At 44.1% G+C, this 56245-nt stretch carries 62 protein-coding genes, 1 pseudogene, 1 riboswitch and 1 other annotated feature (2 of these 65 cut by a window edge); of the genes and pseudogenes, 19 read left to right on the top strand and 44 right to left on the bottom strand.

Annotated features, from left to right (window positions below; all coding sequences use genetic code 11):
• Window positions 1–137, top strand: partial view of a dimethylarginine dimethylaminohydrolase family protein gene (locus BBH88_RS01555; protein ID WP_065536255.1) — the end only. Its footprint begins 718 nt before the window's first position; only the last 137 of its 855 coding nucleotides appear in the window; its start codon lies beyond the left edge, outside the window; it ends in the stop codon at window positions 135–137.
• A 112-nt stretch (window positions 138–249) separates the two neighbouring features.
• Here BBH88_RS01555 and BBH88_RS01550 read toward each other — a convergent pair whose 3' ends face one another.
• On the bottom strand, window positions 250–843 hold the full coding sequence (locus BBH88_RS01550) for an anthranilate synthase component II (RefSeq protein ID WP_006828154.1): 594 nt from the start codon (window positions 841–843) through the stop codon (window positions 250–252).
• The gene (trpE, locus tag BBH88_RS01545; RefSeq protein ID WP_065536256.1) at window positions 840–2192 is read right to left on the bottom strand and encodes an anthranilate synthase component I; all 1353 of its coding nucleotides are present in this window, start codon (window positions 2190–2192) and stop codon (window positions 840–842) included. The genes BBH88_RS01550 and trpE overlap by 4 nt, the downstream gene beginning before the upstream one ends.
• A 114-nt stretch (window positions 2193–2306) precedes the next feature.
• Window positions 2307–2518: a binding site (T-box leader), on the bottom strand.
• A gap of 213 nt (window positions 2519–2731) precedes the next feature.
• On the opposite strand from trpE, the gene BBH88_RS01540 reads away from it, so the two are divergent.
• From BBH88_RS01540 to BBH88_RS01530, 3 genes are read left to right on the top strand one after another with little or no spacing between them, the layout of a single operon-like run.
• Entirely contained in the window at window positions 2732–3991 is a 1260-nt protein-coding gene (locus tag BBH88_RS01540) for an ABC transporter substrate-binding protein (RefSeq protein ID WP_006828152.1), read from the top strand.
• Between the two features lie 4 nt (window positions 3992–3995).
• Complete coding sequence (locus BBH88_RS01535; RefSeq protein WP_006828151.1) at window positions 3996–4871, top strand: carbohydrate ABC transporter permease; 876 nt, start codon at window positions 3996–3998, stop codon at window positions 4869–4871.
• 52 nt (window positions 4872–4923) lie between these two features.
• Complete coding sequence (locus tag BBH88_RS01530; protein WP_006828150.1) at window positions 4924–5733, top strand: carbohydrate ABC transporter permease; 810 nt, start codon at window positions 4924–4926, stop codon at window positions 5731–5733.
• 116 nt (window positions 5734–5849) lie between these two features.
• Here the strand turns inward: BBH88_RS01530 and BBH88_RS01525 are convergent, their stop codons facing one another.
• The 5 genes from BBH88_RS01525 to BBH88_RS01505 form a co-directional block, all read right to left on the bottom strand.
• Complete coding sequence (locus BBH88_RS01525) at window positions 5850–6281, bottom strand: hypothetical protein (protein WP_006828149.1); 432 nt, start codon at window positions 6279–6281, stop codon at window positions 5850–5852.
• 7 nt (window positions 6282–6288) lie between these two features.
• Window positions 6289–6636 (bottom strand): ASCH domain-containing protein, encoded by a 348-nt coding sequence (locus BBH88_RS01520; protein WP_006828148.1) that lies wholly within the window; start codon window positions 6634–6636, stop codon window positions 6289–6291.
• Between the two features lie 104 nt (window positions 6637–6740).
• Window positions 6741–7364 carry a cell wall hydrolase gene (locus BBH88_RS01515; protein WP_065536257.1) on the bottom strand — a complete coding sequence of 208 codons (624 nt, stop codon included), beginning with the start codon at window positions 7362–7364 and terminating at the stop codon, window positions 6741–6743.
• Window positions 7365–7640: 276 nt separating this feature from the next.
• Window positions 7641–8171: a dihydrofolate reductase family protein gene (locus BBH88_RS01510; RefSeq protein WP_006828146.1), complete on the bottom strand. Its 531-nt coding sequence runs from the start codon at window positions 8169–8171 to the stop codon at window positions 7641–7643.
• A gap of 75 nt (window positions 8172–8246) precedes the next feature.
• On the bottom strand, window positions 8247–8531 hold the full coding sequence (locus BBH88_RS01505) for a hypothetical protein (protein WP_006828145.1): 285 nt from the start codon (window positions 8529–8531) through the stop codon (window positions 8247–8249).
• A gap of 151 nt (window positions 8532–8682) precedes the next feature.
• On the opposite strand from BBH88_RS01505, the gene BBH88_RS01500 reads away from it, so the two are divergent.
• Window positions 8683–9183 (top strand): metallophosphoesterase family protein, encoded by a 501-nt coding sequence (locus BBH88_RS01500; protein WP_006828144.1) that lies wholly within the window; start codon window positions 8683–8685, stop codon window positions 9181–9183.
• Window positions 9184–9339: 156 nt separating this feature from the next.
• Here BBH88_RS01500 and BBH88_RS01495 read toward each other — a convergent pair whose 3' ends face one another.
• Complete coding sequence (locus tag BBH88_RS01495; protein WP_065536258.1) at window positions 9340–10215, bottom strand: STAS domain-containing protein; 876 nt, start codon at window positions 10213–10215, stop codon at window positions 9340–9342.
• Window positions 10216–10541: 326 nt separating this feature from the next.
• Between BBH88_RS01495 and BBH88_RS01490 the strand changes: the two genes are divergently transcribed.
• A complete protein-coding gene (locus tag BBH88_RS01490) occupies window positions 10542–11735 on the top strand; it encodes a DUF3238 domain-containing protein (RefSeq protein ID WP_006828142.1) in 1194 nt (397 codons plus the stop codon).
• A gap of 468 nt (window positions 11736–12203) precedes the next feature.
• On the opposite strand, the gene BBH88_RS01485 is transcribed toward BBH88_RS01490, so the two are convergent.
• From BBH88_RS01485 to BBH88_RS01470, 4 genes are all read right to left on the bottom strand, one after another.
• Window positions 12204–12602 (bottom strand): thiol-disulfide oxidoreductase DCC family protein, encoded by a 399-nt coding sequence (locus tag BBH88_RS01485; RefSeq protein WP_006828141.1) that lies wholly within the window; start codon window positions 12600–12602, stop codon window positions 12204–12206.
• 56 nt (window positions 12603–12658) lie between these two features.
• Window positions 12659–13021: a nuclear transport factor 2 family protein gene (locus tag BBH88_RS01480; protein WP_040851627.1), complete on the bottom strand. Its 363-nt coding sequence runs from the start codon at window positions 13019–13021 to the stop codon at window positions 12659–12661.
• A gap of 77 nt (window positions 13022–13098) precedes the next feature.
• Window positions 13099–13626, bottom strand: a complete 528-nt coding sequence (locus BBH88_RS01475) for a TraR/DksA C4-type zinc finger protein (RefSeq protein WP_006828139.1) — start codon at window positions 13624–13626, stop codon at window positions 13099–13101.
• Between the two features lie 93 nt (window positions 13627–13719).
• Window positions 13720–14655, bottom strand: coding sequence for a phosphotransferase family protein (locus BBH88_RS01470; protein WP_065536259.1), 936 nt, complete (start codon window positions 14653–14655; stop codon window positions 13720–13722).
• Window positions 14656–15150: 495 nt separating this feature from the next.
• Window positions 15151–15198, top strand: a riboswitch (PreQ1 riboswitch).
• Window positions 15199–15294: 96 nt separating this feature from the next.
• Between BBH88_RS01470 and queF the strand changes: the two genes are divergently transcribed.
• Together queF and BBH88_RS01460 are read left to right on the top strand one after the other, a co-directional pair.
• Window positions 15295–15789, top strand: coding sequence for a preQ(1) synthase (queF, locus tag BBH88_RS01465; RefSeq protein WP_006828137.1), 495 nt, complete (start codon window positions 15295–15297; stop codon window positions 15787–15789).
• 12 nt (window positions 15790–15801) lie between these two features.
• Entirely contained in the window at window positions 15802–16455 is a 654-nt protein-coding gene (locus BBH88_RS01460) for a queuosine precursor transporter (RefSeq protein WP_006828136.1), read from the top strand.
• Window positions 16456–16499: 44 nt separating this feature from the next.
• Here BBH88_RS01460 and BBH88_RS01455 read toward each other — a convergent pair whose 3' ends face one another.
• From BBH88_RS01455 to BBH88_RS01425, 7 genes and pseudogenes are all read right to left on the bottom strand, one after another.
• Window positions 16500–17339: an endonuclease/exonuclease/phosphatase family protein gene (locus BBH88_RS01455; RefSeq protein WP_065536260.1), complete on the bottom strand. Its 840-nt coding sequence runs from the start codon at window positions 17337–17339 to the stop codon at window positions 16500–16502.
• A 790-nt stretch (window positions 17340–18129) separates the two neighbouring features.
• Window positions 18130–18894, bottom strand: a complete 765-nt coding sequence (locus tag BBH88_RS01450; protein WP_065536261.1) for a MerR family transcriptional regulator — start codon at window positions 18892–18894, stop codon at window positions 18130–18132.
• A gap of 62 nt (window positions 18895–18956) precedes the next feature.
• Entirely contained in the window at window positions 18957–20696 is a 1740-nt protein-coding gene (locus tag BBH88_RS01445) for an ABC transporter ATP-binding protein (RefSeq protein WP_065536262.1), read from the bottom strand.
• A gap of 28 nt (window positions 20697–20724) precedes the next feature.
• Window positions 20725–21285 carry a GNAT family N-acetyltransferase gene (locus BBH88_RS01440; protein WP_065536263.1) on the bottom strand — a complete coding sequence of 187 codons (561 nt, stop codon included), beginning with the start codon at window positions 21283–21285 and terminating at the stop codon, window positions 20725–20727.
• Between the two features lie 226 nt (window positions 21286–21511).
• Window positions 21512–22729 (bottom strand): annotated as a pseudogene (locus BBH88_RS01435) (MFS transporter).
• 134 nt (window positions 22730–22863) lie between these two features.
• On the bottom strand, window positions 22864–23175 hold the full coding sequence (locus tag BBH88_RS01430) for a DUF3817 domain-containing protein (RefSeq protein ID WP_065536264.1): 312 nt from the start codon (window positions 23173–23175) through the stop codon (window positions 22864–22866).
• 213 nt (window positions 23176–23388) lie between these two features.
• Entirely contained in the window at window positions 23389–24582 is a 1194-nt protein-coding gene (locus tag BBH88_RS01425) for a class I SAM-dependent rRNA methyltransferase (protein ID WP_065536265.1), read from the bottom strand.
• A 118-nt stretch (window positions 24583–24700) separates the two neighbouring features.
• Between BBH88_RS01425 and BBH88_RS01420 the strand changes: the two genes are divergently transcribed.
• Entirely contained in the window at window positions 24701–24901 is a 201-nt protein-coding gene (locus BBH88_RS01420) for a hypothetical protein (RefSeq protein WP_006828129.1), read from the top strand.
• A gap of 56 nt (window positions 24902–24957) precedes the next feature.
• Here the strand turns inward: BBH88_RS01420 and BBH88_RS01415 are convergent, their stop codons facing one another.
• Window positions 24958–25314, bottom strand: a complete 357-nt coding sequence (locus BBH88_RS01415; RefSeq protein ID WP_006828128.1) for a SpoIIAA family protein — start codon at window positions 25312–25314, stop codon at window positions 24958–24960.
• Window positions 25315–25347: 33 nt separating this feature from the next.
• A complete protein-coding gene (locus BBH88_RS01410) occupies window positions 25348–25704 on the bottom strand; it encodes a SpoIIAA family protein (RefSeq protein ID WP_006828127.1) in 357 nt (118 codons plus the stop codon).
• A gap of 185 nt (window positions 25705–25889) precedes the next feature.
• Between BBH88_RS01410 and BBH88_RS01405 the strand changes: the two genes are divergently transcribed.
• Window positions 25890–26552 (top strand): GntR family transcriptional regulator, encoded by a 663-nt coding sequence (locus BBH88_RS01405; protein WP_006828126.1) that lies wholly within the window; start codon window positions 25890–25892, stop codon window positions 26550–26552.
• Between the two features lie 100 nt (window positions 26553–26652).
• Here the strand turns inward: BBH88_RS01405 and brnQ are convergent, their stop codons facing one another.
• Complete coding sequence (gene brnQ / locus BBH88_RS01400; RefSeq protein ID WP_006828125.1) at window positions 26653–28023, bottom strand: branched-chain amino acid transport system II carrier protein; 1371 nt, start codon at window positions 28021–28023, stop codon at window positions 26653–26655.
• Window positions 28024–28498: 475 nt separating this feature from the next.
• On the opposite strand from brnQ, the gene BBH88_RS01395 reads away from it, so the two are divergent.
• Together BBH88_RS01395 and BBH88_RS01390 are read left to right on the top strand one after the other, a co-directional pair.
• Complete coding sequence (locus BBH88_RS01395; protein WP_006828124.1) at window positions 28499–28873, top strand: CidA/LrgA family protein; 375 nt, start codon at window positions 28499–28501, stop codon at window positions 28871–28873.
• Between the two features lie 2 nt (window positions 28874–28875).
• Window positions 28876–29568, top strand: a complete 693-nt coding sequence (locus tag BBH88_RS01390) for an LrgB family protein (protein WP_006828123.1) — start codon at window positions 28876–28878, stop codon at window positions 29566–29568.
• 66 nt (window positions 29569–29634) lie between these two features.
• Here BBH88_RS01390 and BBH88_RS01385 read toward each other — a convergent pair whose 3' ends face one another.
• The 3 genes from BBH88_RS01385 to BBH88_RS01375 are packed head-to-tail and all read right to left on the bottom strand — an operon-like array spanning window position 29635 to window position 32791.
• Window positions 29635–31239, bottom strand: coding sequence for an ABC transporter permease (locus tag BBH88_RS01385; protein ID WP_065536266.1), 1605 nt, complete (start codon window positions 31237–31239; stop codon window positions 29635–29637).
• Window positions 31239–32156 (bottom strand): ABC transporter ATP-binding protein, encoded by a 918-nt coding sequence (locus BBH88_RS01380; protein WP_006828121.1) that lies wholly within the window; start codon window positions 32154–32156, stop codon window positions 31239–31241. Before BBH88_RS01380 ends, BBH88_RS01385 begins: the two co-directional genes overlap by 1 nt.
• A gap of 11 nt (window positions 32157–32167) precedes the next feature.
• The gene (locus tag BBH88_RS01375; protein ID WP_006828120.1) at window positions 32168–32791 is read right to left on the bottom strand and encodes a TetR/AcrR family transcriptional regulator; all 624 of its coding nucleotides are present in this window, start codon (window positions 32789–32791) and stop codon (window positions 32168–32170) included.
• Between the two features lie 183 nt (window positions 32792–32974).
• Between BBH88_RS01375 and BBH88_RS01370 the strand changes: the two genes are divergently transcribed.
• From BBH88_RS01370 to BBH88_RS01345, 6 genes are all read left to right on the top strand, one after another.
• Window positions 32975–33823: a transporter substrate-binding domain-containing protein gene (locus tag BBH88_RS01370; protein ID WP_006828119.1), complete on the top strand. Its 849-nt coding sequence runs from the start codon at window positions 32975–32977 to the stop codon at window positions 33821–33823.
• 228 nt (window positions 33824–34051) lie between these two features.
• Entirely contained in the window at window positions 34052–34750 is a 699-nt protein-coding gene (pxpB, locus tag BBH88_RS01365; RefSeq protein ID WP_006828118.1) for a 5-oxoprolinase subunit PxpB, read from the top strand.
• Complete coding sequence (locus BBH88_RS01360) at window positions 34734–35711, top strand: 5-oxoprolinase subunit C family protein (protein ID WP_006828117.1); 978 nt, start codon at window positions 34734–34736, stop codon at window positions 35709–35711. Before pxpB ends, BBH88_RS01360 begins: the two co-directional genes overlap by 17 nt.
• Complete coding sequence (locus tag BBH88_RS01355) at window positions 35708–36478, top strand: LamB/YcsF family protein (RefSeq protein WP_006828116.1); 771 nt, start codon at window positions 35708–35710, stop codon at window positions 36476–36478. Before BBH88_RS01360 ends, BBH88_RS01355 begins: the two co-directional genes overlap by 4 nt.
• Before the next feature lie 21 nt (window positions 36479–36499).
• On the top strand, window positions 36500–37705 hold the full coding sequence (locus BBH88_RS01350; protein WP_065536267.1) for an NRAMP family divalent metal transporter: 1206 nt from the start codon (window positions 36500–36502) through the stop codon (window positions 37703–37705).
• A 13-nt stretch (window positions 37706–37718) separates the two neighbouring features.
• On the top strand, window positions 37719–38510 hold the full coding sequence (locus BBH88_RS01345; protein ID WP_065536268.1) for a putative hydro-lyase: 792 nt from the start codon (window positions 37719–37721) through the stop codon (window positions 38508–38510).
• Window positions 38511–38564: 54 nt separating this feature from the next.
• On the opposite strand, the gene BBH88_RS01340 is transcribed toward BBH88_RS01345, so the two are convergent.
• From BBH88_RS01340 to BBH88_RS01325, 4 genes are all read right to left on the bottom strand, one after another.
• Window positions 38565–39596, bottom strand: coding sequence for an ABC transporter ATP-binding protein (locus tag BBH88_RS01340; protein ID WP_006828115.1), 1032 nt, complete (start codon window positions 39594–39596; stop codon window positions 38565–38567).
• A gap of 12 nt (window positions 39597–39608) precedes the next feature.
• Window positions 39609–40667: an oligopeptide ABC transporter permease gene (opp3C, locus tag BBH88_RS01335; RefSeq protein WP_065536269.1), complete on the bottom strand. Its 1059-nt coding sequence runs from the start codon at window positions 40665–40667 to the stop codon at window positions 39609–39611.
• Entirely contained in the window at window positions 40664–41593 is a 930-nt protein-coding gene (locus BBH88_RS01330; RefSeq protein WP_006828113.1) for an ABC transporter permease, read from the bottom strand. Before BBH88_RS01330 ends, opp3C begins: the two co-directional genes overlap by 4 nt.
• Window positions 41594–41700: 107 nt before the next feature.
• The gene (locus tag BBH88_RS01325) at window positions 41701–43344 is read right to left on the bottom strand and encodes a peptide ABC transporter substrate-binding protein (RefSeq protein ID WP_065536270.1); all 1644 of its coding nucleotides are present in this window, start codon (window positions 43342–43344) and stop codon (window positions 41701–41703) included.
• A gap of 135 nt (window positions 43345–43479) precedes the next feature.
• Here BBH88_RS01325 and BBH88_RS01320 point away from each other — a divergent pair, with 135 nt between their 5' ends.
• Window positions 43480–43851 (top strand): DUF3899 domain-containing protein, encoded by a 372-nt coding sequence (locus tag BBH88_RS01320; protein WP_040851624.1) that lies wholly within the window; start codon window positions 43480–43482, stop codon window positions 43849–43851.
• Between the two features lie 101 nt (window positions 43852–43952).
• On the opposite strand, the gene BBH88_RS01315 is transcribed toward BBH88_RS01320, so the two are convergent.
• The 15 genes from BBH88_RS01315 to flhA all read right to left on the bottom strand — a co-directional run.
• Complete coding sequence (locus BBH88_RS01315) at window positions 43953–44582, bottom strand: NUDIX hydrolase (RefSeq protein ID WP_006828110.1); 630 nt, start codon at window positions 44580–44582, stop codon at window positions 43953–43955.
• Window positions 44583–44644: 62 nt separating this feature from the next.
• Window positions 44645–45403, bottom strand: coding sequence for an amino acid ABC transporter ATP-binding protein (locus BBH88_RS01310; protein ID WP_006828109.1), 759 nt, complete (start codon window positions 45401–45403; stop codon window positions 44645–44647).
• Between the two features lie 74 nt (window positions 45404–45477).
• Window positions 45478–46134, bottom strand: a complete 657-nt coding sequence (locus BBH88_RS01305) for an amino acid ABC transporter permease (protein WP_006828108.1) — start codon at window positions 46132–46134, stop codon at window positions 45478–45480.
• 39 nt (window positions 46135–46173) lie between these two features.
• Window positions 46174–47328 carry a saccharopine dehydrogenase family protein gene (locus BBH88_RS01300; RefSeq protein WP_065536271.1) on the bottom strand — a complete coding sequence of 385 codons (1155 nt, stop codon included), beginning with the start codon at window positions 47326–47328 and terminating at the stop codon, window positions 46174–46176.
• 169 nt (window positions 47329–47497) lie between these two features.
• Entirely contained in the window at window positions 47498–48322 is an 825-nt protein-coding gene (locus BBH88_RS01295) for a transporter substrate-binding domain-containing protein (RefSeq protein WP_006828106.1), read from the bottom strand.
• 258 nt (window positions 48323–48580) lie between these two features.
• On the bottom strand, window positions 48581–49045 hold the full coding sequence (locus BBH88_RS01290; protein WP_006828105.1) for a hypothetical protein: 465 nt from the start codon (window positions 49043–49045) through the stop codon (window positions 48581–48583).
• Between the two features lie 7 nt (window positions 49046–49052).
• Window positions 49053–49751 (bottom strand): HAD family hydrolase, encoded by a 699-nt coding sequence (locus BBH88_RS01285; RefSeq protein WP_006828104.1) that lies wholly within the window; start codon window positions 49749–49751, stop codon window positions 49053–49055.
• A gap of 18 nt (window positions 49752–49769) precedes the next feature.
• Window positions 49770–50543: a hypothetical protein gene (locus BBH88_RS01280; protein ID WP_065536272.1), complete on the bottom strand. Its 774-nt coding sequence runs from the start codon at window positions 50541–50543 to the stop codon at window positions 49770–49772.
• A 151-nt stretch (window positions 50544–50694) separates the two neighbouring features.
• Window positions 50695–51045, bottom strand: a complete 351-nt coding sequence (locus BBH88_RS01275) for a PilZ domain-containing protein (RefSeq protein WP_006828102.1) — start codon at window positions 51043–51045, stop codon at window positions 50695–50697.
• Between the two features lie 20 nt (window positions 51046–51065).
• Window positions 51066–51503: a YaaR family protein gene (locus BBH88_RS01270; protein ID WP_065536273.1), complete on the bottom strand. Its 438-nt coding sequence runs from the start codon at window positions 51501–51503 to the stop codon at window positions 51066–51068.
• Complete coding sequence (locus BBH88_RS01265) at window positions 51504–51935, bottom strand: DUF6115 domain-containing protein (protein WP_065536274.1); 432 nt, start codon at window positions 51933–51935, stop codon at window positions 51504–51506.
• Between the two features lie 36 nt (window positions 51936–51971).
• Complete coding sequence (locus BBH88_RS01260) at window positions 51972–52730, bottom strand: FliA/WhiG family RNA polymerase sigma factor (RefSeq protein WP_006828099.1); 759 nt, start codon at window positions 52728–52730, stop codon at window positions 51972–51974.
• Between the two features lie 36 nt (window positions 52731–52766).
• Window positions 52767–53636 carry a MinD/ParA family protein gene (locus BBH88_RS01255; RefSeq protein WP_006828098.1) on the bottom strand — a complete coding sequence of 290 codons (870 nt, stop codon included), beginning with the start codon at window positions 53634–53636 and terminating at the stop codon, window positions 52767–52769.
• Complete coding sequence (gene flhF, locus BBH88_RS01250) at window positions 53629–54738, bottom strand: flagellar biosynthesis GTPase FlhF (protein ID WP_065536275.1); 1110 nt, start codon at window positions 54736–54738, stop codon at window positions 53629–53631. The genes BBH88_RS01255 and flhF overlap by 8 nt, the downstream gene beginning before the upstream one ends.
• Window positions 54735–56245, bottom strand: partial view of a flagellar biosynthesis protein FlhA gene (gene flhA, locus BBH88_RS01245; protein WP_065536276.1) — the 3' portion only. 529 nt of this gene lie beyond the right edge of the window; 1511 of the gene's 2040 nt are visible here — the last part of the coding sequence; the start codon falls outside the window, past its right edge; it ends in the stop codon at window positions 54735–54737. The genes flhF and flhA overlap by 4 nt, the downstream gene beginning before the upstream one ends.

Below are 56245 nucleotides of genomic sequence, written 5' to 3'. Positions count from 1 at the left end.
TTAGCCAACCGCAGAACCAGCAGGTCAATAAGCAGTTGACGGCGCGCGGCTTCCATGTCATCGAAGTCGACTATTCTGAAATCATCAAGTCCGGCGGGGCTTTCCGCTGCTGTACCATGCCATTAATTCGGGTATGAGCGAACTTACTCATGCTATCGGCGGCCGACTTAGGAGCTCGACACCACAAGTCATAGTTCTCAAATCAATAGTAAAATCCCAAGCCTTAAGGCTTGGGATTTTCTGTGTGCTTTATCGTTGGCTTGCTGCTTCCTGATTTACTAGCACAATAAATTCTTTCATCAGTTCCACTCCATCTGGTGTCCCAATCGATTCAGGGTGGAATTGGATTCCATAAACTGGATATTCTCGATGTTTCACGGCCATGATCGTCTCATCATCGAGCGCCCGCGACTGGACCTCTAGACATCCTGCCAACGTTTCCGGTTCCAACACAAGCGAATGATAGCGCATAACCGGCAAGGGCAACGGCATGTTTTTAAACAATCCCTGATAATTATGTGACACTTGCGACACTTTTCCGTGTCGGATAACGGGAGCTTGGATGACTTTGCCGCCAAACGCCGCTCCAATTAACTGCTGTCCCAGACAAATGCCTAGAATTGGAATGGAGCGGTGCAGTTGCTGGATCAGCTCCATCGATTCGGGCAATTCCAGTGGATGGCCAGGTCCAGGTGAAAGGATAATGGCTTGTGGGTTTTTCGCTTTGATTTCATCGACTGTTAAAACGCCGTAACGGACCACTTCAACTTCAACGCCCATAGCAGCAACTGCCTGATAAATGTTATAAGTAAACGAATCGTAATGATCGATTAACAGGATCATCCAAACACCTCCGTAAGTGAGCGAGCTTTATGCAGCGTTTCTTCATATTCCGCCTGTGGATCCGAGTCAAAGACGATGCCTGCCCCCGCTTGGACATGGACCATTTCATCTTTAACCACAAAGGTGCGGATTGCCAGTGCGACGTCGAGATTGCCGTTGAATCCTAAGTAGCCAATAGCTCCTCCATAGACTCCTCTGCGCTCTTCTTCAAATTCCTGTATCAATTGCATGGCTCGCACTTTTGGAGCACCAGAGACCGTACCCGCGGGCAGACAGGATACCAAAGCATCTAATGGGTGCATTTTTTTATCGAGCTCCCCTGTCACTTCCGATACCAAGTGCATAACGTGCTGGTATTTCTCGATGACCATGTATTTCGGCACTTCAACAGTCCCAATCTGCGCCACCCGCCCTACGTCGTTGCGACTGAGATCTACCAGCATTTTGTGTTCCGCCTGCTCTTTTTCATCGCCAGCCAACTCTTCTGCCAAACGGTTATCTTCATCTACAGTTTTGCCGCGTTTACGGGTCCCAGCGATTGGGTTGGTCACCATGTGGCTGTCCCGAATCGTCAGCAGACTTTCAGGTGAAGCTCCTACAACAGCATAGCCGTCAAAATCGATGAAGAATTGATAGGGAGACGGATTTTGCTTGCGCAATTTCCGGTACAGCGCAAAAGCATCCCCTTTATAACTCGCAGACAGGCGCTGAGACAGCACCAATTGGAAGACATCCCCTTTACGAATATGATCTTTTGCCTGCTCTACCTGTTTACGGAAAAAGGCATCGCTAGTTTTGGAATCGAATTGTAGAGAATCCTGATCTGTTGCAATAGCTGTTTTTTCCGGAACGGCCAATTGCTGTTCAATTTCATCGAGCTTGTCTTCAAACGTCAAAATCGTCACATCATTTTTTACATGGTCGAATACCACGATGGTTTCATAGATCTGCAGATGAATATCGGGCATCTGCAAGCTATCTTCTTTCGGTTTTTTAATTGGCTCGTAAACCTGAATGGCATCATAGCCGATATAGCCGAGGGCACCCCCTGTAAAAGGAAGGCCTTCCACTTCCGCATCATAACGGGGCATTAACCTTTTAATTAGTTCCAAAGGTTTGCCGTCATGAACTTGTTCAATACCTGTCCGAAAATCGATTTCCCGCAACCGCTGACCGTTACCGATATAGCCGATGGATGGGTTTGCTCCAATAAAGGAATAACGGCCTGTGACACTTGTTTTCAATGAACTTTCAAGCAGGCATTTGCGTTCTCCTGCTAATCGGTTAAACACCGCAATCGGCGTCAAAGAATCTCCATCAATTTTTCTCGTCTTCATTTCCATACTCATCTCGACTCATCTCCATTTCCTAAAGGGCGCACGTACTGCTAAGCGACGCGCCTTTGGTTCTGCTTTCTTGCTAAAAAATAAAAAAAGCCCCCTGCAGGAACAGAACTGTTCCTTGCAGAGGACGGAATGACCGCGGTACCACCTCATGTTAAAGCCGACAAAGCTTTCACTTGATCCCTGATAACGTGGGGAAACGGATTCTTCTACTGACTTGTTCAAAGAATCACTCATAAGCCCATTCACTCAGACACCCCGCCAGTTCCCACCTGCCACTGACTCTCTTTGAGAGGTTGATCTGCGCTACTCTTCTTACTCATCGATTTAGCTCTGCTCTGCTATGCTCAACTGGAATTCGGCGGTGTCGCTTCCGACCCCTTCAACCGCAATCCGTACATAAAAGGTTGTGCCCATCGTATTCAATTCAGGCTCATTTGTCAACTTAAACACACCTTATTTAGATAATTCTGTATTTACTGAGTAGATTAAGGTATAAATAAAGTAAGCATTTTTACTTTTGAAATAGAGGGAGGAGAAAGATGATGAAGAATTATTCATTTTTGCCACTGGGTGTTTTAGCCTTAGGATTGCTGCTTAGCGGTTGTGCTGGTGAAAGCACAAGCGATACAAGCACTGAAGGCGCAGAAGACAGTACCCAGATCAGCTTTATCCACTGGAGAGGCGAAGACAAAGCTGTATTGGATGATATCATTACGCAGTTTGAAGATAAAAATCCCGATATTTCGGTGGAAATGACTATTTATCCGTCCGAGCAATACCAAGCTACCGGCCAACGCTTGCTCCAGGACGGTTCAACGGGTGACGTCTTCACATCCTTCCCGGGAGCACAATTCGAAGCCATTGCCAGCGCCGGATTATTTGAAGATTTGAACGGTGAGGATTTCGTTTCCAATTTCGATGAAGAACTAATCAGTGTCGGACAAAAAGACGAGGCTCAACTTGCACTTCCTTATCAACTGGTCTTCAATATGCCCGTTTACAATAAAGGCATGTTTGATGAACTTGGCCTGGAAGTACCGAAGAGCTGGACGGAGTTTCAGGCAGTGGCTGACACACTCCTTGAAAATGGCATTACGCCGATCGCCTTCCCTGGTGCAGACATCGGCCCTAATCAATTCATGAACAGCATGATGATGAACAATGCACCCGATGAAGATGTTTTTGAAAAGCTTCAAAATGGAGAAGAATCTCTGACCAATGAATGGTGGGTCAAGACTTTGGAAGATTTCCAGCTGCTTGAAGAAAAAGGCTATATCCAAGCCGACTCATTGGGTACTTCCCAGGATTCTGCTATGGCGATGGTGGCCAATGAAGAAGCCGCCATGCTCGCAACAGGTTCTTATCATATGTCTGCCTTGTTGGATTTGAACCCAGATCTTGAACTGGATTTGATGGCACCGATCACAGTTGAAGAAAGCGAAGCCGTATATGAAGGCATCAATACAGCTACTTTCATGCTTGCTGTCAACAGCCAGTCTGAGAAAAAAGAACAGGCAAAAGAATTTATCACATTCCTGAGCCAACCTGAAATTGCTTCCCACTATGCCAATGAAACCGGTCAGCATTTGACAGTTAATGATGTCGAATACGAATCAGAAGTATTGCAGAACACAGCTTATTGGATCGATGAAAGAAAAACTCGGTTCCAGCCGCGTTTCCTGATCACCAATGCTCAAATTGAAGCTGCTGTCTTAAGCTCCATCGAAAACGTACTAGGCGGCGCAGATCCAATGACGGCTGCTGAAGAAGCGCAGCAGCTCGTCGACGAAAACCGGGAATAACGAGATGAAAATTTCTAAATCCATCTACTTATTCTTTTTACCCGGGCTCTTACTTTATGCAATATTCTTTATTTATCCGACAGTCAGCGCCCTGTTTTACTCGTTTACGGATTGGGATGGCCTTAGCTCAAGCTTTCAGTTTGTTGGAATCGACAATTACGAACGCGCCTTTACAGGAGATACGATTTTTCGAAAGACCATTGGCAATAACCTGAAATTTATGCTTGTTGTCGTTGTCTTCCAAACATTCGTTGCCTTGGCTTTCGCCTTGGTTGTTCTGAAAAACACAAAAACCACCATCTTTCTGCGGGCGCTTTATTTTTTCCCGACTATCTTGTCTTCTGTTTCAGTAGCTTTTATCTGGTCGTTCATTTACGACCCTTCACTTGGCATCTTGAACCAGACATTGGAGCTGGTCGGACTTGGATCCCTAGCTCAAAACTGGCTCGGCAACGCTGATATTGCTATCTATTCTCTGGCTGTGACGCAAATCTGGTTCCACGCCGGACAGATGCTCATCATTTTCGTAGCAGGATTGCAGTCGATTCCAGATGAGCTTTATGAAGTAGCGAAAATAGAAGGCGCCACCAAATGGCAGACGTTCCGCAACGTAACATGGCCTTTGTTGGCACCTTCAGCAACGATCGTCATTGCCTATACCACTATCCAGTCGTTCAAAGCATTTGACTTGGTCTTTGCAATGACAGGAGGAGGGCCAAATAATTCAACCGAAATTGTAGCAACTTATATTTTTGATATTGCCTTCAGAAGCTATCAATTTGGCTACGCAAGTGCTATTTCGGTTATTTTCATGATTATTATCGCCACCATTACCTTCCTGCAGTTTAAAGCCCTGCGTTCCGATCGAATTTCTTATTAAGAAAAGCGAAAAAAACATAATTTCTCAAGCTTTAAGAAAGGAGGGCAACAGCTTGTTCTTCCGAAGGTTTTCTCTTGTCATCTATGCATTGTTGATTTTAATCCCTTTGCTGATTGTGGTTCTGACTTCCATGAAAACAATTCAGGAGACGTTTAGAAACCCACTCGGCTTGCCGGAGGCCGGGCTCCAGTTTGAAAATTATACAGCCATCTTTCAGGAACAGACGATGGCCGGCTATTTCATGAACAGTACGATTGTCACTTTGTTTTCCGTGTCTTTAACGCTGTTCTTTGCTTCGCTAATCGCCTATGGCATTATCCGGCTTAACAATTGGATCGGTAATTTCTTATTTATCTTGTTTACACTCGGCATGATGGTTCCGGCACAAGTCAGTATGATTCCGCTCTACTCGCTCATGCTCGACCTCAACCTGACCAACAGCTTGGTGGGATTGATTCTTGTCAATATCTCCACCACAATGCCTATAGCGGTCTTTATCTTGACCGGATTCATGAAAACCTTACCGAAAGAATTGTTTGAAGCTTCGACAATAGATGGAGCTGGGAATTGGAAAATTTACACCAAAGTGGCTATCCCATTATCACTGCCATCCTTGTCAGCTACTGCTATTTTCCTGTTTGTGATGCATTGGAACGACTTGCTGTATCCTTTGCTATTTATCACGGACAACGCCTACAAGACCCTGCCGCTCGCTTTGCTCGAGTTCCAGGGCGAATACTCAACCAACTACCCTATGCTATTCACAGGCGTCATCATTGCTTCAGCACCCATGGTTATCGCTTATATTTTCCTGCAGCGCTATTTTGTTGCTGGCATGACGGCGGGGGCAGTAAAAGGCTAATAAAAAAGGACGACGCTGCTCTGCAATGAGCGGTGTCGTCCTTTTTGGTTATTTTCAAGGACCTATAAAGTTATAGTCTTCTTCTCATAGCCAGGCTCCATTGACGCTTTGCTTGGCTACCAAAACACCGGCTTATCAACCATGAACCATAGCATCAGCAATAATAAGAAAATATAAATCCATAGTGAGCGATTTAACTTCTTAACTAACTGCAAGTGGTTGAATTTTTCGTCTCCGAACTTGCGAAGAGTCGGCGTGAATGCGCGCGCCAGGAAAAAAACGGACGCGACCATGATAGCCAGCGTGCCTAAAATCCATGGAGTTCCCCAGTCCCATGGTCCTTGCCAAATCAAAAGTACGCCTGTCGTCACGAGCACATGACCCGCATGTTTAACAAGACGTGTAGCCGATTTAAAGGTTATGATATGTGAGCCAAGAACGTCACCAAAGGCGGTTTCCATCCTCTTGACTAAAGGAAGTAGTACAAAAAATGGACCTATGGATAAAACCGCACTTAACATATGAGCGTATAGAATGATTGTGTACATTGTTTAATTACTCAGCAGCAAATTGAAATTCATGGACCCAAACAGTCATCTCTGGCAACCAAGGCATCCCGGGATGCGAAGACAATATAGATTGCTTGTATTCCTCAACGGTCGTATATCCTTCTCGTGCGACTATTTCGTCCGTCAACTCACCCAGTGTTTGCTGATATACCTGCTCCACAATAAATCTCTGATCATCCAGCACCATGATCTCGCCTACATCTGCATAACGTCCATTTCTTCGCGTTGCTGATTTCATGCCGGCCAGAACTTTTTCCACATCTCGCTTATTGGTTACAAGCTTTTCGATTGTACAAGTTTTTGGCGGCAATTCTTGTTCATTTTTTTCAGACATTTCTATTCCACCTCTCATCATTCTCCTACTACAGTATAAGCTTTTCTCTTCTTTGATTCATACCCAAAAAAATCGCCTTGATTTTGTCAAGGCGATTCTCGAAATTATTTTGCAAACACATGTTTACCAATTTTAGTGATGGTCGTACGTGAGAAAATCCATGTATCTGTCACACCGCTAGGATTATAGTAATAAGTTGCACCGAGTGATGGATCTGAACCTTTAACAGCAGCCTTCACTGCCTGGTACGCTGAAGCATTCGGCTTAAATCCGTACTGTCCATCATTTATGGCGGTAAACGCATTCCGCTGGAAAACAACATTGTATGTACTGTTGGGAAATGCTGACGAGTCCATGCGATTCAAGATGACAGCTGCTACCGCTACTTGTCCTGTATAGCTTTCTCCACGTGCCTCGCCGTTTACCACGCGCGCCATGATGTCTAGTTCCGTAAGTTTTGCCCGCGTCAATGGACCGGTAAAGCCTGTAGCCGGCACATTAAAGTCACGTTGGAACTGGATGACTGCATTTTTTGTTATAAAGCCATAATAACCTGTAGCTGTGGTATGGAAGTAACCCAATTTTTTCAAAGTTGACTGGAGTTCGACCACATCTTGTCCAGAAACACCTTCATGTAAGTCTGGAGAGTGTGCATCTGCGGTGGTTTGAGAAAAACTTAAGAATAGAACTGTAAATAAAGCGAATATCAATAATTTTAACTTCTTCATGCTTTCTCTCCCTTCTATTCCAAGAATCAACAAAAGATTCTTTTTAATAGTATATAATTGGAATTGCAAGAATTCAATCCCTCGTACTACTTAAATTCTGATGATAAAATGACCAAAAGTAATATTTTGTTGTCTTACAGTCAAAAAAGCGGATCTTTTCATTGAAAAAATTGGGCATTTCCACTCATAAAAAAGAAAGAAAACAGAATTTTTTATACTCTAATCAACAGTTAAAAAGCCGCCAAGCATTGCTCGACAGCCTGAATATAAGGGTGATCATTTTCTTTCGTAATGAAGCTGTGCAAATTGCCCATACGATTTCACCGAATTGAGTTTTAAATGCGTTTTAAAATCAAGTTCTTGAAACAATGGAATCCCTTTACCGATTAACACGGGAGCAATAGAAATGATCCATTCATCAATCAAATTTTCTTTTACGAAACCATGTAGCAAGTTGCTGCCGCCAATCACCCAAATGTCTTTTCCTGGGTTAGCCTTCAGCGCTTTCGCGAAACTGGCAATGTCTTGATCCATGAACTTGACAAACTCATTCTCTTCAACACCTGAAGAAGTAAAAACATAACGGGTCATATCCTGATGAGGAAATTTGCCGTTTTCAGCTTCCATTACCCAGTCGTAGGTTCTGCGTCCCATGACTACCACATCAATTGTTTTTAAGAACTCAGCATAGCCAGCGTCGCTTTCTCCTTCCACTTCGAACAGCCATTCAAGAGAATCGTCTTCCGTTGCAATATACCCGTCCAAACTAGCCGCAATGTAACATATAATTTTCCTCTCAGCCTCCACAGTCGTCTTCCTCCTTAAAGGATTTTCGCTGAATTTCATTAAAAATGGCCTCAGCATAAAACTGAGACCACCTTCTCATTTATTTTCTAACTCTGCAATCGCTTTATGTGTTTGAGGAAATCCATTTGCCTGCCATTCAGAGCGATAGGCAGAATCCAATTGAGTCAACCCAATTTCCGCTTCGTCCAGATCAGCATTGACGCTTTCTTCATGATCCACGGTCACACTATTTCTCATATCATTGTCTTCGTAAACCCAAATTTTCTTAGCCCGATTCTTTTTATAAACAGTCAATAACAGAATGCTGCTGGCCATTAATGTGCCCGTATAAATAAAATTTTTCGTTATATTCTTTTTCATTGGTATCCCTCCGGTTATCTTCATCATTTCTATTCTCTTCAACTCCCTTTTTGCTGAAAATTAATCATCGGTGTCTGGCAGAAGGCCGAGTTTCGACGGCGCAGTGTTTATTTGGTAAAGTAAAAGAAAGAAATTGACGGGAGGCGTTCAAGTGAAGAAGATTGTTATTGTTTCAGACACACATATTCCATTCCGCGCCAAGAAATTGCCTCAGCAACTACTGGAGGCATGCCAAGAAGCTGATTTCATCATTCACGCAGGCGACTGGCAGACACTGGATGTCTACCATGAGCTGGCGGCATATGCAGAAATCGACGGCGTAACTGGCAATGTTGATCCTCGGGATATTCTCGAAAAGTTCGGCCGGAAAAAGATTTTCACTTTCGGAGATTTAAAAGTTGGTGTGGTTCATGGTGACAGCGACCGGAAACCTACTGAAAAGCAGGCTTATGACACCTTCACTAATGACGATGTTGATATTATCATTTTTGGCCATTCCCACACACCCTTAATGCGCGAAGTGGACGGAGTGACATTGTTCAACCCCGGTTCCCCTACTGATAAGCGCCGACAAGCCCAATTTTCCTTTGGCTTACTGGAAATCGGTGATTCCTGGGAATTGAAGCATGTATTTTTTGATAGAGAAGGTTAGCTAAAAGATGGACAGTCAACGAACAACCTGTTTTGCAAGATCACTAAGAAGGAAAAAATTGCTCGTTGCAACTGATTTCCGTTCTCTTCTCTAAAAATCCTTGAACCATTAACCAATCGTATTCAAGCAATGCTACAAAGAAAAATCAGACCTAACTCAAAGAGGGTCTGATTTTTCTTTGCATTCTTTTATCAGTACAAACCCAAGTTGCTTTAATGCCGACTCCAAGTTGGCTTCAATCAACACATCTTTCAATGCATCGGCAAAATGAGGGACTTTCAATGCCATGAAGGGTTGAATTCCTGTAATGACTGGCGTTACTCCGATTACTTTAAGAATATTCACGAGCTTCAGCAAGTATTCCCCAACGACAGAGTTGATTTGTAAAACTCCAGATACGTCAATAATTAAGTATTCCATCGGCTCTTTACTGCATTTCTCAAGCACATGATCGATAATGACCTGAGCGCGCGGAGCCGTAATCTCTCCAATCACCGGTACGATAGCTACACCTTTTGTTACTGGAACGATTGGTGCAGTCAATGTTTGGATTTGTTCATTTGCTTTTTCAAGTTCCAAAACGTAGGTCAACAAGGTCGACATCATTTCAAAAGTAGAAAGCTGTTCTTTGGTAAGCCCGTAGTATTGGTCATCCAATCCACAAATAGTGCCATAGATAGCCCCGTCATTGTAATAAACCGGAACTCCAACAAATGTGCCATGTCTGTAATTCGCGGCAATCTTCATTGAACGGGTCAACTCATTTTCCGAAACATCTTCTATGACCAATGCCGTAGGGCCGTGATTGATGCTCAAGCTGCAGAAAGATTGAGAAAGTGGCATCGAACTGCCTTCTTTAACCAACTCTTTATTGGCGTTGTGCACTTTAACAATCTGATTTATTTGACTATCATTTTTAGCGATAAACAAGGAATTGATTCCAATTTGTTTGCTCAGCAGTTGCAAAATGTATGCGGCAGCTTCATCGAAGTTCTTGAAATCCCTTGCATTTTGAGTGTTTTCCACTGTCATTTTCCCATCCCCTTTATCCACTCTCTATTTGATCTGCTTTCTATGATAAATTTTAGAAGTTCAAAATTGAGAAGAAAAAACGTCTCTATTTCGCTGTTTCCATCAGTGACAGTAATTTGATGTGGAGTATGTAAAAGTCGATTCTTTCCTTTCATTCATAATATAAAATAAATAAAACAAAATATATCTATACTCTTACCTTAATTATACAATTGAAATCTCTTACGTTGCATTCAATTTACATAATATTTCGCTCTTTTCCAGAAAAGGTTCATCTTTGTTTTTAAAAGGGTATATGAATAACAATAGCATGTGGAGGTGGCAAAATGGTAAATGAACTGGATATTCTTGTATTAGAACAATCTGATACAATGATTTATTTTAGATGGACAGCCACAGAAGATGTCTGCCGAGTAAAACGGGACGAGCACATGGTTTATACCGGCACTCAGAATCTGTTCAAAGATGAGGGTTTGAAGAAAGGCGAGTTGTATACGTATACCCTTGAAAGGCTGGATGCTTCCGGAAATTGGACAGATAAGATCAAGCTCCATACCGGAACGGAAAACCGCAAACCGGATAGTATCAATCGCTTGGAAGAAATTGTTTTAACCGCCATCGTTTCAGAAGAACGAATATCTTTGGCCTGGGGAGAAATTGAAGGCATCACCAAATTCGATGTTTATCGAAATAGCCAACTGATTGAGACGGTTGACAGCAACCAATACACTGACCGGCAAGTTCCAATGGACCAAGAATTCACCTACTGGATTCGTGGAAAACGTCCGATAGCAAAGTCTGAAGAACGTTTCAGCGAAGAAAATTTCACGTTTGCTAAGATTTTTGGATCATTGAGTTGGAACTCTTCGAAGCAAAAAGCGGCAATGGAAGAGTTTTGGTTGACCAAAAAATTGGCTTCCTTGGATTCCCTGCTGTCTGATGTGGAAAAGCCAAAAATATACCCAGTTTGGCATTTCCGCTACCAAACCTTCTTACCTGAATTGATATTGAAAAATCCGAATCTACTATCGCCTTTCCCTTATTTTCAGGGTGACGGCAGAGAATTTGATCCCGAATCGCTGCATTACCGGACACGAGTCAATTTCACTGTCGACTTAAAAGAAGAGAAGTCATTATTTTCTTATGATAAGGACGTTGGTCCAACCATCGGCTATAACTGGCGAAAAAAATTCAGTAAAGCAGATGTCGCTTCTGCTGAAGGAATCGAATTGGAAAAAATTGAGGAAACAGGCCATAAAGTTTCCATCACTCTAACACACGGTGTCGGAAATCCAATTACTACCTCACCGAATATCGATTATAAGGTGTCAGCCGCCTTTTATCGGGACGGCAGTTATGACATTATTGGGATGCATGACCAATCTCCAAATCATGAAGTATACTTGGATTTTGGCGATAATGGAGAATGGATGGAAATTCATCAGACCGAAAGTGAAGGACTGGCTTATATGGCAGGCCCGCTTGCCAGCCAGTATTGGCGCATATCCAATTTCTACTGATATTCTTTGATTTTACTTATCCATCAAGAAATCCCGAACCGGAGCAATTCCAGATTCGGGCTTTTTTGGTGGTGAGAAAAGGGATATTTTTTTATTTCTTCATTCTTTGTCCAGACTCCAGCGCCCAGCTCTTCGGGTCATAAGCCACTCTGGCTGTGTGGCAAAGTACACCACTTCGCCAGATCGTCTTATGCCTGTCAGAGCTACATGGGCGCTTGCGCTTTTCTTTGTCCAGACTCCAGCGCCCAGCTCTTCGGGTCATAAGCCACTCTGGCTGTGTGGCAAAGTACACCACTTCGCCAGATCGTCTTATGCCTGTCAGAGCTACATGGGCGCTTGCGCTTTTCTTTGTCCAGACTCCAGCGCCCAGCTCTTCGGGTCATAAGCCACTCTGGCTGTGTGGCAAAGTACACCACTTCGCCAGATCGTCTTATGCCTGTCAGAGCTACATGGGCGCTTGCGCTTTTCTTATTTATCTAAAAATCGCTTGCGTATGTGAGGCGGCGGCAGCATGCAACTGTCCAGTTTGCCAAACACTTTGTAACGATTTTTAGCCACTATATCGTATGCACCATCTCGAACTGCTCGGGGAAACGGCTTTAAATAATACGCCAGTTTCCAAAGACCCGTTAAGTGATTTGAAATCATCAAAGCACCTTCAGACTTCACATATGCTTGTCCATCCTTTATCAGCACTAAACTATCAACGTCTTCCGGTACCTTATATTTTCTTGAAAGTTCCTGACCAATCTCACTTTGCAATGAAGCAAATTGATAATAGCCGGCCGGATCATGATTTATGATAAACTGGACGCTTGAATCGCAAAAATTACAATCCCCATCGAATAATACGATAGCATGTTCCATAATGGTTTCCTCCTTCGAAAAAAATAGTTCTGTTATGTAAGTATCCTCTTTTGTCTTTATTGAAACACCTCTTCAGTTGAAACTGTCCCTTGATGGAAAAAAAGTTTCCACCCATTCTGACGTTTTTTCCAGACAGAACTGCGGTTTGTCAGTTTTCCCGTCTTCACGTTATGGAGTAGGTACGTGGTTAAGACAGCGGCTGGTCCTAGCTCATGCAAGGCAAAATGCTTTATTTTCATTGGGTCCGGATTCAAAATATGGTCTTCATTATAATGCGATCGCTTGATGACTCCACCAGAGCTTCCAAATTCAAAAAACTCATCGTCGAGCACTTCGTCCAGCTTTTCCATCGAGACCCTGACCTCCGGCTGGAGATGACTGCATTCCAAGTCATAGATCTCTTTAGTTAGTATATCCATGCCCATTCTCCTCTTTTGTTATTTCCCGGGAAATACGAAATGTCCCCCTAGCCCGGAGGCAGGAGGAGAATCAAAACTTATTTATCATCTTTAAAGAAATTCTGGGAATCTTCATTCGGCTGATCTTGCGGAGTATCGGATGACCCAAAATCTTCCACATCCCCGAAGCTGTCTTGGTAATCCCTGATGGCATTGTCTTCCTTCTCAACCGGCTGCGCTGTAGAAGCCCGCAGCACATCTTCTTCCGGTGGCCGGCTTTCAAGATCAGGGTTTTGATCAGCGTGATCGATGCATGTCAACGCTGTTGGCAATGCTTCTAAACGTTCAAACGGAATATCTTTTCCGCAAACTGAACATGTACCGTATGTCCCTTCTTCAATTGCTGCCAAAGCGGCTTTTGCCTCTTCCAGTTCCTCTTCTTTAAACTGAGTCATTGCCATGCCGCGCTCCTGATCATATAAATCAGTGGCATTGTCAGCGGGATGGTTATCGTAATTTGAAAGCTCGGTAGACTCGACCTCTTCTGTGTGTTCAACACGCACTTCCAACGATTCTACTTGTTCTTCCAGTTGTTTTTTTAGCTGTTTCAATTGTTCATCTTTCATCTGATTTCCTCCTCAAAAAAACTCACTTGTTCTTTATATTGCCTTTATCGAGGAAATCAAACCTGTGGTATACTGAACGCTGCGTTCCGTCGTTTAAAAATCGTCGAATCGGTCCAGTAGGCTCAGTAAATAATCGTCCAATCGGTGACGCACCAACTCATCGGACAACCCTGTCATGCCAAAGACTTTCCACCCTGGATAAACAACAGGCGAACCATCAAGCGTATCCGTCAGCGAAACAAGATCCCAATACGGATCGTAAATGAACGAACTACCCGCATGTCGCTGATAAGCCGCTAAAAAATCGTTGGCGACAGAAATTCCGTAAAGCTGAGCTAAATTGACTCGGCAATGCCCGACATCGATTCCTGCAGGCCCCCGACAAGCATTCACCCAGTCTACAATAGCGCTGATTTCGCCATTTTCAAACAGCACATTAGCTGGATGAAAATCCCGGTGAATAAAACATTCCCGAGCGTCTGGACGGCTTCCCGCTACAATATAAAAAGCGCGCATCCAGTCATTTTGCACTTTAGACCATTTTGGCTTTCCCAACAAAAACGCATCATTGTAGGAAAAGTACTCGTATGGAAAGTCTGCTGGTTCGGTTTGATGGAGTCTAGCTAAAGCTGCAGCCAAGCCCTCCAGCCAATTGTCGTCATTGACCGGTTGAAGCACTACAGATCCAGACATTTTAGTCATCAAAACTGCAGGCATTCCGCTCCTGTCACCTGTCTCATCGTATGCAATTAAATGAGGGGCCAGAAGACCAGCCTGTTCAGCCAATTGCAGACTATCTGCTTCATGCTTTGCTAAATCAGGTTCTTTCTCCAGCCAATCCGCTTTATGAAAAAGCCGAAGAACGTAAGAGTATGCGCTTCCATTTTCTTGAACAGCCAGCTCAAACAAAGTGGAAGAAGTCCCGCCTTCCAGCGGCTTGACGCTTGTTATCTCTGCTGTATCTCCAAGTTGTGTTTTTACCCATTCCACAGATTGCGCCTGCAATCCGGACCCTTCGTTTCTAGCCATCCTTGCCGCTCCTTTCTGACTACCTTTTAGCTCTAGTGTACCATGAACAAATAAGGATTCCATAATTTAGGAATGAGGCAAATAAGCTGAAAAACAGAAATTGTTCTTCTCTTAAGAGTTCTACTTCAACAGACCTCCAAACAAAAAAATTAGACCTTTGGTGAAAAATACACGGTTTCTATACAAGTTGAACTAAAGAAATAGCTTTTTCAGCTCAATGAGGGTGGGCAAACGAAGTCGCTCCAGCCGGATACTTTGAACCCACGTCCTGTGGGCCCGAAACTGGAGCTAGTTTGCGGAATATCAACATACTGGAATCACTAGTTCAACTTATGCAGCTTTTCAATTTGTGTACTGATGTGCTCAATCTTGCAATGATTGTGTACCGCCTCACCTTTGCCTATGCCTCCTTGCTGTTATTTCGCAAAAAGTGACTGATTGACAACGAATAGCAAGTCTTATACGATAGATAAGGAAAAAATAAATAACCCGGCAACGGGAGAGGTTCATAGCATTTCACCCTCTATAAAAAACTATGGATTGTCGAAATTCAGCCAAATCCACATGCGATTTGGCTTTTTCTTTTGTCCGTTTTTTATAACCCTCTTCCAAGCCGGCTATCTAAAGGAGGCCATTTTCATGGCAGGAAGAAACGAAGACACACTCGATCACTTATCATTGCTCGGCAATCAAAACACCGCGTATAAATTTGAATACGATCCAGAAATTTTGGAACCGATCGACAATCTGCACAGCCGCGATTATTTTGTGAAATTCAATTGTCCTGAATTCACTTCTCTTTGTCCACAAACCGGACAGCCAGATTTCGCTACCATATACCTGAGCTTTATTCCCGATCAAAAACTGGTAGAAAGCAAATCACTGAAGCTTTATTTATTCAGCTTCCGTAACCACGGAGATTTCCATGAAGATGTGGTTAACATCATTATGAATGATTTAATCAAATTGATGGATCCTCGTTATATTGAAGTATGGGGAAAATTCACGCCACGTGGCGGCTTGTCGATTGATCCTTATACAAACCATGGCAAACCAGGAACAAAATACGAAGAAATGGCATCGTACCGGATGATGAATCACGACATGAATCCTGAAACGATTACCAATCGATAAGGAGTTTAGCATATGTTACTTTATTTGAATGGTGCATTTGTCGGCCTCTTGATCTTGTCGAATATTTTAGCGGTCAAGTTGTTCAGCATTAGTGAGTGGGCCGTTTTGCCTGCTGCTGTCATTGTCTACGTCTTTACGTTTCCTATCACCGATACGATTGCTGAAGTATACGGCAAAGAGGCTGCAAGGCAAACCGTTACGGCTGGATTCGTCACACAGCTTTGTGCATTGGCCTTCATTTTCTTCGCCATTCACCTACCGGCTGCTCCGTTTTTTGCAGATCAGGAATCATTTGAAGCTATTTTTTCCGCAGGCTTCCGCGTCACCCTAGCGAGTCTTGTTTCTTATTTTATTAGCCAGAACCTGGATGTCACTATTTTTCATAAGCTGAAACAGCGGCATGGCGAATCTCGGTTGTGGCTGCGCAATAACGCCTCAACGATGGCCAGCCAATTGGTAGATACCAGTATTTTTATCACCATTGCTTTTTACGGCACTATGCCTACCAGTGCATTGCTCGGTATGATTGCCACCCAATACGTATTTAAGTGGTTAGTGGCTGCGGCCGATACGCCATTTGTTTATTTGCTGGTCAAGTTATGCAGACGCGAACAGCTGTCAGGCAAACAAATTTATGGACATCAAAAACCGGAAGCTCTCGAGTAGAGCTTCCGGTTTTTGTGGTTACATGAATCTATGAGAGCAACTGCTTAAACCCTTGCGCGTGCTTTTTGTACGCGTTCTTTTACGCCTACCTCAGCATTAACCAAGATCATATCCGCCACAATCGGCAAATGATCAGAAACCGATGTTTCAATAACTGCTACCTGAACGACATCCACTTCACTATCAGCTAAAATATAGTCGATCCGCGTCGCCGGCCAGAAAACTTCATCTGTCTCTTTGTTCACGTAAGTAGAAGGATATGTGTAGGCATCCCCTCTTTTCATTTTTAGGAACGCGTCTCGGAAATGCTTGTTCAACTTTTGCATGTAGGCATTAGAGGAAGAGGCATTAAAGTCTCCTGCAATGATCCGAGGAAAATGACTTTTTCCTGTAATTGCCAAAATTTCATCGACACTGACGGCTAGTTCTTCATCCTTTAAAGCCAAATGAGTATTGAACACGCTCAAGTAAATACCATCGACCTCAATGACAGTTTCTAAAATCCCTCGCTGTTCATTGTTGCCAAAAGGACAATACACCTGGGTCAGCAAATGATTATCTACATATTTGATTGGGTACTTGCTTAAAATCATATTGCCGTATTGGCGATTCGGCCGTTCCGAATCTTCAGGCGCAAAATTCATGTTGGCGCCATAAGAAGCGTACATGCCAAGCCTTTCGCTCAACCACTCCACTTGGTCAACAAACGAACTGCGGGCAGAAAAATAACGGTCAACCTCTTGCAGGGCGACGATGGTAGCACAAGAATCCTCAATAACTTCAGCGGTCTTTTCCAAATCAACTGTCCCATCCATCCCTAAACCATGAGCAATATTAAACGACATGACTTTTACAACCGGTGCCTTCTTTTTCTTCCCGTGCATGCAAACCTCTCCTTTTCGATTAAAACGAATCGTTGGCAGCTGCTTTAATTGCTTTCAGTATAACAAGCACTCATGAAGTTGCCATGACGAGGGTGTAAATAATTGTTAAGGGTTTGTAAACAGAAAAGCGGAAGCAGCCGTGTAGATTCGACGGGCATAAGACGCTCCGGTGAAGTGGCGTGTTTTCAGCCGCACAGCCGGAGTGGCTTATGACCCTAGAATCTGGCTGCTGAAGCTGGACATCGCGAAAAGCGGAAGCAGCCGTGTAGTTTCGACGGGCATAAGACGCTCCGGTGAAGTGGCGTGTTTTCAGCCGCACAGCCAGAGTGGTTTATGACCCTAGAACCTGGCTGCTGAAGCTGGACATCACGAAAAGCGGAAGCAGCCCAAAAATGGAAGCTAACCTAAGAACGCGACATTCTGCCGCACCGGTTAGCTGGCCTGCAGGATGCAGGCCCTCAAAAGATGGAATAATATTTTTACAGAATGACTACTAGAGATTAAAGCTAAAAAATTCATCTTTAATTCAAATAAAAACCAGATTACGTAGCTTAGTTAAGTGTTATGCACGCTTCAGAAAATTTGCGCACGCTCCATTAGATTTACGCACGCTCAGCGAAACTTATGCACGCTCAAAAAAGTTTACGCACGTTCCAGAAAATTTATGCACGTTCAATGAAATTTACAGGCTCTCAGCAAAACTGTCTCCCCTTATTCTAGTTAAATCCAAACATAAAAAAAGCAAACAGTCTGTTTTCTCCGGACTGCCTGCTTTCAACTACATGCTCTGTTATTCTTTCTGTGACGTATAGCTAACAATTGCATCTCTCAGGAATTGTCCAGCTCTTGGATGTACTTTGTCGTAATACGAAGCAAATCGCTCGTCTGCCACATACATCTCTGCAAGACCCCGGTGTGCTTCCTTGCTGTAGGTTGGCCACGTAAAGTCCAACCACTGACGATGCAAATCAGCTGTTTGTTGGGCCACAACGCTCGATGGATCATTTGTTTTTACAGCATCTTCCAAACTGGCTAACACTTGCTGTTCTAGGCGTGTGAATTCCAGGTATTGCTGCTCACTCATATTCAGCATTTTAGCATTGGAATTGTCTACTAGATCATCCCCGTATTTGCTGCGTATTTCACTGCCATACTGCTGTTCATTATCATTCACAAGATTTTGCTTAAAGCCCTGGAATTTCTCTTTATCAGTCATGATGCTCTCTCCTTCTTTTGTGGAAATGGTTTCTTCCACATTAGTAATCAGGAGGTCCAATTGCATTCGCTTCGCAAGAAGTTTTTCACGATGCTCCTCCAAAGCACGGGAGCCGTCGAAATTGGGATCATTTACAATGTTTCTTATCTGTTCGAGCTCCATTCCAAGTTCACGAAAAAATAGGATTTGCTGCAGCTTGTCCACTTCTTGCTGACCATAGATTCGGTAACCCGAAGAGCTTTTTCTTGCCGGCTTCAATAAATCAATTTCGTCGTAATAGCGCAGTGTACGTGTACTGATTCCGGCCAAGTTCCCCAATTTTTGTACGGTATATTCCATACCTCCACCTCCTGATAAACTCATCATATACCTTGACGTTGCATCAAGGTCAAGTGGTTCCATCAAGTTAATTGCTGTTCAGCAAACTCACGGTAAAGCGAATGGGAAGCTGTCAGTTGTCGATGTGTGCCAATCCCTGTCACACACCCTTTTTCAATAAAGACAATTTTGTCCGCATCCACAATTGTTGATAATCTATGGGCAATCACTAGAGTTGTCCGCCCTTCCATCAGGCGGCTTAACGCCTGTTGAACAATGCCTTCTGACTGACTATCCAGACTTGCAGTCGCTTCATCCATCATCAGAATTTTCGGATCACGCAGAAAAGCTCTTGCAATGGCGATCCGCTGACGCTGACCCCCTGATAATTTGACGCCGCGCTCTCCGACTTCTGTATCTAATCCGTCGGCAAAGGCTCGGATAAAATCTTCCGCATAGGCCATACGCGCAACTCGCCAAAGTTCTTCAGCTGGAATCGTTCTCGAATCCGGCAGTCCATATGTTAGGTTTTCCCTGATGGTGCCGCCCATCATCGCACTTTCCTGAGAGACATACCCAATTTGATCCCGCCAGGAAGCAATTGAAATTTCGTCGATTGGGGTATTTCCAATTGAAATTTCGCCAGACAGCGGTTCATAAAATCGTTCAATCAAGCCAAAAACGGTGGTTTTCCCGCCGCCACTTGGTCCCGCAAATGCAATCATTTCTCCAGGTTGCGCTTCAAAGGACACATTCTCTAAGACCGTTTCTCCTTTATCATAAGCAAAGCTCAACCCGTCAAGCCGCAATGTTTTACCGGCAATATCCATATCGGGCTTTTGCTGTTGTTCTTCTAATGGCAGTTCTAAAATGCCAATGATGCGTTCTGTAGCTCCTTTGGCTTTTTGAAGCTCTGTAAAAAACCGTGCAAACGTCGCCATTGGAACAATAATCTGGAATAAATACAATAGAAAAGCGACCAGCGATCCTGTAGACATTTCACCGTTTGCCACGCGGATCCCCCCGTAGCCAATAATTGACACAATGACCACCATAACAACCAGATACATCAATGGTGCAATCAAGGCATAGATTTTCGCTTCTTTCATACCGAGAGTGAATAATTTGTGGATGCCTTGTATCCCTCTTGTTTCTTCGGTATCTTCAGCTGTCGATGACTTCATTAAACGAATCTCGCCTAATGTCTGCTGGACATGGCCGGTAAAATGGGCTGTCTCATCCTGCAGGTTTCGTGAAATCTTTGCCATCTGACGTCCAAGGGGAATCATTACTGCAATCGTCAACGGCACAGCCAGCATCATAACCAACGTCATCTTCCAGTCCAGAATAACTAAAATGATTACTGCACCAATAATGGAAATGATGCCTGTGGCAAATGACGGAAAATGATCCGTGATCAAGTTCCGCACAACGCCTGTGTCATTAACGACTCGGCTTACCGTTTCTCCACTCGAATGCTGATCGAAATAACCGACACGCAACCGAATCAATTGCGCCCACATCCGTTCTCTCAAGCCCGCCACTACCCGCTGTCCAACCATACTCAACAAGTAGATCGAAATGCCATTGATGATGGCTTGAACAATAAAAGCAACACCGATTCCAGCAATCAACGGCGCACTTAACGAGTCGAAGGAAAAACCATCAACTAGATTTTTCGTCAACAACGGGACTACTAGACCGACAAGTGTGGTGATCAAGCTGGCAAGCAAACCGATAGCCAGCGCTAACTTTGGAATTTTCAATGTCAATAACAGCGAAATGAACGGCTTCAGACCCGTTTCCTTATTTTTCTTTTTCATCGTAAAAGCCCCTGTTCTTTGAGTCGCATCAAGCGAATTTGGCGTAGATACACGTATCGGTTAAACGCTTGCCGTCCACAGATCGTTCGTCATTTTTCAAGATTCCTTCTAGTATAAATCCGAGTTTTCCAGGAATTGCCCGGCTTTTGAAATTTTCTGCATCACATTGAATTTCAAGGCGATTGCATTTCAGCGTCGCGAAAGCCAAATCAGTCAAAGCCGAAACAGCCTCTATCATATAGCCTTTTCCAGCAGCATTGGAATCCAGCCAATAGCCAATCTCCATTTTCGGCACATCCCATTCAATACTATGAAATCCGGTGCTGCCAATAAAATTCCCAGTCTCTTTCTCAAAAATCAAGTAGCGCAAAACTTCACGTTTCAGGAAATTCAAATGTGATTCCAGCTGATTGATTTCCGTGCCTTGCGGAGACGGCTCTTCCTGTGCAAATGCGAGCCACGGCTTTAAATCATCGAGTGAAGCATGGATAGCTGCATTCACTACCTGCCCGTCTCCAGGCATTGGCATCCGCAGCAGTAACCGCTCAGTTTTTATTTTAGTTGGTACTTCAGGCAAATTGATCGTCATATAGCATTCCCCTTTTTTATATATGAACTGGTTATTTAAAATGTACAATTCTGCTGTGAATAATCCTATAGCAGCGCTGCTCCCCTGGAAATTTCTGCTGTCTTGGTTCTATCTTCCGATTAAATTTGAGCAGCCATAACGTCACTCAAACTTCTCCAATTCTCTTAGCGCCGACGTGCCGAAAGCGGAAGGAGCTGTGTGAAAAACTTAATTTCTTTAGCCCAATTTATGAAGCAGCTACTATTTTCCGGTCACCCGGCAGCCACAAGCCGACTAAAGCAATAATTGGCAGGAATGATACGATGACCATGGTTTCATAGACACCGATAGCATCCATTAAAATTCCGATGACGACAGCACCGATGGCACCCATGCCAAAAGCCAAGCCTACGGTCAAGCCGGCCATCGTGCCGATTTTGCTAGGCACGAGCTCCTGCGCGTAAACAACCGTAACGGAAAAACTCAACATAATGAAAAAGCCAATCAATGCTAGAAAAATTAAAACGGCGTAAAGTGGCAAATAAGGCAATAGAGCGGCAAGTGGAATCGGAACGATGATCGACAGAAGAATGACATTCTTGCGGCCACTCTTATCCGCCATGGGCCCACCAAAGAAAGTCCCCGCTGCACCGACACCCAGAAACAAAAAGACGTAGAGCTGTCCTTGCTGAATTGTCAGGCCATAAGATTCAATCAAATAAAAAATATAAAAACTCGTCATATTGGTTACATAGAAAGAGCGGGCAAAAATAATCATCATCAAAAGAGCCAAAGCGATGCCCACTTTTTTCTTGGTCATCTCAGGCAATGAAGACAGCAGCACCTTTTTCACTTTCTGAAGCTTTTCCTCTTCCAGCTGCTGTTTGTACCAGATAGAAATTCTGGTCAGAATAAAAATACCGAGTGCGGCGACAAACAAGAATAAGGCAGCCCCTATCTGTCCGAGCGGCACCAAGATAAAGGCACTGATTAATGGAGCAAGCGCCTGTCCGGAATTCCCGCCCACCTGGTAAATCGACTGGGACAAACCCCGCTTGGACCCAGCCGCCATATAGGAAACACGCGAGCCTTCCGGATGAAATACAGCGGAACCAAGGCCAAGAAATATAACTGAAACAAGAATCATCTAGTATTCCGGCGCAAATGCCAAGCCCGCAATTCCAACAAATGAACTCGTCATGCCGAGCGGCAACGCAAAAGGCATCGGCTTTTTATCACTGATAAATCCCACAACCGGCTGCAGCACTGACGCCACGATATTCAGCATAAAAGCGATCAAGCCCAATTGCGTAAACGATAAGCCGAGATCTGCTTCAAGTATTGGGAACATTGCTGGAATCACAGACTGCAAAGAATCATTCAGCAAATGGCAGCCGCCAATCGCGAACATTACCGGATAAACTGGATGTCCAGCCAGTGAAGAAGAACTTATCACTTTCGTCATGGCGCAACCTCCAATACGGATCTATAACTTACAATAATTTCATTATAGAGGAGTTGGCTAGCTTTCGTTAACAAAATAAAAACACCTGCAGGAAATCCCACAGGTGTTTCACGAATCATTTATGAGAGCGGCCACTACGCAACTGAGGTTCTCAGCTGCTGCCAACTTTCAAGCCGTTTATCTAAGATGAAATTGCCAAACGGTAGAAATGCTGACGCAACGGCACCAATCGAGAAACGGAACGGCCATCTAAAGATGAACGTCATATAGATAGTGATCAAAATATATACACTAAACAAGGCTCCGTGAATAGGTCCTACAATGCTGACCGCTTCCGGAAATTCAAAGAGATATTTCAACGGCATCGCAATAAAGAGTAAAATCAATAATGAACCGCCTTCAAGCAAGCCCATAAAACGAAATATTCTCAACGCATTCTTAAACATCAACTATCCCTCACAATCTGCCTCTATTATAAAAGCAGAGCGAAACGCTGTACAGGGTTTACTGAAGAAATCGACAAGAGTATCGTGAAAGCGCACAAATTTCCGACACAAACTCGGTTGCTCCGTTATGCAGAAACCTTGAACTCTCCTTTTTATATCGTTAAAGATTTAAGGAACTTACCTATAGCACTCAATTTGTTCAGCCAATGCTTGTCAGCCCAGTTTCACGAAAAGAACCTTCAGGTAATCGCCTTCTTTAAACTCCTTTTGCACACGAAAATCGCTTGGCAATGTAAACTCCTCAACAATGCTGTATTTCCCTCTAAGTTCTTTAAAAGCTTTGTCGATAAACCCTTTGAATTTCTTCATTCCAAAAGAAGCACTGTTGGTCGAAGCAACAATGACGCCATTTTTTTCCGTAATGGCAATCGCTTCTTTCATTAAGTTCGTGTAATCCTTTGATGTGCTGAAGGTGTATTTTTTTGAACGCGCAAAGCTTGGTGGATCCAATATGACCATGTCGAATTTCAATTCTTTCCGCTTTGCGTATTTGAAATAATTGAAAACATCCATAACCAGGATATCCTGGTTCTCAAAATCGATGCCATTAACGCTGAATTGCTCGATCGTCTTGCTGGAGCTTCTTTTCGCCAAATCGACACTCGTCGTTTTGACTGCTCCGCCGAGTGCTGCCACCACTGAAAAAGCACCTGTATATGAAAAGGTATTGAGCACGTTTTTGTCCTTGGCATATTTTTGCTTAATGGCATTTCGCACATCCCGTTGGTCCAGGAAAATTCCTGTCATCGCTCCGTCGTTCAAATAAACAGCAACATTTACGCCATTTTCTTTGACGATCAATGGAAATTCGCCGCGCTCGCCCGCAACAAAATCGTCTTCTTCGATATACTGACCTTTTGTATCAAATCTTTTTTTCTGGTAAATGCCTTTGCATTCGGCAACGTTCTGCAGTGCAGCGATCACTTGATCCTTAAAGGTATAAACCCCTTCGCTGTACCAGCTGAGCAAATAGAAGCCATCGTAATAATCGACGATCAAGCCCCCAAAACCATCGCCTTCGCCGTTAAAGACACGGAAAGCTGTCGTCTCTGGATTAGTGAAAAATGATTGTCTTCGGCCGATAGCTGTTGCCAACTTGCGTTCGATAAAAGCCTGATCAATGATGTCATTTTCATCGCGCGTCAAGACCCATCCGTACCCCTTGTTTTGCAGGCCGTAATAGCCTTTTGCCAAAAAGCGTCCCTGCTTATCGACCAGCTTCAAAATGCTTCCCTCGGTTTGCAAAATTCCCGGATTCTCTAAAGCTTCTTTAGCAATCAAGGGATAGCCCTTGGCGTATTCCGCTTTAACTTTATCGTTTATTTTAATTGAAATTTCCGATTTCATCGTCTCTCATCCTATCTATAAAACACCGTTTTGCTTTATAATTAGTGTATACGATAGCTGACCTTATTCCCACCCTCGCCATGTGAATTTTCCAACACGATCAGTAGGAGGAATTGCCATGAAGCAGAAGTTCTATGTCTACAATATTCTATTGACCACTGGGGAATACCTGGAGAATATACGCATTGAAGGGCCTCTTGAAGATCATTTCCCCGGGATCTCCGTAAGCCTGCTTCCCGTTGTGGATGTCAAGGGACAGACGATTGTCTTGAACATTTTTCATATCGTCAAGGCGGATTTGATTGCAGTGGAAGAGTAACTCCCAACCGCCACAGAAAGAGAGCGTTTTGCATGGTCCATGCAAAACGCTCTCTTTTATTCCTGGATCCATTCCCAAGCTTTGTTCATTTCATCCATTTCGAAATGCTTGACTTTGAGTTTCGGCAGTAGTTTTTCCATTTCCGCCAATTGATCCGTCAAATGGGTAGAGCTGATTACTGCGAATTTATGAAATTGATTCCACGCCTCCATGTTTACTTGCATACTTTCTCCAAAACCTGTGAAAGTAGAGTCTTGAACATCATTTATGATGGCATAAATATTAAATTTCCCTTTGTCTGCAAACTTGTCCTGAATAATCTTATCGATCTTTGCAGCATCTTCTCTTGTTGCTGTTCCTTCAAATTCAATTGCAATGGTTTCCGTGTCTTTACTTGGCACAAATGACAGCATAATTCTCCTCCTCTAGTTCGTTGTCGAAGCTGGTTACTGTTTAATCCAGCTCCACGCTTGTTCCATTTCTTCCATATGGAAATGTTCGGCTTTAATGCCCGGCAGCAGATCACTGAGTTCTGTCATCTTTTCAAGGAAATTCCTTTCACTGATGATTGCCAGCTTGTTGTATTGACTCCAATGCTTGCTATCGATTTTGGCTTCTTCCAGCAATGCTTTAATGGTGGGCATCTCTACCTGCTGCATAATGGCAAAGGCATTGAATTGCTGATCTCCAGGGAATTGTTCCTTAATTGCCTGTTCCAACTTGCGCAGATCTTCTTTTGTCACTGTCCCGCTGACTTCAAAAGCAATTGTCTGCAAATCCTGACTTGGAATAAATGACAGCATGCTGTTTCTCCTCATTCCTTATAACTTTAATTATATTCTTCGTATTCCCTATTTGATGGCCGACAAACGGGCAGCAAGAGACTTATTAAAGTCCCACCACTGATATATTGCATAAAATATTTTATTGGCAGTCTCAATTGATGTATAATAGGATTATTCATACAATAGAAAAAGGAGAGTTTGCAATGCCTATTCCCATCAACCATTCGAAGCCCGTCCGTGTCTCAGCCAAAGAAAGTGCGTATCTTCAATTGCAGCAGTGGATCATTGACGGCACATTACAGCCTGAAGAAAAATTAGTCGATACGGAACTGGCACAAGCATTAAGCTTAAGCAGAACTCCTATCCGTGAAGCGCTTCAATTATTGGAAGTTCAAGGGTTTGTAGAAATGTTCCCCGGAAAAGCAACACGGGTCACAACTATCAAAAAAGATGATCTCAAGGATTTGCTGCCTCCTCTTGCCGTTTTGCAAGCCCTCTCAGCAGAACTCGCCATTCCCAATCTCGATGATCACATCTTTAGTTTATTAGAAGAAATCAATCAACGATTTATTGAAGCGATTGATAGCCAGAATGGGTTTTCGGCCTTGAAAATTGATCAGGAATTTCATCAAATTATTGTTGATGCTGCACATAACCCCTATATCCACTCAATACTCAGTAGTCTGCAATCCCATGTGAGAAGACAATTTTTCCATCATTCACTCATGTTGACAAAAAATTCTTACGATGAACATGTAGAGATTATCAAAACCTTAAAAGAAAAAGATCCAGAAAAAGTGACACAGCTCATGAAATCCAATTGGATCCGTTCAGTAGAAGAGCTGTCAGCCGAAAAAAGCCTGTAAGCTAATAAAAAAGCTGTATCAAAAGCGAAAGAGCTTTTGATACAGCTTTTTTTATTTTGGAAGCTGGGCTGATTTTGCAGACCCGCCTGCATTGCTAAAACTAAGCGTTATGCTGTACTGTCTGAACTTTTACATTCTTTTTGCTGCGGGCAATGATTGTCGTGATGGCGATGACGATCAACGCAGGCAAGAGCCACCCAAGTCCGTTGCTATAGAGCGGTAACGTTTCTGCGTAAAAATCGATAATTGACTGCAACCACCCCGGATTTTCGGCGCCAAGTGAAGAAGTGAGAGCTTTCATTCCGTCGATGATGCTAATGAAGAAAGTAACAATGATTGCCGACACGTAAACCAACTGGGCATGTCTGAATAATGGAGACAGAAAAGCCAGGATGATCAAAACGATGGCCAGTGGATATAAGAACATCAGGACAGGAATCGAATAGGTGATGATATTCGCAAGACCTGCATTGGTGACGACCAACGAAAAGACAGAGAAGATAACAACATATGTTTTATAGCTGATTTTCGGCATCAGTTTATGGAAAAATTCAGCATTGGCAACAGTCAAACCGATGGCTGTTGTCAAACACGCAAGAATAATGATGACGGCTAGCAACGCCGCACCGAAAGTTCCGAAATAATATTCGGAAGCTCCGCTTAAAACAGGGCCTCCTGTTTCCAAAAGACCCAAAGCACCCGTGCTTGTCGAACCAAGATAAGCAATTCCTGTGTAGACAATAGCTAATAGAGCCGCAGCCACAACACCACTTTTCAAAGTGGCAGTCAAGACGCCTTTAGGCGAATTCACACCGAGTTTGCGGACAGCTGAAATCACGATGATTCCAAAAACCAAGGAAGCGAGAGCATCCATGGTATTGTAGCCTTCTGTAAATCCTGTAAAGAAAGCACCACTTGCGTACGCCGGCTCTGGTACTTTCTGGCCGCCCATTGGCTTCACAAAAGCTGCAACCAATAAAACACTCAAAGTTACCAGAATAGCCGGCGAGAGGATTTTCCCGATACTATCGACTATTTTTGTCGGATTCAGTGAAACTACTAGTGAGACGCCAAAAAAGAACAGTGAAAATACAAGCAAACCGATTGTGGCATTCCCTGCTCCAATAAATGGAGCCACTCCGACCTCATACGAAACTGCACCTGTTCTTGGCAAAGCAAAGAAAGGTCCAATGGTTAAATATAGCACCGCCGTGAAGATCAGACCATAGACAGGATGCACGCGGCTTGATAAATCCTGCAAATCATCGCTTTTCGAATAACCGATTGCCAATATGCCAATCAAAGGCAAACCGACACCCGTGATCAGGAAACCGAATATGGCAATCCACACATTCGTTCCTGCATATTGCCCCAGCTGTGCGGGAAAGATCAAGTTCCCCGCTCCAAAGAACAGCGCAAACAACATCATTCCCACTACTGCGTACGACTTAAATGACAACTTACTATCCATTGCTCTTTCCTCCTATAGAATAAACCCACTGATTTTTTCTCACTTACCTACAATTTCAATATAATACATTTCTTCTTTGAAATATTTGTGCGATATATTGCATAAAGTAATAATACAACATTCAGTCCAAAATGCAAGCTTTCTAAAACAAGATATTTTCAAATTCTGCATATCTCATCGAATTTCATTTACTAGTTATTCTCTCAATATAGTATCTATGCTTTTTAGTGTATAAATAACCATCTGTTACTAATTATCCCCTGCTTCATAGCAGCACTATTCTGCTACTAACGCAGGAAGCAAAGTCATATGGCTATCCACCAAAAATACAGTTCCAGCTTTTTCATCAATATTTTTCGTGCAACTGGAGAAGCATGGAATCTGCTCTCGCTTTTCAAATAGAATGCTGTAAAATAGCTTATTATGGAAACAACAGTTTTTTTGTCCCACAACTAACCGGAAGGCGGCGTTTTTTTTGAAAATTATTTACATCTTTCTTCAGCTTCTCGCCATCACCGGTTTTTATCTGTTAGGTGAAGAATTACAGACTTTTTTCAATATTCCGCTGCCCGGTAGCATTATTGGCTTTCTTTTGCTATTTGCTGCACTGATGCTGAAAATCTATCCGCTGAAGTGGATCGATTCAGGCGCTCATCTCCTGCTGGCTTTTTTATCCCTTTACTTTATCCCTGCTACTGTCGGCGTTGTCGAGTACAGGGAGTTATTTTCCGGTAAAGGTATTTTGCTGATTCCGATTGTCATGGCCAGTACGTTCCTCACCATGGCTGCTTCGGGCTGGGTCAGCCAATATGCTGCCAGGGTCAGTACAGAACGAAAGGAACGATCCTGACGATGGAATTTAATGTGACAGCCGCTCTTTTTGCAGCTCTGACGGTTGTTGTTTATCTGCTGACCAACTACCTGTATGTAAGATACAGAAAAACCTTATTGAATCCGGTACTTGCTTCTACAGCGATTATTACCCTCATTTTAGTACTGGGCAATATCCCTTACGATGCGTATATGACGGGCGGAAGCTGGATCGGCACACTCCTTGGGCCGGCAGTTGTCGCTTTGGCAATCCCTCTTTATAAACAGAGAAACCTGCTTTTTGCTAACCTGCTGCCTATCGTATCCGGTATTGCGATAGGGGTTGCAGTCGGTATGGCAAGCGGCATCCTGTTTACACAGCTCTTTCGTTTTTCAGAAGAGCTAATCCTGACGGTGTTGCCAAAATCATTGACAACTCCTGTAGCCATGCAAGTTGCCAGCAATCTTGGCGGCATCCCATCACTGGCCGCAGTTTTTGTCATGGTGGCGGGCTTTACCGGCTATATCATCGGCCCTGTTCTGTTAAAATGGCTGCATATTGATTCGGCGATTGGTCGTGGCATCGGCCTCGGCACTTCTGCCCATGGCATGGGCACCGCAAAAGCCTTTGAGTATGGCCAGCAAGAAGCATCGATGAGTTCCGTCGCGATGACCTTGAGCGCTGTACTTGGGGCCTTATTGGGACCTGTAGCTGCTTGGCTGCTGCTCTTGTAAATCACAAGAACCCCCTTTCCATTTATATTGGAAAGGGGGTTCTTTTTACCACTTTTCAAGGTATTTCTATCTTCCGATGTCCCTGCGGTTAAATCCAAGCATGCCGATTGCTGTAAGAATAACAGCGGCTAAGGTCAACATGGCGGCATTAAGGTAATTCATTTCCTCGATCGGAATTTCGGAGACATAGCCATAAGGTGTCAGTTTCCCCATCCAGTCCGGGAACTGGAACAAGCCGCCCAAGTAAATAACGACAAAGGAAAAAACTAAATACAGCCACACTGTGCTGGTTAAATTCGGAGCCCAGCCAATTAGCAGCACCGCTACACCGATTATGAAAAGCATCGCAGGTAAATAAGCCAGTCCTGCGCCGTAGAACATGCCAAGCGGAAGCTTCTCCTCCGTCATGGCATTCCCTACCAATCCCAGACCAAGCGCTGCCAAAGACAGCATGGCAAATCCGGTCAGTATGGCCATTGCAAGGTAGCCACCCATCAACTGATTTCTGGAAACCGCACGGCTCAAGATATGCTCGAGCCGGTCATTTTTTTCCTCTGTTTTCAGCTTGAGAACAGCCAGCAGGACTGGAATGGTTCCCAGTATCGCCATTACCGCCATTAAAACTGGAATGAACTGTTCTGTCAGTGAAAACCCTGATGCCTGCACAATCAGTTGTTGCATAAGATCGATATCCTCAAAAAACGATTCCAGATCTCCAAGGACAGACCCATAAGAAGCCCCAATTAGCAGAATTCCAGCCCCCCAAGCGATCAATCCAGTTCGCTGTAGCCTTAAAGCGAGGCCAAACGGGCTTAAGAGTGATTTTGATGCTTTGCCTTTCCCTGGCCATGAAGGCAGAAAACCGGATCCCAAATCCCGAATGGCATTGAGATACAAAGCCAATCCCATTAGCAGAAAAGCTGCCGCCAACGTCATTAAAATCGGCCACCAGTAATTGTTTACGTAAGCTTCAGACCGTAAAATCCAGTTAAGTGGAGAAATCCAGGACAGCGCATCATTCATTACATCCCCGATAGCTCGGATCATATAGGCAAACAGCAAAACCGTAATCGATAAACCGAGTGTGCTTCTGGCATTTGGGGACAACTGCGCGCAGACCGCAGCAACGCCGGCAAAAATCATACCGCTAGCACCCAAGGCCGAACCGTATACCAGCGACCCTTCCAAATCTATGCTTTCAATACCCAAAGCAGTCAATGAAAAAGCGGTCAACAGCGCCAGAACAATATTGGCACCAATCAACACCAGTAAAATCGACAACAGATTCGACAGACGGCCCACTGGCAACGATCGGATCATTTCAATGCGGCCATCTTCTTCATCAGTACGCGTATGGCGTGTTACCAGCAAAATGCTCATCAACCCAACTACCACCGCCGTCATCAGCAGCATCTCATGGGCAGTCATGGCTCCAACTGTATAATTGTCCAGACCATATCCAGGCCCTACCATCGCCGTCATGGCAGGATTGCGCATCGTTTCAGCCATTGCCTGCCGTTCTTCCGCACTCTGATACAAACCAACAAAAGCCAAGGCAATGATGACAGAAATGGACGCAAAAGACAGCAGCCAGATTGGCAGACGCAAACGATCGCGGCGCAAAACAAAACGCATCAACGTTCCTGTACCGTCAAAAAAGTGTCGGGACATTACAACTCGCCTCCTGCCCCTGATTCTACCGCTTGTCCAGTTCCTTCGTAATGGCGCATGAACAGCTCTTCCAAAGTTGGTGGGGCGCTTTCAATGCGGATCACTCCGAACTGGCTGACATAGCGCATGACCCGATCCACTTCTGCAGTATCTACCTGAAAGGACAACGCCTGTCCTTTCAGGTAGATACCGCTCACTCCTTTAAAATCTTCTAAAGCGGTGATTGGTTCCTTTGTTTCCACCAGTAATATTGTCCCCGTCAAATGGCGGAGCTCTTTTAAGGTTCCCGTTTCAATGATTTTCCCTTCGCGGATGATGGCCACTTTATCACATAGCTTTTCGACTTCAGATAGGATATGGCTGGATAGCAAGACGCTCTTTCCCTGCTTTTTCGCTTCCATGACATATTCCTGGAAAACCCTTTCCATTAGAGGATCGAGGCCGGAAGTCGGTTCGTCCAATACATATAGGTCCACATCTGACGAGAATGCCGCAATCAGGGCCACTTTTTGCCGATTCCCTTTTGAATAAGTGCGGCATTTCTTCGTTGGGTCCAGATCAAACTTCCGGATCAATTCCTGACGGCGGTCCAGCTTGTTGCCACCGCGAAGTTTAACGAACAGATCGATGACTTCACCACCCGTTAGGTTCGGCCATAAGTTGATATCCCCCGGAATATATGCCACACGTTTGTGAATTTCCACTGCATCTTCCCAGGAATCCTTACCAAAAATTTCAGCACGTCCTTCCGAAGCCTTCAAAATGCCGAGAAGAACACGTAAAGTCGTAGACTTCCCTGATCCGTTGGGTCCAATAAAACCATAGACCTCTCCTTCTCCTACTTCAATATTGACTCCGTCTAACGCCGCAAAGTCTCCGAACTTCTTCGTCAAGTCTATTGTTCGCAAAACTGTCATGGATACCCCTCCTAATTTGTGTAGAAGCTTTTCTTGAGAATATCAAGATATTCATAAAACTCATCCCAGTAAGGTTCAAAATCCAGATCGCTCATCTTTTGCCCCTGTAGCCTTTGCAGAAGATCCTGCTGATAGCCATCAACTCCCCAACGAATTAAGTTGAACGCCTTGTCAACGTCCAGACCTTTTCTGAAAAGCGTTTTGTCGATGCCTCCGTACAGCAATGCATATCCTTGCATTTGTAATTCCTCATAGCGTTTCTGAAGATGCGGAGGCAGTTCCAGATCTTTTGTCAGCATGACCGTCCCCATAAAGTTGAAGACGTGTTCGTTTTCCACCTGCGCTTTCATTTTTAGTTGGGCTGCCCCTTTGAGGCGTTTAATAAAATCAGTTTCATTGATATCAACTAAGCTTAAATATTCAGTGATGATAAAATTCAGGCTGTATTCGATCAAATACTCATACAGATCCTTTTTATTTTTGAAATAATAGAATAGCATTCCTTTTCCGATGCCAGCCTGTTTGACGATACGATTGGTTGAAGCTTTTCCATAACCGTTTTCGGCAAACTCCATCAATGCCGAATCAAGGATTTTTTGCTGCTTTTTAGGGTCAAGGTTCTCAAATCTCTCCATGCTCATCCCCACTTTCCACACTTTAGACCTTATTGGTCGATTACAGAATACAATATTCGACCACATTGGTCAACTATTTTTATTCAATTTTCTGTTTTTAAAATCTCGAACCAAACCATTGCCGTTGCCCGCCGATAATGCTATGTTTTAATTGCCATAATAGGATAATAGGAGGAATAAAAATTGAAAAAATTATTTTTTGCAAAAAAAGGGTCTATCGTTGCTGGTCTGGTGATGTTATCGCTTTTAAGTGCTTGTGGTAATGAGGACGATACAGCTTCAGAAGAAACAACGACCGCATGGGACGATATTCAGGAAGAAGGCAGTTTGACTGTTGCGACATCAGGCACCTTGTTTCCAACATCCTACCGTGAAGAAGGATCAGACGAATTGACCGGTTTTGAAGTTGAAGTGGTTCGTGCAATTGGCGAACGTCTTGAATTGGACATCGAATTCACTGAGCTTGGTTTTGATGAAATGTTAACATCTGTTCAAACCGGACAAGTCGACCTTGCCGCCAATGACATCGAAATAACGGAAGATCGCGAAGAGAACTTCATCTTCTCTACACCATTCAAGTATTCTTACGGAACGGCAATCGTTCGTTCAGAGGATTTGTCTGGCATCGAAACACTGGAAGACCTAGAAGGCAAGAAAGCTGCCGGTGCGTCAACTTCCGTCTACATGGAAACGGCACGTGAATACGGCGCAGAAGAAGTGGTTTACGACAATGCCACCAATGAAACCTATTTGCGCGATGTCGCCATTGGACGAACCGACGTCATTTTAAATGACTACTATCTGCAGACTTTAGCAATTGCTGCGTTTCCAGAACTGGATATCACCATTCACCCGGATTTGAAGTACAGTCCCTCTGAAGTTGGTGTTGTCATGAACAAAGACAACGAAGAGCTTGCCGAAAACGTCAACCGCGTAATCGAAGAAATGCTAGAGGATGGAACGATCGCCGAAATCTCCGCTGAATTCTTCAACGGCGCCGATGCAACCGAAAAAGTTGATATTGAAGAATAAATTGAAAAGAAGTTGCTCTCGATTGAGCGGCTTCTTTTTCTTATGCGTCAGCGGTTGAATTTTCTCCAGTTAATTGGATATACTTTCTGATTCAGCTGAAATACTTTCTATTTACCTCGAATTACTTTCTACACGAGCTGAAATACTTTCCAAACGATACAAAATACTTTTAAAAGCTTTATACTAATTAACAATAAGCAAGAATAGTCTGTGTATGGAGGGTTGGAGATGGATACTCTTTTTTCGCCACTTGGTGACCAGGCAATTGTCATCGAGCTTGGCAATAAAATCAACGAACAAACTGAGCAAGCAGTTAGAAAAGTATCAGCCTTACTGGAAAGCCGGCAGCCTGAATGGATGATTGAATTTATTCCTACTTTTGCAACGGTAGCCGTCTTTTATGATCCTTGTCTGGCAGCATACGAAGGAGTAAAAATGGAACTGGAGAGCCTTCTGATCCATCTAGGTGACGACATTCCTGCTGAATCCAGAACCGTTGAAATTCCGGTCTGCTACGGCGGAGAGTTCGGTCCCGATCTGGAATTTGTGGCGCAGCATAACAAGCTGACTCCACGCGAAGTCATCGATATCCATACTTCCGGCAATTATTCGGTCCACATGATTGGCTTTGCACCCGGCTTCCCTTTTATCGGTGGCATGTCTGGAAAAATTGCAGCGCCTCGGCGCGATTCACCCCGTATACGGATTCCAGAACGGACAGTCGGCATTGCCGGCATGCAAACCGGCGTTTATCCGATTGAAACTCCTGGTGGTTGGCAATTGATTGGCAGAACGCCGATTCGACTATTTCTTCCTGAAAACGATATTCCGAGTCTCCTGCGGGCAGGCGACAAGGTTATTTTCAAGGAAATTTCAGAAGATGACTATAACGTATGGGAGGAAAATCCAGATGCTAAAAATGCTTAAAGGCGGACTGCAGACCACTGTCCAGGACTTGGGTCGGACCGGCTTCCAGAAATACGGCGTCATTGCCAGCGGCGCCATGGATCCTTTCGCACACCGCCTAGCCAATTTATTGGTCGGCAATAGCGAACAGGCGGCAACTCTTGAAATCACACTAGTGGGCCCTGTTATTGAATTCCATGAAGATGCACTCATCGCTTTATGCGGCGGAGACCTGAGTCCCAAAGTGGACGGCGATGTCGTGCGAACGTGGCGAATGCTCAAAGTTACTAAAGGCAGCACCCTGACGTTTGGTAAGCCTCGCGTGGGTGCCCGCTGCTACTTGGCAATTGCCGGTGGTATTGATGTACCGAAAGTAATGGGCAGTAGGTCCACTTATTTGCGCGCAGGAATCGGCGGCTTTCAAGGACGTTCTTTGGAAAAAGGCGACGAGCTTGCTGTTGGCCAAGTCACCAAGCAACAACAAGCATTGCAGCAGAAAATCGAAAATGAGTTTGATTGGCTGCTTCCGCCTGCGCGTTATTTCGAAGAACCGGTGATCCGGATGATGCCGGGAAGGCAATTCGATTTATTCGATAGAGACAGCAAAAAACGGATATTCAGTAAAGCTTTTACCGTTTCCTCCAATTCAGACCGCATGGGATACCGATTGGAAGGCTCCAAACTATCCCTGGAAACCCCCGCGGAATTGATTTCAGAAGCAGTTGCTTTCGGTTCTGTTCAAGTTCCAGCGGATGGCAATCCGATTGTTCTGCTTGCAGATCGCCAAACAACAGGCGGCTATCCGAAAATCGGACAAATTATATCTGTCGACCTGCCGCTCATTAGCCAGTTAAAACAAGGGCAACGACTACGTTTCAAAGAAATCTCTCTTGCAGATGCACAACAGCGCTTGATCGAGCAGGAACAGTCAATTCAAAAAATAGGAGCTGCGATCCAATTAAAATGGGAGGAATGGACATGAGCTATAAAGTAGATTTGAACTGCGATATGGGAGAAAGCTTTGGCGCCTACAAGATGGGCAATGATGAGGAAATACTCGATTACGTAACATCAGCGAACATTGCCTGCGGCTTTCATGCAGGCGACCCGGCGACCATGCGCAAAACCGTCAAACTGGCGCTCGAGAAAAACGTCGGTATTGGGGCTCATCCGGGGCTACAGGACTTAGTAGGCTTTGGTCGCCGCAACATCGCCTTGTCTCCTCAAGAAGCCTATGATTTGGTCGTTTATCAGATCGGCGCTTTATCAGGCTTTGTTAAAGCTGAAGGCGGACACTTGCAACATGTTAAAGCACACGGTGCTCTCTACAATATGGCAGTCAAAAATGTAGCCTTATCAGAAGCCATTGCGGAAGCCATCTATAGAATCGACCCAGAGTTGGTCCTGTTTGGACTGTCAGGCAGTGAAATTATCAAAGCAGGAGAGAAAATAGGACTGCGGACAGCCAATGAAGTATTTTCTGACCGGACCTATCAAAAAGACGGCTCATTGACGCCACGGACCCAAAGCAATGCATTGATCACCGATTCCCGAATCGCCATCGACCAAGTTATTCGCATGGTCAAGGAAAACAAAGTAGCTACTGTTGAAAACGGAGATGCACAGCTGCAGGCAGAAACCGTCTGTATCCACGGAGATGGCGTCCATGCACTTGATTTTGCCATCCAGATTTCAAAATCGTTGCAAGGAGCCGATATCGGTATTATCAAAGTAGGCGAATTCGTCTAACACATGCCAAGGAGGGTTTTAATGAAGAATGCGAAAAAGATGAAAAACACCAACCACAGCGTCCTGCTTGGAGCTGCCTTCCTGATGGCCACCTCAGCTATCGGACCTGGATTTTTAACACAAACAACGGTTTTCACGGAAACCTTATTGGCTTCCTTCGGCTTTGTGATTTTAATCTCCATTATCATTGATATCGGTGCCCAAACGAACATTTGGCGCATCATTGCAGTATCCGGCAAACGTGCCCAGGATATTGCCAATGATGTCCTGCCGGGCCTGGGTTATTTCCTCGCCTTTTTAGTAGTCATGGGCGGTCTTGCTTTTAATATCGGTAACATTGGCGGTGCAGGGCTCGGTACAAATGTACTGTTCGGAATCGATCCGAAAATCGGAGCTATTTTAAGCGGCTTGCTCGCCATCGGCATATTCATTGTTAAAGAAGCCGGACGAGCGATGGACCGTTTCGCGCAAATTCTCGGCTTTGTTATGATCGGATTGACAATATACGTCATGATTACTGCCCAGCCTCCTGTTGGTGAAGCGATTGCGAAAACATTCGTGCCGGATACCATTAATATCTTTGCTATTGTCACACTAGTTGGCGGGACGGTCGGCGGATATATAACCTTTGCTGGCGGACACCGCCTGATCGACGCAGGGCTAACAGGCAGAGAGGCCTTACCGGAAGTAACAAAAAGCTCGATTTACGCCATCGGAATTGCATCACTCATGCGCATTATTCTGTTTCTCGCGGTTCTGGGTGTCGTTTCCCAAGGAATTGCTCTGGACCCGGCCAATCCGCCCGCTTCCGTCTTCCAATTGGCTGCCGGCAACGTCGGCTATAAAATTTTTGGTATCGTAATGTGGGCAGCCGCTGTAACGTCTGTTGTCGGTGCAGCCTACACGTCCGTTTCGTTCATCCGCTCCTTCAGCCCGGTTCTTGAAAAATACAACCGCTTGCTGATTATCAGCTTTATCGTCATCTCAACATCCGTTTTTGTCATCATTGGCCAGCCTGTGCTGATATTGATACTTGTCGGATCAGTGAACGGCTTAATCCTACCGATTGCACTCGGCGTTATGCTGATCGCTGCGCATAAAGTGAAAATCGTCGGCGACTACAAGCACCCTTTGTGGATGACTATTTTTGGCGTCATCATCGTGGTTGCTATGTCATGGATGGGGATTTATACGTTGATGAACGGAATTCCGGCATTATTCGAATAAGGAGTGAAGTTAAATGGATACTACTGCCCTGCAATCTCCCAATGCAATCCGGGAGCTAATCCGGCACGGCGATTGGCAGAAGCCAACTTCAGGCTTGGCCAATGGCTTTATTCAGGCTAATCTTGCTGTACTGCCGAAAGAGATGGCGTTTGAATTTCTTCTTTTTTGTCAGCGCAATCCGAAATTCTGTCCGTTGATCGATGTCACAGAAGCTGGCTCGTTTGCACCGGCTCTATCGGCACCAACCGCAGACCTGCGCACCGACCTCCCTAAATATCGTGTGTTTCGGAATGGCATATTGACGGAAGAAAGGAATCAGATTAACGATTTATGGACAGATGACATGGTCGGTTTTTTGATTGGCTGCAGCTTTACGTTTGAAGAAGCACTGAGCAATAACGCCATTCCCATCCGCCATAATGAAGAGCATTGCAATGTCCCAATGTACAAGACTTCAATACCTGCAGTAAAAGCAGGGCGCTTTGAAGGTCCCACCGTAGTCAGCATGCGGCCAATGCCAGAAAAAGACGTTATCCGCGCCATACAGGTGACGAGCCGTTTTCCAAGCGTCCACGGAGCTCCGGTGCATATCGGCAACCCCGAGGGTATTGGCATCCACAATTTAAGCCAACCTGATTTTGGAGACCGGGTGACCATCAAAGAAGGCGAAGTTCCCGTTTTTTGGGCTTGCGGCGTCACGCCACAGGCAATTGCCATGCATGTCAAACCAGAAATCATGATCACCCATGCTCCTGGTCATATGTTCATCACAGATTTGAAAACCGAAGAAATCAGTGTAATTTAAACACAAAAACCAGTAAAGCCGAGTTTTGGCCTTACTGGTTTTTTATGGCATCGTTTAATTTGGAGAATTGCCTGCTCCCACAAATTCAGCCTTATCCGGCGATGCGGGCACGCGAGAGTCTTGAAGCCAGCAAGCCACAGAATGCCCTGTTTCCGAAACCGTATCACGCGGTGTATACGTATGGCATACCGTCATCGCATGCGGACATCTCGCAGCAAACGCACAGCCTTCTCCAAGAGTTGCGAGATTGGGTGGTGAGCCGGCAATTGGTTGCAATGGCTGTCCCCGGTCTTCATTCAGCTTGGGCATAGATTGCAGCAATCCCAACGTATATGGATGCTGAGGATTGTAGAAGATCTCATCTAGTGTTCCCTGCTCGACGATTTTGCCACCATACATCACTGCTACGCGATCGGCCATATTGGCGACCACGCCCAGGTCATGTGTGATTAAAATAATGGCGGTATCCGTCTTCTTTTGCAAATCCCTCATCAAATCAAGTATCTGCGCTTGGATAGTGACATCCAGAGCCGTGGTCGGTTCATCTGCAATCAGCACTTTCGGGTTGCAGGCAAGTGCCAGTGCGATGACTACGCGTTGCCTCATTCCCCCGGAAAACTGGTGAGGATAGTTGTCGAGCCGTTTTTCCGCCTGTGGAATCCCGACCAATTTAAGCATTTCCAACGCTCGCTCGCGTGCTTGCGCTTTTGTCACCTGCTCATGGCGCTGAACGCCTTCCATGATTTGTTTGCCAACTTTCATTGTCGGATTTAGTGAGGTCATCGGATCCTGAAAGACCATCGAAATTTCCGATCCGCGCAGATTAGTGACCTGCCGCTTGGACATCTTTAACAAACTTTCGCCGTTATAGACAATGTCGCCTTTCGTCACTTCGGTAGTGGCGGCTGGCAACAACTGCATAATGGATTTAGCGGTGACCGATTTGCCCGATCCCGATTCTCCAACGATGGCCAATGTTTCTCCTTTTTCCAATTCAAAGTTCACGCCGCGCACAGCTGTCAGTTTACCGGCTTGGGTTTTAAACGCTACATGCAAATTATCGACTGTCAAAATGGTTTTGCTCATGGTGGGCCTCCCCTATTTTCTCATTTTCGGATCTAGTGCATCGCGCAGTCCGTCGCCTAGCAGATTGAAGGATATCATGATGATGCTGATGACCAAAGCCGGGAAAATCAATTTATATGGGAAGTAACGCATCGATTTATACCCGTCTTCGATCAATACGCCAAGCGATGCCAGAGGCGCCTGCAAACCAAGACCGATAAAGCTCAGAAACGCTTCAAAGAAAATAGCAGTCGGAATGGTGAACATGACTGTCACGATAATTGGCCCCATAACATTCGGCAACAGATGCTTTGAAATCAGCCTTGGATTCGAAGCACCAAGTGTCCGTGAAGCCAGAACAAATTCCTGGCCCTTCAACTGCAGCACTTGCCCTCGTACCACACGCGCCATTCCAACCCAACCGGTGATGACCATCGCCAAAATAATGGACGTAATGCCCGGCTCTAGCACCAGGATGAACAGGATGATAACAATCAAGTTCGGAATCCCCATGAGAACTTCAATGATTCGCTGCATGACATTATCAATGCGCCCTCCGTAAAAAGAAGAGATTCCCCCATAAATGACGCCGATTACTAGATCCAAAAAGGCTGCCACTAAGGCGATGAACAGCGAAATCTGGGTACCTTTCCAAACACGTGTCCAAAGATCGCGGCCAAATTCATCAGTTCCAAACCAATAATTGATCTGGACATCCCGCTCTGCATATTGATTCACGCCTTGTGAATCTTGGCCATTAAAGCCCAGCCATTCCAAGCCCTGAACTTTCGGCGGCATATTGGAATGAACCAAATTCTGTTCACGATAGGAAAATTCGTTCATGCTCGGTCCAATTAGCGCCAAAACAATCAACAGAACGAGCATGACCAATGAAATCATAGCTCCTTTGTTTTTGATGAGCCGCTGAAATGCCTCTTTCCAAAAGGAAACCGACGGCGTACTGATTTCTTCACTTTTTCGTTGATCCAGCGGCGCTTTTACAAACAAGTCTGCTGGAATTTCATCATAGGCATATTGGTTTTGCACCTGCAAATCTTGATGTGGGGGAAGTTTTGGTGTATTTCCAGTCATGCTGATTCCCCCTTATAATTGATGCGTGGATCTAGGAAGCTGTAAATGATATCCACAACAAAGACCACAAAAATGAACAAAGCGCTATAAAAAATAGTGATTCCCATAATGACGCTGTAATCCAATACAAGAATCGACAAAGTAAACTGCTCGCCCAGTCCTGGTACTGCAAATATTTTTTCGATGACCAAAGTTCCCGTCATGATCGACACTGCAAGTGGTCCAAGCATCGTGACAACCGGAATCAGCGCATTGCGGATAACGTGCTTGACTATGACCTGCTGTTCCTTCAATCCTTTTGCTCTGGCAGTAATGATATAATCCTGGCCGATTACTTCAAGCATTTCACTGCGGATAAATCGGGCAACTGTAGCCGTCACCGTCACCGATAAAGCAATGGATGGCAACAGCGTACTAGAATACCCTTCCCACAAAGCGACAGGTAGCCATTCCAACTTCACGCCCACGTAGTATTGCAGCAACGCCGCAAACACGAAAGACGGAATCGACATTCCCAAAACGGCCAATGTCACCGAGCCGTAATCCAAAATAGAATTATGTCTCAGCGCAGAAACGATTCCTAGAACCAGTCCGATGATTGCCCCAATAACCAAAGCCTGCAGCCCGATAAATGCCGATGGGCCGATTCGATCGCTAATCATGCTGGTAACGGTTCGTCCTTCATACTGGAACGAATAACCCAAATCGCCTTGAAGCAAATTCCCAATATACTTTATGTATTGAATAGCGACCGGTTGATCCAATCCGTATTTGGCATTCAAGATCACCAATTGACTATCCGTCAATTTTTCCGGATTGGTAAACGGCGTACCGGGTAATAACTGCATCAAGAAAAAAGTCGCTGTCACAATAATGAAAAGCGTAATAAGCATAAAGCCAATCCGCTGCAATAAATAACGTTTCATGCGAACACCTCAGTTCTTTCTGTAGGGTGAATTTATCTTCTTGATGAAAAATACGAGGGCGCCCGTCAAACGGCTACACCCTCGTACCTTTAAGCTGCACACCTGTTTTATTCTTCGATCGTCACCCATTTATAAGAGAAAGAAGCTCCTGTTGGATGAACCAATAGATTTTTAATTTTGCTTCTCATCAAGACAGCTGCACCTTCTTGGTAAAGTGGCACAATCGCTGCATCTTCTTCCAGCAGAATTTTCTCAATGTCTAGCAGCATCTGGTAACGTTTTTCAAGGTCCGTTTCAGTTCTTGCTGCTGATACCAATTCTTCCAATTCGGCATTTGAATAATCCATGCGGTTAGCTGATCCGCCTTCCAACCACATGTCCAAGTAAGTCATCGGATCGCTGTAATCCGGTCCCCATGAAGATAGAGACAAGTCGTAGTCAACCGCTTTTTCAATTTCCAGACGCTGTGCGAACGGAACCGCTTTGATGTCCAATTTGAAGCCTGGTAGATTGTCTTCCAATTGTGCCTGGATGTACTCAGCCACTTTTTTATGGTCTTCAGAATCTGCAATGTTGATGGAGACCGTTACTTCTGTTGCTCCAGTTTCCTCCAAGCCAGTTTCCCAAAGCGCTTGGGCCTCTTCAACTGTTCCAGTGTTGAAATCTCCGTTCAAGTCACGGAAATCTTCGCCTGATGGTGAGTTAAAGAACCCTTCTGGAACCACACCATTTAATGCAGTGGAGCCATTTTTCAAAATAACATCTGTTAAACTTTCTTTGTCGATTGCCATATTAACTGCTTGGCGAATGTTTTTATTGCCCAATACCGGGTGGTTATGGTTAAAGCGAAGGAAAATGATTTCCGGCTCCAGAATCGTTTCAAAGTTCTCGTCATCTTTGTTTTGGTCAACTGCCTCTGAACTTAAGACAATACGGTCTACTTTGTTCGTTTCGTATAAGTTGATGCCTGCTGCCGGATCTTTGACTACGTAAGCGTTAACTGCATCTAACTTGACTGTTTCTGCATCCCAATAATCTTCGTTCTTTTCATATTTCCAGCCTTGGTCGTGAGTCCAGTCAACCAATGTGAAAGGTCCGTTGAACAGGATGTTTTCTGCTTCCAACGCGTATTGGTCGCCTTGCTCTTCAACAAACTTCTGGTTTTGAGGCAGGAAGGTTGGGAAGGTCATCAATGACTGGAACAATGGGTTCGCTGCATCCAGCGTAACTTCCAATGTTTTTTCATCAATCGCTTTGACTCCCAGCTCTTCTGCATCCATTTCTTCGTTCATGATCGCTTCAGCATTTTTAATACCTGCTGTTACGAACATGAAGTTATAGGGACTCGCATCTTTCATGACGCGCTTCCAAGCATATTCAAAGTCTTGTGCGGTAACTGGCTCTCCGTTACTCCAGTTAGAGTCACGCAATGTGAATGTATGGACGCTTTGGTCCTCGCTTTCTGTATGTTCGGTTACTAAAGCTTCAATCGGTTCATGGTTTTCATCCTGACGGTAAAGCCCTTCGTTGACGTTATTCAATACCGTAAAGGCGATGCCATCATGCGCTTTTGTCGAGTCTAAAGTAGGAATATCAGCTGTAGTTGAAATGTTCAATACTTGCCCAGCTTCTCCTTCTGCTGCTGCGTTGTCTTCGCTTGAGCTTTCTGAAGAATTAAAGTTGCATCCCGATAAGAATAAAACAAATGCAATCATAATCATGAAAATCTGCGTTTTTCTCTTTCTCTCCATTTTTCTACCCCCAATTAATTGATTATTCTTTCTTATCATAAGTGTTATTGTAAAATTTGGCAACAAGATGTTTAAATTTTCAAATATATAAATTTCATGGTAATCTTTAAATGCATAAAGAAAGGACCCATCTCCATGAATTTTAAAGGTATTTTATTATTTATTTCGTTAGGAAGTTCGTTCATTTTGTCTTTCTTCCTATACAGGCAGTGGTCTCTGACAAACTGGTTTGATGCTTTATTTTTGATCGGACTTTTGCTGATTATGGTTTATTGCGTCATGGTTTTGATCGAAGGGCAATTTTTTACAGCTTTCTTAAAAAGCACCCGAAACTTTTTTGCAAAAGTAAATAAAAAAGACCAGCTGATCCGCGAAAGCGAAAAACGGTCGGTTGAACCGTTGGATTATCGCAAAGAATTTCCAAACCGCAGTTCATTTCTGCAGGTTGGCCTGTTTTTTTGTATAGGCAGCCTGCTAATATCTTCGGCACTGCATTATTTGAATTAGAAAGAGTTGAAATCAAAAAACGGCAACCCCCTGTGATAGGGCATTGCCGTTTCAATAGATACAACTACCGGATTTCATTAGCGAGGATTGATTTGATGAACTCATCCCTTTAACTCCCGTCTAATCTGTCCAAAGATCTCTTTTAAATATCCCGCGCTGTGCGGAACCAGGTCTTCTAAGCCAATGGCCTTTTCAAAAGTTTTTCTGCTGCCATCCTCTGCTATTTCAAAGCCTTCAAGGTCTGCTCTTTCTTTTTTTCCAGTATATAAATCAGCCAATGCTTCAAAATCAAGCTTTCCCATACCGGATACTTCTTCCAGTTGCAACTCAAACCTATGGTCAAGGTTCTTTAGATCCTTGTATAAAAAGCAGTGGCAGCGCTCATTATCGAAAAAATCCGACAACACGATTTGATCTTTAATCATCCCAATGTACGTCAAGTCGGCTAAGTCCACTTGAATGCCAAGCTCTTCCCGAACTTCCCGGATGCCGTCTTCGACCGTTTCATCCGTCAATAAATGACCCGCTGCCGTAATATCAAAAAGTCCTGGAAAGTCCTTCTTCTCTTTGCTTCGCAGCTGAAGATAAACGACATCTCTATTGTTTTGCCGTCCTGCTATCCAGCAGTGAAATGTTTCATGCCAATAACCCTTTTCATGTACTTCTTTCCGATCGGCTATGCCTTGCTGTCTACCCTGTTCATCGTAAATGCGCAGTTTTTCCGTCTCCATATCTGTGCTCCTTTTTCTTGTAGCATAACAAAAAAACCGGCCTTCTACCCGGCCGGTTCGTTTTAATCTGCGACGATCGCTTCCACTTTTGATAAAAACTGCTTTGTCCGCTCTTCTTTCGGATCTTCAAAGACTTGCTGTGACGTGCCTTGTTCGACTATGAGTCCTTCATCCATGAAAACCACGCGGTCAGCCACTTCTTTCGCAAAGTTCATTTCATGGGTGACAATAACCATCGTCATTCCTTCTTCTGCTAAACTTTTGATGACCAATAGTACTTCTCTCACCAGCTCTGGATCGAGTGCTGAAGTCGGTTCATCAAACAGCATCACTAGGGGGTCCAAAGCAAGAGAGCGGGCAATCGCTACCCTTTGTTGCTGACCACCGGACAACTGCGCCGGGTAATGATCAGCTCGCTCTGCTAATCCCACCTTTGCCAGCAATCCTGCTGCAATTGCCTTCGCTTCTTCAGGAGCTTTTCCGTGGATGGCAATAGGCCCTTCCATAACATTTTCCATAGCTGTTTTATGAGGAAATAAATTAAATGATTGAAAAACAAAACCTGTTTTTTTGCGCAATTCCCTGATCACTTTTTTCCGGTGGCGATCGATTTTACCACCTGCTTTTACTTCATATTCCCCCACTTGAATAAGTCCTTCAGTCGGTTCTTCCAAAAAATTCAAGCAACGCAGCAAAGTCGATTTTCCTGATCCACTTGGCCCCATAATGACAACCACTTCGCTCTTATTGATACTTAAATCGATGCCTTTCAGAACTTCGTTGGATCCGAAATTTTTTACCAGTCCGGTAACTTTTATCATTTGCCAATCAATCTCCTTTTATACACCCTTCTCCCACTGACAGCCGAAGGAAGACTTTCTTGCTGAATGATTTTTTATCTAACCAAGTACTTGGATGATCGAACTTCCAAACGATCCAATAATTTTGTGAAAAACGAAATCAATATCCAATAAATCGCTGCAGCCACTAAATAGATGGTCAACGGCTCGAATGTTTTCGCAATAATCAGGCTCGACATCTGCAATAGTTCTGTAACCGTAATGACCGAAACCAGAGAAGTATCTTTGATCAAGACAATAAATGAATTGGATAGTGTCGGAATGGCAATCCGCAAGCTTTGCGGAAGAATAATTCGCTTTAAAGCCTGCGGATAAGTCATCCCCATTGACATAGAGGCTTCCATTTGTCCATTATCCACTGCTAAAATCGACGCTCGGAACGATTCTGATAAATAAGCACCCGCATTTAAACTGAGCGCTAAAATACCTGATGAAATGGGATCTAGCGCGATGCCTACCTGAGGCAGCCCATAATAAATAACAAAAATCTGCACCAATAGTGGAGTCCCGCGCATCAAAGAAACATAGACATTGGCGATTTCATTTAACACTTTTACTTTTAGAATACGAATGATGGCCGTAAGAAACCCGATAACTAAAGCAATCAAGATCGAGATGGCAGCAAGGAAAATCGTCATCCCTGTCGCTGTGAGCAACGATGGCAATGAATCAATAATAATTGTAAAATCCATAAATCCTCCCATTAGACAAGAAGTAAAACGCTATTCCCTTTAATCGAAAATTTCTTCTTTATACTCAATCTCAATCCCTAAATGGCTCAATTCAGTTAAAAAAGGCTGGAATCGCTCCCGAACGATTAAACTTTCGATTGGAATAACGCCTGTCTCTGTTATTTTTTTGTCTACAATCCATTGTGAAATCAGCAACGCTGGGATAGCAGTTGTTTTAGCCATCGACGTTATTTTTCGTTCATGATCGTATAAATCAATCATTTCCCACGTATGTTTTGTCTGCCTGCCTTGCTTGACTCCACTTACTTCTACTCTTAAGACTGTGATGTCCTCTATTGAATGGCCAGACATTTTCGGTGCCAGGATTTTCTCCGCAAACAACTTTGGACTGAGTTCCATGTCTTTAATGGAGACTGGGGTTTCGTCAAGAAATCCTAATTCACTCAAAACCCTCATCTTGTCCCAATGTCCTGGATACCGGATAGTTCGCTCTATCAAATTTTCGACTTTCCCTTGCAACATAAAAGCAGTGCTATGAGCGTCTGTGATAACCGTTTCACATAACCCGACTGGGGCGGGAAATGTCATGTCTGCTAAATCGGATAGCGGAACCAATTCCACAATTTCTCCATTTCGAATAATAGTTGCGGGTTTTGTATAAAGTCCCAGTAGACTCTCCAGACGGTAGACGACTTGATACCCTAAAGGTGGATCCGGATATCTCGGAATTCCACCACAAGCCAGCATCGCTTCTTTCGCTCTGTCCAATAATTCAATTCCTTGTGCAGCCAAAAAGTTAGTGATGCCCGGTGCGACTCCGCAGCCCGGGACGATTAGGACCCCCGCTTGCCGTGCTTGTTCATGCAGCGCCAGTTTTTCCGGAAAGTGAGATCCTACCAAATCAACCAAATGACATTTCGAAGAAATTGCTGCTTTTATCGCTGGAATGCTTAACGAGTGGGGAAGGCATCCTATTGCTAGGTCAGCACCCTTTAGCACTTCGGCAATATCGCCTTCTGTCGCTAATGCTGCCACTTTACCAATCACTCGCGGATTATCAGCGATAGCCAAACATTTATCAATGCTTGCTTGATTGATATCGACAGCTGTAATGGTTTCTGCACCTGCATATTTAGCTAATTCTGTTACGACCGTAGTGCCAATCATGCCTGTTCCTAAAACGAAGATATGCATTTCTCCCCCCCCTCACTTATGGCGCTTGTGCGAATAAAGAACAGAATCAGAGACGCAGAAATCTCTCTAGACGGACGCTTTGAGCCTCCAGGATGTGGGTCCGAAGTGAAGCTGGTTTGCGGAATATCGATAAGCGAAAATCATTAGGTCAACTTAAATAATAAAAAAATTAACTTTCTAACGGTTCTGTGCCAAACCATTTTTTATAGATTTCAGCATATGTTCCGTCTTCTTTCATTTCACTTAAAGCAGCATTAACCTGTTCAATAAAGTCTTCATTTCCTTTGTTGACGGCCATGCCAATTTCATCTTTATTTAAAATATCGCTGGAAATTTTAATCGGAAGATTTTGTTCCTTAATATTGTAGCTGATCAGCAATTGATCATTGATGATGACATCTAGTCGCTTATTCGTTAAATCTTGAATATAGTCGCCAACTGCCTTATACAATTTAACTTCTGCTCCGTCCACGCTGTTTGCCACTTCCTCAAAAGTGGTTCCACCGCCAACCCCAACATTCTTTCCTTTAATGTCTTCTAATTTTGTAATATCATCTGTTTCTTCACGTGTTACCAGTACCGATCCTGAAATAACATAGGGATCTGTAAAATCGACACTCTTTTTCCGTTCTTCTGTTACTGTCATTTGACCAATGATGATATCGAACTTATCGGCTTTCAAACCACCGATCAAGCCGTCCCATTTGGTCGCGATAAAGTTAGCTTCTACACCTAAGCGTTCTGCAATTTCATTGGAGATGTCGACATCGAATCCTTGGAATTCATCATTTTCATCAATGAAATTAAAAGGTGGATAGGTACCTTCAAATGCTACATTCAATTCTTTCGATTCTTCCATCCGTTCAAGTACTCCACCAGACTTTCCTTCTGCTTCACCCGCAGCAGTTGTTTCTGCCGTGTCTTCAGATCCGCAAGCTGCTAGCAGACCAAAAATAAATAAGAGAATAATAGCGCTTATTGCAGTTTTCTTCATTTTCATTCCTCCACCTTCAAATTTGTTATGGTTCCCAATCATTTCTCAAGCAAAAAAATTGAACACTTTCAGTTAATAAATTTATTCATGGATATAATTATTCATGACAATCACACTGTTTATTTCCATATTATAGAAGCGATTGCTCTCCCTATTATTGTCTTATAAGAAGATAAAGTCAATAAAATTTCAGATTTTTAAGAATATTTTGCACAAAAATAAAAAACTTCCAGCAATCAAATCATGGAAGTTTTTGTTTTATTCATATTGGTTAAATATCACGTCGTCAGGTGCGACATGCTTGATGAACAGCAAGTCTTCTGTTGTAATATCTGGAACGAAAAATTCAGTGCCCCAATGTTCCGAGGAAAAAATATGTCGCTCTCCTCTACTTAAGAAAATTGAAAACCACTTCAGCTTCTTCTTTCTGCTGACGTGCCGGGTCATAAGGAATTCAGCAATGTCCAGCGTCAGAAGACCAGAAAAAATGGTCATCCCTTGTTTTCCCTTGATGTCGAACAATCCGGGCAAGCCGGATGTGAGCTCTTCAATTGTTTTCGTTTCGTCATCAAAGCAATAGATTTCAAAGGCATCGGATTTAGCTAGAAAATATTCCATCAACAAGAGCCAATACTCATAGTTCCCAGTAGCCGGTATACGCTCCGATTCCCCATCCTCTGCGAATTCGGTAAGTTCAAACTGCAATTGCGTTTTGAGTTCCATGCATCCTTCACCTGCCCTTTTCTTTCTCAAACATTTCTTTCTCTGTATTTAAGCGTTCAACCCATTCAGCGATTTCCTTTAAACCGTCAATTTCTCCGTCTGCATCCAAGCAGCTCCAGTGCCCGTCTTTTTTCCAGATGGTTTTCATGCCAATTAACTTTGCGGCTTGTATATCATTTTTCGGATGATCTCCGATATAGATAGCTTCACTAGCAGAAACACCCAAACTTGCCAGCGCTTTATGGAAAATAGCCGCATCAGGTTTGGCCATCCCTTCCCATTCGGAAATCAGAATTTCTTCAAAATAATCTTTGATTTCCAAGGCCAAAATACTGTCCAGCTGAAATTGCCCTCTGCCGTTTGTGATCATTCCTAAGCGGAAAGACTGTTGGGACAAGTTTTCGAGCATGACGGTCAAATCTGGAAACGGTAGGCAATGATTTTTAAAGTTTGCTACGTAGTCAGCCAGCATGGTTTGCCACTCTATCCCTCTAATCCCCAACTCTTTAATTAACTGCTGATAGACTCGGTCTTTCCAGACATAGCCTTTGGCATCCAATTCGATAAACCGTTTGATAAAAAGATCTTTCGGAATATGCTGTACGTGTCTGGCTAGCCGGTTGTACTGGTCATCTACAAATGAAAACAGTGAACTATCACGGTCTAATAAAGTGCCATCCAAATCAAAAATAATAGCTTTGATCATTCCATTTCTCCTATCTCTTCATTCCTTACTACTCAGATTCAGCTTCTGGTAAAATCCTAAAGACTCTAGTAGAAATTCTTTATCATACTGTGTTTTCACTTGAATTCTTTCTACCCAATCCTCCAGTGTTTTAATCGGATCATCAGGATAAAGTCCCGTGCTGGTACTTAAAAAACTTTTCCAATTGTCGAACTCCCAATGGACCGTTTCGCCTTGGAGCTGCAACCGAACCTCAACGAGCGGCTCCGGGTGGATATGGTGCTGGGAATATTCAGCCGCCTCTAAAAAATCCGCGCGCTCAACCGGTTCTATCGTATAAACCTGATCTGACTGTTTTCCATTCGGCCGGTAATAACTGACTTCGATTCCTTTATCCGCGGGTTTTACCTGAACTTCCGCTCCAGGAAAAAAACCTGCCAGTCTGCCGCTTTTGAATTCGGGGCTGCCCACTTCAACCAGAATCGGCTGGATCCACTGGTCGCCTAAATCGCACAGGAACCTGCGTCCATTCTGATCTTCAGCCATGATCGCTGCATGGGCCTGTTCCGTTCCGAGCCCGCTACCTACCGGGTAGGCTTTTACGCCCGCTCTATCAAAAGCTGTCAGTAGCCAAATCGCCAGATCAAAACAATTTCCAGTGATGCCGTATTGGTCGTGATGCTGTTTCATCAGCTCTACACCGCGCTGTTTTTGTTCGCCCGACCGCTGGTAATACCAAGCTTTGGTCAAAGTCTCCATCGGAAAATTGTCAAACTGCTGCCAAACGGCAAGAATTTCTTCCGGTGCTTTCATCTTCTCCACCTTCTCTTTTTTTCTTCTGGCTACTACTTCTCTTTTTTCTTTAGAAAATCCTTCTTATAACAAAAGAACTTAAGCTATTCAGCTGCTTTAGACAGAAAAAAAGCAAGCCCCGGGGCCCGCTCTTTTTCATGAAGTCATGAAGCTATTCAGATAGAAAACTTTTTCGCTGGCGGATTTGGTAGTGATTCAGTTGCTTGAATAACTCTGAAGATGTTCCTTGATCTACAGAAAATTCAACTCCGCAATCCACTATATCTACCCCTGTTGCTTTCCGGACAATAGACCCTTCTAGTAAGAAAGCGCTGTCTAAAATTTCAAAGCTGCAACGCACGCTTTCTCCCAAAGGAATATCAAGTGCAGAAGAAAACACTAACCCTCCGGCGCTGACATCATAAATTTCGACTGGCAAAAAATTGCCTCCATAAATGGAAATCTTCCCATTCAAAGCTTGATTGAAATTAACTCGAAAAAATTCACGACGATTTTCTGACATTTCGCCCTCTCCATCCTTATTCACATATACAAATTGATAAGCAAACCTTTGATTTCTCCAACTAGATCTAAAGTACCAATACCTTCTTCTTCATTATTCAATATTTGGTCTTGAATTTCAATCATTTTTTTATCAATCACTTTAATGATTTGCTGGGATTTCATTCCGCCTGCCGGGTGCTGGCTCTGCTCGTCAGATAACAGCAGACCATAACGTATGGATTCGCCGACAAATTGCTTTACTGCATGCTTATAATTTAATACATTTTCAAGTGTGCGCTGATTGGAAAGTTTCTGGCCTTGTTCGTCCACTCGTCCCATTAATTGATTTAAAGAATTATCTTGCAGCTTAGACTGGGATTTTTTCATGGCATTCGAAAAAAGTTCACTCGGTTTGTTTCCAGCAGCTTGTACCGAAAGCCTGTCTTTCTGGATATTGCTCTGACTGTCAATGCGCAATTACAGCACCTCGTCTTCTTTAAAATTCACTTGCTGTTTGTTGTTCAACTTAACAACGAGCTCTACTTTGCCATGGTCGATTTGGAGCACTTTGGCAATTTGCTTGGAAGAAAATCCTTGCCTGGAAAGCTGAATTATTTTCTCCGTTTCCAAAGAAACCTCTTCTAGAGTTTCTGCCCCTTTAAAACTAGGAGCAAAGTTTTGTTCCAAACCTACAATCCGTTTCGTCAGATGGCTTTCACTTTCTTGTATATACGTGATTAATTTATCGTAAAGTGCATCATTTTCTTTTTCAAGCTGATCCACAAACTCAGCCATACTTTCGTGGACTCTAGCTGAGTCTTCATCCGTGTGCTGTTTTTTGACTGTTCGCATCAGCAGGACATTCATTAGCAACAGGACAATACTGATTGCCACCAGTAGCCATTCCATGATTATCACCCTGGCCTTCTGTTTATTATTTTCACTTTAATAATGATCGTGTACAGATAATATCGAAGCATGCAACCGCAGCATGGCTTTTGAGTGAAGCTGCGAAACTCTTGAGACGCTGACACTCAGGATTTCTGCGATTTCGGTTAATTTCATTTCTTCAAAATAGCATAGGGAAACTGTGATTTTTTCCTTTTCTGGCAATCGCTCAATGGCACGAACCAGCGATTCTTTGGTCATCTGTTCTGACAGATGGCGCTCGGGTGAATCGACATGGTAGTTTCCTAGCCTTCCTTGTTCTTCAAAATTTTCGTCATCCATCGATATCATCGTCGATAAGGCTGCCTCAGAAACTGTTTTATTGAGCTCAGCCTTGGTGATGCCCAAATATGAACTGACCTCTTCATCGGAAACAGAGGTGCTATTCTGCTGCTCCAGCAGAAGATAGGCTTTTTCAATTTTCTTCACTTTATCCCGGACGGACCGCGGAAGCCAATCACTGGTGCGCAACCCGTCAATAATCGCACCTTTAATGCGCCAAGATGCATATGTTTCAAATTTCAAATCTCGTTCGATGTTGAATTTGCTTAAGGCATCAAGCAGGCCTTCGTAGGCATAGCTGCGGACATCGTCTTTTTCCACCGTTTTAGGCAAACTGATCATGAATCGTTGAATCACGTAATCGACCAAAGGAAGATACTGTTCAACCAAGTATTCGCCAGCTTCCGGATCCCGATGTTGTTGCCAATCGCTCCAGCAGGAGAGTTCTTCTTTGGATAATTTATGATTCACCATGATTTTCACCACCATTTCCAAGCGGAAAAGCCGCTCTTATTTAAACAAAATCTTCATAATGAATCCTTTTAACCCTAATTTATAAGGCATACGAAGCTCCAGAAATTCACCGGTCATTTGACGGATAGCCACTGCTGCCTCACTCTTCGGATACGCTAGCAAGAGGGGCTTCTGCTTTTTCACAGCTTCTGGAATATGCGAATCACTTGGAATAGAACCCAGTGCACCAATCTCTTTGCCTAAAAACTGCTTTGCCGCCTGCTTGAAATTGTCAGCCGTCTGCTGGCCTTCCCTTATACTGGTGCATTGATTGACCACGAGCTTCATATGGACATTCGGGTCTTTGCCATGAACCATCTTAACGACTGAGTAAGCGTCGGTGATTGAAGTCGGTTCTGGAGTCGTCACCAAAATGACGTCATCAGCAGCTAGGATAAAACGAAGGTTCTCATAGGATAGGCCCGCTCCTGTGTCCAGGATGATATAGTCCACCTCGCCTTGTAGCGCGGCCAGCTCCCGAAAAAATTTCTGCAGTTTAAGGTCATCCATCTGAAACAGGTCATTAAAACCGTTTCCTCCTGAAATGAACAGCAAGCCATTCGGTCCTTCTTCGATGATGTCTTGAGCAGCCAGATCTTTTTCAATCATCGTCGCAATCGTTTCCCGGGGCGTTCGGCCAAGTAATACATCAATATTGGCAAAGCCGAGGTCAACATCGAAAATCAACACTTTCTTATTTTGTTCCACCAAGCTCAATCCAAAGTTCAAAGCGAAGTTGGATTTTCCTACGCCGCCTTTGCCGCTGGTAATGGCCAAGACTCTGGTTTTTTTAACAGATTTCCGGTCAGGCTTTTCGGCTTTTTTCCCTATCATCTTTTCCCTTAACTGGTTTGCCTGATCAACCATGATGTTCTTCCCCCATAATAAAGTCCGCTGCCAATTCGGGCGTAAACGCCAGGATGTCGTCCGGCACGTTTTGGCCATTGGCAATATGGCGGATCGGAATACCATAATGATAGATCAAATTGATAATCGCACCTGAAGAACTGGTTTCATCCCTTTTGGTCAAAAGCAGTTCATCCATAGAAACGGAACCAAAATTATCAATGATTTTCTTCATGTCTTCATACTTGGCCGTCAGACTTAACACCAAGTGGATTTGCACTTTGCTGCCAGCCGGCAATAAACGCCGGAGCTCCTCGATATATTGAGTCTGCTGATAATTTCGACCTGCCGTATCCATTAAAATGATGTCGCAGTGGTGGAAATCTTCAATTGCTTTCGTTAAGTCTTCTGACGACTCAACCACCTTGACCGGGATATTCAAGATGCTGCCGTAAGTCTTCAGCTGCTCAACTGCAGCTATCCGGTATGTATCTGCTGTAATCAAGCCTACTTTTTTATCTTTTGTCAGCATATAGTCAGCCGCAATCTTAGCGATGGTTGTCGTTTTCCCTACACCTGTGGGTCCGATAAAACAGATGACTTCTGGATCTTCAACAACTAGTTTAGTCATTTTTCTTTTAATGATAGCTATCAGCTCTTCACGGGCCAGCCGCTGCACAATCTCTGACGTTTGGTCATTGTTGGATTCAGCCGTTGCCATCAGCTTTCCAAGCAACTCTGCCTGGATATCCTGTGCCACTTCCTGCGCAGTCAATTGCTCTTTCACTAGTCGAAGTGCTTCTGGAAGCTGTTCTTCTTTCATCTGCTGTACCATAAACTGTTTGATGTTTTTTAATTCATTAATCAGCTCAACTGAAGAATCTTTCTGCCCATCCGGACTTACATACGGCTGAACTTGTAAGGGTTCTACCTGTTGGGATTTTGGTGTTGCAATGGGGTCAATGGCGGCTGTGACTTCCAGTTTCACTTTTTGGAAAAATCCTAAAAAGCCACCAGTTTTGATTTTTTTGGTATTTAGGATCAAGGCATCAGCCCCCAGCTCCTGCTTGATCATCGGAATCGCTTCGGTCATCGTACTCACTATATATGTTTTTAGCCTCATGAGATGTTAACCACTCCAACACTTTGAATTTCAATTTCGGGTTCTAGTTCATTGTAGGAAAGCACCGGTAGATCAGGCGCAAAACGTTCCACGAACTGTCTCATGTAAATGCGTATCGCAGGAGATGTCAGCAAGATTGGCTGTACGCCCGTTTGCTGAAGTTGCGCTGCCTGTTCCGTAATCTTCTGGAAAATCGTCTGGGAAGATTCCGGATCGATGGATAAGTAATTGCCTTGCTCCGTCCGGTGTACAGAATCCGCAAATTTCTTCTCGAGGCTTGCTCCTGCTGTGATCACTTGCAACGGCTCTTTTTGCGTTGCGTATTGCAAGGTGATTTGACGCGATAAGGACTGGCGCACGTATTCCGTCAACAAGTCTGTATCTTTCGTCTGTGAACCATAATCGGCCAGCGTTTCTAAAATGACCAGTAAATTGCGGATTGATACTTTCTCTTTCAACAGCTTCATCAGCACTTTCTGCACTTCGCCAATCGTCATCAACTGCGGCACCAATTCCTCCACCACTGCAGGTGCGGTTTCCCGCACATTTTCAATTAGCGACTTGACTTCTTGTCTGCCGATCAGTTCATGGGCATGGCGCTTGATGACTTCCGTCAGGTGAGTCGAGACGACAGACGGCGGATCGACAATCGCGTAGCCTGCCATTTCGGCTTCTTCTTTCATGTCTTCATTGACCCATAAAGCCGGCATGCCGAACGCCGGTTCAACCGTTTCAATGCCTTCTACCGCTTCGTCATCAATTCCAGGGCTCATGGCCAAGTAATGGTCAAGCATGATTTCTCCTGACGCTACCCGGTTGCCTTTAATCTTGATGACGTATTCATTCGGCAGCAGCTGGATATTGTCGCGGATCCGGATGACCGGAACCACAATGCCAAGCTCCATCGCACATTGCCGGCGAATCATGATGACGCGGTCCAAAAGGTCGCCGCCTTGATTTTTATCGGCAATCGGAATCAGTCCGTAGCCGAATTCAAACTCAATGGCATCAACATGCAGCAAGTCGATGACGCTTTCCGGGCTTTTCATTCCTTCCAGCTCTTTGTCGTCCTTGCCTATTTCAACTTCTTGCTTTTCCTCAGAATTCAAGGTTTTCTGCATCTGGAAAGCTCCGTAAGCGATGACACCGGCAATTGGAACGACCAGCATCGGACTGATTGGCGTGAACACTGCAAACATAACCAAAGTCGCTGCGACGATATATAGCATTTTCGGATAAGCGAAAAGCTGTCTTGTGATATCCGACCCCAAATTGCCGTCCGATACCGCACGCGTCACCACTATACCCATTGCAGTAGAGATCAATAGGGCTGGAATCTGGGAAACCAAACCATCTCCAATCGATAGCAAAGTGAACAGCTGAGCCGCTTCTCCGAATGGCAGCCTGTGAACCATGACGCCAATCAGCAAGCCCCCGATAATATTAATGATCGTAATGATGATACCGGCAATGGCGTCTCCTTTGACGAATTTGCTGGCACCGTCCA

It is taken from the genome of Planococcus antarcticus DSM 14505 (genome assembly GCF_001687565.2).
GTDB lineage: Bacteria > Bacillota > Bacilli > Bacillales_A > Planococcaceae > Planococcus > Planococcus antarcticus.
The sequence above is the reverse complement of the archived record's forward strand: the minus strand, read 5'-3'. Positions and strand labels throughout refer to the sequence as shown.

Coding starts and splice junctions, on each gene's coding strand:
- BBH88_RS01280 (WP_065536272.1), bottom strand. CDS start 50,543: ATGAAAGCACCGGAAGAAATTCTTGCCGTTTGGCAGCAGTTTGACAAT.
- BBH88_RS01405 (WP_006828126.1), top strand. CDS start 25,890: ATGCCTATTCCCATCAACCATTCGAAGCCCGTCCGTGTCTCAGCCAAA.
- brnQ (WP_006828125.1), bottom strand. CDS start 28,023: ATGGATAGTAAGTTGTCATTTAAGTCGTACGCAGTAGTGGGAATGATG.
- BBH88_RS01440 (WP_065536263.1), bottom strand. CDS start 21,285: ATGACGATCAATTTGCCTGAAGTACCAACTAAAATAAAAACTGAGCGG.
- queF (WP_006828137.1), top strand. CDS start 15,295: ATGGCAGGAAGAAACGAAGACACACTCGATCACTTATCATTGCTCGGC.
- BBH88_RS01420 (WP_006828129.1), top strand. CDS start 24,701: ATGAAGCAGAAGTTCTATGTCTACAATATTCTATTGACCACTGGGGAA.
- BBH88_RS01445 (WP_065536262.1), bottom strand. CDS start 20,696: ATGAAAAAGAAAAATAAGGAAACGGGTCTGAAGCCGTTCATTTCGCTG.
- BBH88_RS01330 (WP_006828113.1), bottom strand. CDS start 41,593: ATGAAACGTTATTTATTGCAGCGGATTGGCTTTATGCTTATTACGCTT.
- BBH88_RS01355 (WP_006828116.1), top strand. CDS start 35,708: ATGAGCTATAAAGTAGATTTGAACTGCGATATGGGAGAAAGCTTTGGC.
- BBH88_RS01455 (WP_065536260.1), bottom strand. CDS start 17,339: ATGCACGGGAAGAAAAAGAAGGCACCGGTTGTAAAAGTCATGTCGTTT.
- BBH88_RS01430 (WP_065536264.1), bottom strand. CDS start 23,175: ATGTTTAAGAATGCGTTGAGAATATTTCGTTTTATGGGCTTGCTTGAA.
- BBH88_RS01315 (WP_006828110.1), bottom strand. CDS start 44,582: ATGGAGACGGAAAAACTGCGCATTTACGATGAACAGGGTAGACAGCAA.
- BBH88_RS01310 (WP_006828109.1), bottom strand. CDS start 45,403: ATGATAAAAGTTACCGGACTGGTAAAAAATTTCGGATCCAACGAAGTT.
- BBH88_RS01535 (WP_006828151.1), top strand. CDS start 3,996: ATGAAAATTTCTAAATCCATCTACTTATTCTTTTTACCCGGGCTCTTA.
- BBH88_RS01540 (WP_006828152.1), top strand. CDS start 2,732: ATGAAGAATTATTCATTTTTGCCACTGGGTGTTTTAGCCTTAGGATTG.
- BBH88_RS01380 (WP_006828121.1), bottom strand. CDS start 32,156: ATGACAGTTTTGCGAACAATAGACTTGACGAAGAAGTTCGGAGACTTT.
- BBH88_RS01260 (WP_006828099.1), bottom strand. CDS start 52,730: ATGGTGAATCATAAATTATCCAAAGAAGAACTCTCCTGCTGGAGCGAT.
- BBH88_RS01285 (WP_006828104.1), bottom strand. CDS start 49,751: ATGATCAAAGCTATTATTTTTGATTTGGATGGCACTTTATTAGACCGT.
- BBH88_RS01390 (WP_006828123.1), top strand. CDS start 28,876: ATGGAATTTAATGTGACAGCCGCTCTTTTTGCAGCTCTGACGGTTGTT.
- BBH88_RS01345 (WP_065536268.1), top strand. CDS start 37,719: ATGGATACTACTGCCCTGCAATCTCCCAATGCAATCCGGGAGCTAATC.
- BBH88_RS01375 (WP_006828120.1), bottom strand. CDS start 32,791: ATGGAGAGATTTGAGAACCTTGACCCTAAAAAGCAGCAAAAAATCCTT.
- BBH88_RS01490 (WP_006828142.1), top strand. CDS start 10,542: ATGGTAAATGAACTGGATATTCTTGTATTAGAACAATCTGATACAATG.
- BBH88_RS01360 (WP_006828117.1), top strand. CDS start 34,734: ATGCTAAAAATGCTTAAAGGCGGACTGCAGACCACTGTCCAGGACTTG.
- BBH88_RS01475 (WP_006828139.1), bottom strand. CDS start 13,626: ATGAAAGATGAACAATTGAAACAGCTAAAAAAACAACTGGAAGAACAA.
- BBH88_RS01275 (WP_006828102.1), bottom strand. CDS start 51,045: ATGTCAGAAAATCGTCGTGAATTTTTTCGAGTTAATTTCAATCAAGCT.
- BBH88_RS01305 (WP_006828108.1), bottom strand. CDS start 46,134: ATGGATTTTACAATTATTATTGATTCATTGCCATCGTTGCTCACAGCG.
- trpE (WP_065536256.1), bottom strand. CDS start 2,192: ATGAGTATGGAAATGAAGACGAGAAAAATTGATGGAGATTCTTTGACG.
- BBH88_RS01415 (WP_006828128.1), bottom strand. CDS start 25,314: ATGCTGTCATTTGTGCCAAGTAAAGACACGGAAACCATTGCAATTGAA.
- BBH88_RS01525 (WP_006828149.1), bottom strand. CDS start 6,281: ATGTACACAATCATTCTATACGCTCATATGTTAAGTGCGGTTTTATCC.
- pxpB (WP_006828118.1), top strand. CDS start 34,052: ATGGATACTCTTTTTTCGCCACTTGGTGACCAGGCAATTGTCATCGAG.
- BBH88_RS01290 (WP_006828105.1), bottom strand. CDS start 49,045: ATGGAACTCAAAACGCAATTGCAGTTTGAACTTACCGAATTCGCAGAG.
- BBH88_RS01350 (WP_065536267.1), top strand. CDS start 36,500: ATGAAGAATGCGAAAAAGATGAAAAACACCAACCACAGCGTCCTGCTT.
- BBH88_RS01505 (WP_006828145.1), bottom strand. CDS start 8,531: ATGAAAAAGAATATAACGAAAAATTTTATTTATACGGGCACATTAATG.
- BBH88_RS01295 (WP_006828106.1), bottom strand. CDS start 48,322: ATGAAGAAAACTGCAATAAGCGCTATTATTCTCTTATTTATTTTTGGT.
- BBH88_RS01300 (WP_065536271.1), bottom strand. CDS start 47,328: ATGCATATCTTCGTTTTAGGAACAGGCATGATTGGCACTACGGTCGTA.
- BBH88_RS01385 (WP_065536266.1), bottom strand. CDS start 31,239: ATGTCCCGACACTTTTTTGACGGTACAGGAACGTTGATGCGTTTTGTT.
- BBH88_RS01460 (WP_006828136.1), top strand. CDS start 15,802: ATGTTACTTTATTTGAATGGTGCATTTGTCGGCCTCTTGATCTTGTCG.
- BBH88_RS01410 (WP_006828127.1), bottom strand. CDS start 25,704: ATGCTGTCATTTATTCCAAGTCAGGATTTGCAGACAATTGCTTTTGAA.
- BBH88_RS01515 (WP_065536257.1), bottom strand. CDS start 7,364: ATGAAGAAGTTAAAATTATTGATATTCGCTTTATTTACAGTTCTATTC.
- BBH88_RS01450 (WP_065536261.1), bottom strand. CDS start 18,894: ATGGAATATACCGTACAAAAATTGGGGAACTTGGCCGGAATCAGTACA.
- BBH88_RS01325 (WP_065536270.1), bottom strand. CDS start 43,344: ATGGAGAGAAAGAGAAAAACGCAGATTTTCATGATTATGATTGCATTT.
- BBH88_RS01340 (WP_006828115.1), bottom strand. CDS start 39,596: ATGAGCAAAACCATTTTGACAGTCGATAATTTGCATGTAGCGTTTAAA.
- BBH88_RS01255 (WP_006828098.1), bottom strand. CDS start 53,636: ATGGTTGATCAGGCAAACCAGTTAAGGGAAAAGATGATAGGGAAAAAA.
- BBH88_RS01480 (WP_040851627.1), bottom strand. CDS start 13,021: ATGGATATACTAACTAAAGAGATCTATGACTTGGAATGCAGTCATCTC.
- BBH88_RS01470 (WP_065536259.1), bottom strand. CDS start 14,655: ATGGCTAGAAACGAAGGGTCCGGATTGCAGGCGCAATCTGTGGAATGG.
- BBH88_RS01425 (WP_065536265.1), bottom strand. CDS start 24,582: ATGAAATCGGAAATTTCAATTAAAATAAACGATAAAGTTAAAGCGGAA.
- BBH88_RS01320 (WP_040851624.1), top strand. CDS start 43,480: ATGAATTTTAAAGGTATTTTATTATTTATTTCGTTAGGAAGTTCGTTC.
- BBH88_RS01265 (WP_065536274.1), bottom strand. CDS start 51,935: ATGGAATGGCTACTGGTGGCAATCAGTATTGTCCTGTTGCTAATGAAT.
- BBH88_RS01485 (WP_006828141.1), bottom strand. CDS start 12,602: ATGGAACATGCTATCGTATTATTCGATGGGGATTGTAATTTTTGCGAT.
- opp3C (WP_065536269.1), bottom strand. CDS start 40,667: ATGACTGGAAATACACCAAAACTTCCCCCACATCAAGATTTGCAGGTG.
- BBH88_RS01495 (WP_065536258.1), bottom strand. CDS start 10,215: ATGACAGTGGAAAACACTCAAAATGCAAGGGATTTCAAGAACTTCGAT.
- BBH88_RS01520 (WP_006828148.1), bottom strand. CDS start 6,636: ATGTCTGAAAAAAATGAACAAGAATTGCCGCCAAAAACTTGTACAATC.
- BBH88_RS01550 (WP_006828154.1), bottom strand. CDS start 843: ATGATCCTGTTAATCGATCATTACGATTCGTTTACTTATAACATTTAT.
- flhF (WP_065536275.1), bottom strand. CDS start 54,738: ATGAGGCTAAAAACATATATAGTGAGTACGATGACCGAAGCGATTCCG.